Raw genomic sequence first — 56,810 nt, 5'->3', positions numbered from 1 at the left:
GACTGTATGGCTGGCTGTCCGTAAACGAACAACTCAGCAGCAGACATGTCGTCTGGCTTACCTCATGGGTAAGCGGAGGGGATTATACGGATTTTTCAAATTTGCGCAAGGGAGAGCGAACAGATTGTGCGCAGTTTTATGTGACAGATGGATCTCGCCGGCGGTGACGCCATTCCCCGCCAACCGGGGGTGACGACAATGTTACAAACAGGCTGGTAGACTGTGCGCCTGCCTCCGTCAGTGGAACGACATCCTATGCTCAAAGATCAAAAAAAAGCCTATCAGTATGGACTCTGTGCCGTTGCCCTCTGGTCGACGGTCGCCACCGCCTTCAAGATTTCCCTCGCCTACTTCGAGCCTGTGCAGCTGCTGCTTGTGGCCGCCTTCACCTCGACCCTGACTCTCAGCGCTATCGTTGCCAAACAGGGCAAGCTGGCACTGCTGCTGAGTTACCTCAAGGCCCGCCCCCTCTATTACCTGGCGCTGGGGGTATTGAATCCCTTCCTCTATTACCTGCTGCTGTTCAAGGCCTATGACCTGCTGCCCGCGCAACAGGCGCAGACCCTCAACTACACCTGGGCCATCACCCTCAGCCTGCTGGCCGTTCCCTTTCTCGGCCAGAAGCTGCGCCGCCGCGACGGCGTCGCCATAGTACTGGGCTACTTTGGGGCCCTGGTGATCGCCACCAAGGGGGATGTATTCGGCCTGCAGTTTGACAGCCCGCTCGGGGTGACCCTGGCGCTGGTATCGACCCTTATCTGGGCCAGTTACTGGATCCTCAACACCCGTAATCAGGGGGACCCCATCGTCAGCCTGCTGCTCGGCTTCATCATCAGCCTTCCCTTCATCGTCGTGGCGACCTGGCTGCTCTCCGATTTTGCCATGACCGCCTGGCAGGGCTGGGCTGGCGCCATCTATGTGGGCCTGTTCGAGATGGGTTTCGGCTTCGTGCTCTGGCTGATGGCCCTGCGCCACGCCACCAACACGGCCCCCATCAGCAACCTCATCTTCATCTCGCCGTTTGCCTCCCTGGTACTGCTCAACCTGCTGATCGGCGAAGCCATACACCCGGCCACCCCCATAGGGCTCGGGCTGATCGTGGCCGCCCTGCTGATCCAGCAGCTCAAATACGGCAAGCGCTACCGCAAGAGCACCGAGCCGCAAGCCTGACAATGCAGAAGGGCGTATCCACGGATACGCCCTTCTCTCAATCCATCCACTCCAGTGGCTGGTTCTTGGGTAGCCGGATCTCCACCAGCAAGCCCCCCAGTTCCGAGCTCCCCAGCCGTATGGTGCCATGGTGCTGGGAGACAATCTTGGCGACTATGGCCAACCCCAGGCCGCTGCCGCTGCCGGTGCGGGCCTCGTTGCCCTGGGTAAAGGGCTTGAGCACCCGGTAGTAGTCCTGCTCCGGGATGCCGGGGCCATTGTCTGACAGCCGCAGCCGCACCCAGTGGCCATCATCCTTCAGCTCTGCATGCAGGCGGCTCGCGCCATAGCGCAACGAGTTGCCCGACAGGTTGTTGAGGATGCGCCGGATGCTGATGGGATTGCAGGCCACCCGCACCGCCTCTTCCGGCAATTCGAGATCCACTTCCAGCCCCTGATCGGTCTGCACCAGCAGCACGTCGTGGATCAGCTGGGTCAGGTCGATCTGCTGGGTATCCAGCCCCTCGTCCGGCCGGATGTAGTCGATGAACTGATCTATGATGCCGTTGGACTCGTCAATGTCCGCGTTGATGCTCTCCTTGAGATACTCATCCCCGGACGACATCATCTCGGTCGCCAGCCGGATGCGGGTCAAGGGGGTGCGCAGATCGTGGGAGACCCCGGCCATCATCAGGTTGCGCTCCTCGATCAGCCCCTTGATCGAGCTCGACATGTGGTTGAAGGTGCGGGTCAACCGGCGTACCTCCCGCGAGCCCTGCTCCCCCAGCGCGTCGGGGAAGTTGCCGCGGGCCACGGCCACGGCACCGGCCTCCAGCTCCTCCAGCGGACGCACCAGCTGGCGGGCAAACCGCCAGGCTGCGAACAGGGTCACCACCAGCAGCACGCTCATGTAGAGGATCAGCGGCTCTATGTCGTCATCCTCGATCTCGGTCAGCGGGATGCGAACCCACACCTGATTGGCCTGGGGCGGCTGGATCCAGATGATGTAGTGATCCTGGATCTCGACCCGTACCTTGGTCTTGCCCCCCAGCTCGCGGCTGATGCTCTCTTCCAGATAGGTGTAGGGCTTGGAGTCATTGAGTCCGTGCTGCTCCGCCTCTGTCTGGGTATAGATGTCGCTGCCGGTCGCCACATAGACCAGCGCCTCGGCATCCTCGCTCAGCGCCAGCTGGTTGCTTTCGACCGGAAAGATGAGTTTGACCTGATTGGCCAGCAGGTGGCTGATCTGCTTGACGGTAGGCGCCAGCAGATAGTTGTAAAAGGTGGCATAGGAGACAAACTGATAGACCACCAGGACGGCGGCCAGAAACCAGAGCATGCGGGAAAACATGCTGCTCACTTTCTTCATTCGCCATCACCGTCCGGCACGAACACATAACCCAGGCCCCAGACGGTCTGCAGGTAACGCGGCTGGGCCGGGTCCTGCTCCAGCAGGCGGCGCAAACGGGAAACCTGCACGTCTATGCTGCGCTCGGTCGCCGTGTACTCGCGCCCTCTGGCCAGATTCATCAGCTTGTCGCGGGAGAGGGGCTCGCGGGGATGGCTGACCAGCACCTTGAGCACGGCAAACTCACCGCTGGTCAGAGCCACCGGCTCGCCATCACGGCTGAGTTCACGGGTCGCCAGGTTGAGCTGATAGCTGCCGAAAGTCACCATCTTCTCGGCGGTCGAGGGAGCCCCGGGCAGTTCGACGGTATGACGGCGCAACACGGCGCGGATCCGCGCCAGCAGTTCGCGCGGATTGAACGGCTTGGGCAGATAATCGTCGGCCCCCATCTCGAGCCCGACGATGCGATCCACCTCATCGCCCTTGGCGGTGAGCATCAGCACCGGGATCTGGTTGCCGGCCTCACGCAGGCGGCGACAGATGGAGAGGCCGTCCTCCCCCGGCAGCATCAGGTCCAGCACCATCAGGCTGAAATTTTCACGAGTCAGCAGACGATCCGCCTGTTCACCATTGGCGACGCCACGAACCACGAATCCCTGTTCGGTCAGATAGCGCTCCAGCAGGGAACGCAATTTCAAATCATCGTCGACCACCAGAACCTTGTATTGCTGACTCATTGCTTGCCTCTCCTCTCGATATGCTGCCAATACTAGAGCCCGGGCCCCCAACGGCAAAGCATAAATATGTTACTGGTTATTGCCCATGGCCGCCTTGCGCCCCCCCGGCCCACGCCCTCTCCCATGACGACGCAGGTTTTGCTCGACAGCGAGGCGACAGCGGATAAGATCGGCCGAGCCACCAGAGGCCCATCAGCCCACATTGACGCAGGTACTTGAAATCCATGAAGACCAAGCTGATCACCCGCGAAGGCTACAACAAGCTGAAAGAAGAGCTCGATTTCCTGTGGCGCGAAGAACGCCCCGAGACCACCCGCAAGGTGGCCTGGGCCGCCAGCCTGGGTGACCGCAGCGAGAATGCCGACTACCAGTACAACAAGAAGCGGTTGCGGGAGATAGACAGGCGGGTGCGCTACCTGCGCAAATGCCTCGAGGAGCTGGGGATCGTCGATTATGCCCCCGCCCAGGAGGGCAAGGTGTTCTTCGGCGCCTGGGTCGAGGTGGAGAACGACGAGGGCGAAACCAAGCGCTTTCGCATCGTCGGTTATGACGAGATCTTCGGCCGCAAGGATTACATCTCCATCGACTCCCCCATGGCCCGCGCCCTGCTCAAGAAGGAGGTCGGGGATGAAGCCATAGTGCCTACGCCAGTCGGTGACGTCTGTTGGTATGTCAACGAGATCAGTTATCCGAAGTGACGGTAGCGGGAAGCACTCGCCTCCCCGCCATGGGTAGGGGCTGATGCCCTGCCCGTCCAAGCAAAGAGCCCCCATGACAAGTATCTGGGCGGCCGGCCCCTCTCCCGCCATTCGGCCCGACAGCCATGCATGTCATTTCAGCAGGGTGGCATAGCGCCGCCCGACCCCATATAGTGCTCACATTTGGCGCCTTGGGTGCGGGCCAGTCCCGGCGACGCTCAATGCACACCATGCGGTCCCCCCTCATGGTGCAGAGAGGCGGTGAGCTGACGAGCGGCATAACCGGCCGCAGCACATCGACGCCACCCCGGGCCAGTTGGATAGAAGCGACCACAGAGATCCCAGATGCACAGCCATGTAATAGAGAAACAGATTGCCGGTGAGCTGAATGCCCGCCCGGAACAGGTGCAGGCGGCCGTGCGCCTGCTGGATGAAGGTTCGACCGTGCCCTTTATCGCCCGTTATCGCAAAGAGGTGACCGGTGGCCTGGACGACAGCCAGCTGCGTACCCTGGAGAGCCGCCTCGGCTATCTGCGCGAGCTGGAGGATCGCCGCCAGGTGATCATTCGCTCCATCGAGGAGCAGGGCAAACTCACCCCGGAACTGGCCCGCGAGCTGAACGGCGCCGACAGCAAGACCCGGCTGGAAGATCTCTATCTCCCCTACAAGCCCAAGCGTCGCACCAAGGGGCAGATGGCCATAGAGGCGGGACTGGAGCCACTGGCGAGCCTGCTGCTCACTGACCCTATGCGGGATCCCGAACAGGCCGCTGCCGCCTTCCTCAACATCGAGCACGGCATCACTGACAGCAAGGCCGCCCTCGACGGCGCCCGCTACATACTGATGGAGCGTTTCGCCGAGCAGGCCGACCTGCTGGAGAAGCTGCGGGACTACCTGTGGCACAACGCCACCCTGCGCGCCCGCGTGGTGGCCGGCAAGGAGCAGGAAGGAGCCAAGTTCAAGGACTACTTCGAGCACGACGAGCCGTTGCACAAGGCCCCCTCCCACCGGGTGCTGGCCATGCTGCGCGGTCGCAACGAGGGCATTCTCAATCTGGCGCTGATCACAGGTGAAGACGAGGGCAGCAGCCCCTGCGAAGGCATCATAGCCCACCACCTCAAGCTGAATCTGCAAAACCGCCCAGCCTACAAGTGGCTGCAGGGGGTGGTGAGCTGGACCTGGAAGATCAAGCTCTCCTTGCAGATGGAGACCGAGCTGATCGGCCGTATCCGCGAATCGGCAGAAGACGAGGCCATCAAGGTATTCGCCATGAACCTGCAGGATCTGCTGATGGCGGCGCCGGCGGGCATGCGATGCACCATGGGGCTGGATCCGGGCATCCGTACCGGGGTCAAGGTGGCCGTGGTCGACGCCACCGGCAAACTGGTCGATCACGCCACCATCTACCCGTTCGAGCCGAAGCGCCAGGTTGACCAGAGTCTCAAGACCCTGAGCGAGCTGTGTCAGAAGCACAAGGTCGAGCTCATCAGCATAGGCAACGGCACCGCCTCGCGAGAGACAGACCGGCTGGTGAGCGATCTGTTCGAGCGCTACCCCGCCGCCAAGGCGCAGAAAATCGTGGTGAGTGAAGCGGGGGCCTCTGTCTATTCCGCCTCCGAGCTCGCCTCCCAGGAGTTCCCGGATCTCGATGTCTCCATCCGTGGCGCCGTCTCCATCGCCCGCCGCCTGCAGGATCCCCTGGCCGAGCTGGTCAAGATAGATCCCAAGAGCATAGGCGTGGGCCAATACCAGCACGATGTGGGTCAAAGCCAGCTGGCCCGCCGGCTGGATGCCGTGGTCGAGGATTGCGTGAACGCGGTCGGGGTGGATGTGAATACCGCCTCGGTCGCCCTGCTGAATCGGGTATCCGGTCTCTCCCAGACCCTGGCCCAGAATATCGTCGCCTATCGGGACGAGCACGGCGCCTTCCAGAGCCGCCAGCAATTGCTGAAAGTGAGCCGGCTCGGCCCCAAGGCATTCGAACAGTGCGCTGGCTTCCTGCGCATTCGCGGGGGCAGCAACCCGCTCGACAGCTCGGCTGTGCACCCGGAATCCTACCCTGTGGTTGAGAGGATCCTGGCGCAACTCCAGCAGCAAGTTGAGAGCCTGCTCGGCAACGGCAGTCTGCTGCGCAGCCTGAAGCCGGCCGACTACACGGATGAGCAGTTCGGCGTGCCCACTGTCACCGACATCATAGGTGAGCTGGACAAGCCGGGCCGCGACCCGCGCCCCGAGTTCAAGACCGCCACCTTCAAGGATGGGGTGGAGAAGATAAGCGACCTGGTGCCCGAGATGATATTGGAAGGCGTGGTCACCAACGTCACCAACTTCGGCGCCTTCGTCGACATCGGCGTCCATCAGGATGGGCTGGTGCACATATCGTCTCTGACGGATCGCTTCGTCAAGGATCCCCGCGAGGTGGTCAAGGCAGGCGACATAGTGAGGGTCAAGGTGCTGGAGGTGGATGCCCCGCGCAAGCGGATCAGCCTGACCATGCGACTGGACGAAAAAGCCGGACAACCGGCCCGCAAGCCGGCGGAGTCCCGCAACAAGAATGCTGACAGTACCAAGCCGAGACAGGCGCCGCGTCCAAGCACGCCGGTGGGTGGCGGCGCCATGGGCAACGCCTTCGCGGCAGCCCTCTCCAAAACCAAGAAATAAGCCGTCAAGACATGAAAAAAGCCCCGAAAGGGGCTTTTTTACAAGACGCCAAGACTCATTGACTGAGGGTGGCCAGAATGCTTTCAGGATCCTGATGCCGGGCCAGCACCTCCCGCAGTCGATTGAATGCCTTGCAGGCCTCCTGCGGGTACTTGCCATAGGAAACCACGCCGGTATGGCTCCAACCGGCCGCCAGCATGACTTTCTTCTTGAAGTGAGTGCCTTCGGTTCCGCCACCACCAAGCTGCATCAAAAACTGTTCCATCTGAAGGTGAGGAGGGGGAACGCGGGAGAAGGTGGCAAAGTCTTCCGGTTTGACTTCATCAAAGTGCATGACGACTCCTGTGAGGATGAATGGGATTACCCCTCAGATTAGTTGCAAATACCCGGGACGTGATCGAAAAATCAGGGGGAAGAGTGGTGCAGCGCTCAGACGTTCAGGCTGAACCCTTGCTGCGCAGCAGGCCTGACCGCCTGTTGATAACGCTGGGCAATGACCTGGTTGCGCTGCTCCATGTAGCCGTTCAGCACGCCCGTCTTGGCGCTGCCATCGGCCGCCAAGGCGGAGTCTGGGTCGGATGAGAGCAGCGCCTTGCGGGCATGAGCCTCCTTGGCGGCGGCACTTCTGGCCACGCTCAGATCCTGTGCGGAAGGATCGGCCGGGGCCAGAGCGGCGGCACGCACCTGCTGCATCTTGGCGATGGTCGCCCTGGGATCGCCGGGAATGGTCCCGATGTCGATGGAGACGCCACCGCCGGTAGCGTAGCGCTTGCCATCCGGTCCCATCGAGAACTGATAGGTCGGACTGCTGGCATACTGGCCGCCCGTGCTCTGATGTGCCTGCTCGTGGGTCCGTACCTCCTGATCCCTGTCGGCCAGCTCCTTGACCTGCAGCTCCTGTTTCTGTTGTTGCTCCTGCTGTCTGGGATCCTGCTGTTGCTTGTTGCGCTGCCCGTCTTCACCCGTGGCCTCCACGAAGCGGTGATCAACCGGCGTTTGCGGATTGCCGGTCTGGGAAGCTTCCCGCGTCTGCTGGGAGGTCTGGTTGGGATTGGCCTGGCTGGCCTTGGCCTTGTCTTTCTGTGAGCCGACTTCAGGCTCGGCATTGAATGCCTCGCTCTGACGGGTCTGGGGGATGAGGGCTGCACGGCGATTGTCAGTGCGTGCCGATTCCGTCTGCGGTTGCAGCTGATTAGGAATAATGGTCGGCAGACTGACATTGATGTTCATGTCACACCCGGATATCGATCAGGGTACCCATAACATCACTGGCGGTCTGGATCACCTTGGCAGATGCTCCGGCCTGTACTTCGGCCACCTTGAGGTTGACCAGCTCATCGGGCAGCTGTACCTGATCACCGCTCGGGGTGTTGAGCCGGGCGATCTGGCTGGATGCCTTGTCGGCAATCTGTTCCGCTCGCTGAAACCCTTGTACTCCGCTGTTCAATGCAGAATCTATACGCATGATGACACTCCTCTGACGCTGGATTAATTATCCGTCACGCCAGAGGATTAATGAAGCAAATAGGTTGTTTTTCAAACAACAAAATGTCGAATGATTTCAACGAACTGCTGTGGATGGGAAATAAAGGGTGCGTGCGAGGCCTTTTCCAGCACCAGACTGTGACTGGCCGGGTAGCGTTCGTCCAGCAGTGGTATGGCCGCCTTGGGCACCAGCGAATCCAGTCGGCCATAGACCCGTAGCCACGGCAGGCTCAGAGTTGCCAGCTCATCGCGCAGATCAACGTCAGCCAGCAGACCGAGTCCAGCCTCCAGCGCCGCAAGTTGGGGAGCCGGACGCTCTGCCAACCAATGGCGCAGCTGGCGGATATCATCCCGGGCGTGTTCACTGCCCATGGCCTGGATCGCGAGGAAACGCTCTATGGTTTGCTTGAAGTCACCCGCCAGCATCTGATTGAAGCCGGTCAGCACCTTGGGGGCTATCCCCGGCCAGTCGTCACGGGCCATGAAGCAGGGGGAGCTCGCCACCGTGATCAGGCTCTGGCAGCGCTCAGGCTGGGTCAGCGCCAACTGGCTCGCCACCAGACCACCGAGGGACCAGCCGAGCAGATGGCACTTCTGCGGCAAGACGGCGGCAACCTGCTCAGCCAGCCAGGGCAAGGAGTACTCACTCCCGTCGGCCAGCGGACTGTTGCCAAACCCGGGCAAGTCCACCAGATGCAGCCGATAATGGGCCGCCAACGGCTGGGCAATACCATGCCAGACTGCACCATTCATGCCCCATCCGTGCAACAGCACCAGATCGGGCCCCTGACCAAATCGCTCTACCGATACGCTCATCTAGACTCAAGATCCCTGTTCATTCTCTTGGGGTCAGCATGTTAAAGCGGCTGCTCGCCAAAGCAAGTCCGATCCTTGGCAACCATGCCGACTGGCAGGGCCACTGTCTGCTCTGCCAACAGCCTTGCGATGCACAGCCACTGCTCTGCAGCTGGTGCCAGCAGGCCCTCCACCAGCCCTATCGCAAATGCAGCCTGTGTGCGGCGCCCTTGCCGGAACCTGACGGGGAAACCGAACCTGTCTGCGGGCGCTGCCAGCGCAGGCCACCGCCCTGGCAGCGGCTGCAGGTCATTGGCGACTACCAGGCCCCCTACTCCATGCTCATTCCGCAGCTGAAATATTCTGGGCAGATCCTGCTGGCACCGCTGCTCGCCCGTCTGCTGGCCGATCATCTGGAGAGAGACGATCTCCCCGAGGCCATCATTCCGGTTCCCCTGCACTGGTGGCGACTGTGGTGGCGCGGCTTCAATCAGGCGGAGGAGATAGCCATCACCCTCAGCGAGATCACCGGCATCCCCTGCGACACCCGGCTGCTGCGCAGAACCCGAGCCACCCCGCAGCAGACCAGGCTCAGTGCCGCTCAGCGACGACGGAATCTGCGCGGTGCCTTCCAGATCCAGCCCCACCGTTACCAGCACGTGGCCTTGCTCGACGATGTGGTGACCACGGGGGCGACGGCAGGCCAGCTCACCCGAGTGCTGCACGAGAGCGGCATCGCAAAAGTGGAGGTGTGGGCCATTTGCCGCACGCTCAAACACCTCAAATGACACTCGGCATGGCTACCGCAAGCTCAGGCACATCAGGCTGCCACAGAGATGTATGCCGCCCCCGCAAACATCCTCAATAATCCGCGGCATGTATCCCGCAGGCTCATCCACATCAGGCGGCCATAGGTATATTTGACATATGCTCGGCGCCATCAGCATGCTACCCAAGCACTGCCAAGCGAGTTATCATGAATACCCTAGTCGTACACTCAGGTTTATGAGGATAGTGATGATCAGCATTTCCGACACCGCCCAGGCCCATTTCCGTAAACTGCTGGAAAAACAGCCTGATGGCACCAATATCCGGGTGTTTGTGGTCAATCCGGGAACCCAGAATGCCGAGTGCGGCGTATCATATTGCCCACCCGATGCGGTCGATCCGGAAGATCAACACCTGCCCTTCAGCGGCTTCGACTGCCTGGTCGATCCTCTGAGCGCCCCCTTCCTGGTCGATGCCACCATCGACTTCGTCACCGATCAGATGGGCTCCCAGCTCACCCTCAAGGCGCCAAACGCCAAGATGCGCAAGGTGGCCGACGATGCACCGCTGATCGACCGCATCGAATATGTGCTGATGTCCGAGGTGAACCCCATGCTGGCCGGTCACGGCGGCAAGGTTACCCTGGTCGAGCTGACCGAAGACAAGCTGGCCATCCTGCAGTTTGGCGGCGGTTGCAACGGTTGCTCCATGGTCGATTACACCCTGAAAGAGGGGATCGAGAAGCAGCTGCTGGAGAAATTCCCGGGCGAGCTCAACGGCGTCAAAGATGCCACCGAGCACCAGCGCGGCGATCACTCCTACTATTGATCCTGTGCCAGTGGCGATCACCCGCCAGGCTTGATCTCCCTTGCTGCACATAAAAAGGCCCCGCCAATCTGGCGGGGCCTTTTGCTATCCGGCGAACCGAATGAGCCTATCTCAGTAGGCGTCGTTGTTGACGGCAGTTTGAACACGGACAGCGCGCAGAAACCGGAGCGTATAGGCATACGTGAGGATTTCGAGCACTGCCCAGGTTCAAAATGGCTAATAAAACAGCCTAATGGGATTTGCTCTTATTCGTCGCGCTTGTCCCGACTGAGCAGGGCGATGGCGGCCTCTTTCGGGTTCTTGCCCTGATAGAGCACCTGGAAGATCTGCTCGCAGATGGGCATCTCGACGCCACAACGGGCCGCCAGCAGATGCACCTCCTTGGTGTTGCGATAGCCTTCCACCACCTGACCTATCTCGGCCATGGCGGTATCCACGCTCTTGCCGGCCCCGAGGGCCAGACCGAAGCGACGGTTGCGCGACTGGTTGTCGGTACAGGTCAGCACCAGATCCCCGAGCCCCGCCATCCCCATGAAGGTTTTGGCGTCGGCACCCAGCGCCGCTCCCAGACGCTGCATCTCCACCAGACCCCGGGTGATGAGCGCGGTTCTGGCGTTGGCGCCAAATCCCAGCCCGTCGGAGAGACCGGCGCCGATGGCGATGACGTTCTTGACGGCGCCGCCCAGCTGCAGACCGACGAAGTCCGGATTGGTATAGACCCGGAACGAGCGGCCGCAGTGCAGCAACAGCGAGAGGTCATCGGCGAAGTCATCGTGAGTCGACGCCACCGAGATGGCGGTCGGCAGGCCGGCGGCCAGCTCCTTGGCGAAGGTGGGACCGGAGATCACCGCCAGCGGGATCGCCTCACCCAGCACCTCACGGGCCACGTCTTGCAGCAGGCGGCCACTGTCAGGTTCCAGCCCCTTGGTGGCCCAGGCGATACGGGTATCGGGGCGCAGGAAGGGTTTGATCTGAGCCAGCACCTGGCCGAACACATGGCTCGGCACCACCAGCAGCAGCACGGGCGCGGCTTGCACCGCCGCCTGCAGATCGGCGGTCAGTTGCAGATCGGCAGGGAAAGGGACATCCGGCAGGAAAGCCTTGTTGCAGCGGTCTTGTTCCAGCTCGGCGACATGGGCAGGGTCGTGACCCCACAGCAGGGTCGGATGACCGTTGCGCGCCAGAGAAATGGCAAGGGCGGAGCCATAAGACCCCGCCCCCAAGACCGAGATAGCGATCTGGTCAGCCATTATCAGGCTTCCGCAGTCGCCTGCTGGGCCTGTGCTTGCGCCATGTGCTGGGCAAACAGGGCATCGAAGTTGACCGGTGCCAGGTTCAGCTGCGGGAAGGAACCCTTGCTCACCATGTTGGCCACAGCTTCGCGGGCATACGGGAACAGGATGTTCGGGCAGAAGGCGGCCAGACAGTGAGCCAGTTGCGGCTCCGGCAGGTTGCCTATGGTGAAGATACCGGCTTGCTGCACTTCACACAGGAAGGCAGTCTCGGTTTCCAGCTTGCAGGTCACGGTCAGGGTCAGCACAACCTCATACACGCCGTCAGCCAGGATGTTGGTCTTGGTGTCCATGTCCAGCTTGACGTCCGGCTGCCACTCTTTCTGGAAGATGTGCGGGGTATTCGGGGCTTCGAAAGAGACATCCTTGGTGTAGACACGCTGGATGTGGAATTCCGGTTGTACTTCCTGGTTGTTGATTTCGTCAGCCATTTCGTTTGATTCCTTTTTAAGAAAATATGTGGGCGCAGGCCCTTAAATCAGCGTTTTTTGGTCACCGGCAGATTATCTGCACGCCACTGGGCCATGCCACCGCTGAGCACATACACCTGCTTGAAACCGGCCTTGCTCAGTTGGCGACCCGCGCCACCAGCGGTCATCCCCGACTCGCACACCACTATGATGGGGGCATCTTTATGCTTTTCAACCGGACCCAGGTTATTGCTCTGGATCTGGCTGAGCGGCAGGTGCTGGGCACCGGCCAGATGGCCCTTGGCAAACTCTTCCTGACTGCGAATGTCCACCACAGTGGCATTTTCACGGTTGATCAGCAGGGTAGCCGTATGGTTGTTCACCGTCTTAACCGGAGAAAAACGAGCACGCACAGTGGTGTAAACCAGAGTGCCTGCCAGGCCGAACCAGGCTGCGGTCAGCAGCGGGTTACGGGCCGCAAAATCCAAATACTCTTGCATCTTCTACTATCCAGGGACCAAGACAAGGGCCCGAGTATACATGGGGACCCCACCAAGATCAGCCATCTTGGCGGCAAAGCGAGAGCAGGCTCCCATCGGGTGGGGGCACGATAAAGGATCGGAATAAAAAGTGGCGTCCGACGCTTTGGGAGTGGGATTCGTCGAGCCGGGAGACAAGCCGGCGACAAAGGGGAAACAGGCTGGCAACAGTCCTGAACGACGGCGGGTCTGGGCTTGGCTATCAGGTGACTATTTCGGCAGATGTAGTAATATTACGCTAGTTTCACTTCCCGCAATTCATTCCTATCCGAGAGGACATAGCCTTATGTCAACAGCTAAGAAACCTTTGGTTCTGGTCATCATGGACGGTTGGGGCTACAGCACCAAGCAAGAGCACAACGCCGTCGCTGCCGCCAAGACTCCCAACCTCGACCGTCTCGCCCGTGACTACACCAGCACCCTGATCTCCGGCTCCGGCCTGGACGTGGGTCTGCCGGATGGTCAGATGGGTAACTCCGAAGTGGGCCACGTCAACATAGGTGCCGGACGCATCGTCTATCAGGAGCTGACCCGCATCTCCAAAGAGATCAAGGACGGCGACTTCTTCCAGAACGTCGAACTGGCCAAGGCTGTCGATTCTGCCGTGACCAAGGGCAAAGCCGTTCACATCATGGGTCTGATGTCCCCGGGTGGCGTACACAGCCACGAAGAGCACATCATGGGCATGATCGAGATGGCCGCCAAGCGTGGCGCCGAGCAGATCTATTTCCACGCCTTCTTGGATGGCCGCGACGTACCGCCGCGCTCCGCCCAGTCCTCCATCGAACAGTTCGATGCCCTGTTTGCCCGTCTGGGCAAGGGGCGTTTCGCCTCCATGATCGGCCGCTACTTCGCTATGGACCGTGACAACCGCTGGGATCGCGTGCAGCAAGCTTATGACCTGATGACTCAGGGCAAGGGCGAGTTCACCGCCGACAGCGCCAGCGAAGCCCTGGCCGCCGCCTATGCCCGCGACGAGAACGACGAGTTCGTCAAGGCCACCCGCATCGGTGCTGCCGCCCCCATGCAGGATGGCGATGCCCTGATCTTCATGAACTTCCGTGCCGACCGCGCCCGTGAAATCACCCGCGCCTTCGTTGACAGTGACTTCACCGGCTTTGCTCGTGCCGCCACCCCTGCGCTGAACTTCGTGATGCTGACCGAATACGCGGCCGACATCAAAACTGCCTGTGCCTATCCGCCGACTGCCCTGGTGAACACCCTGGGTGAGTGGCTGGCCAAACAGGGCAAGACCCAGCTGCGCATCTCCGAAACCGAGAAGTACGCCCACGTCACCTTCTTCTTCAACGGTGGCGAAGAGTCCTGCTTCACCGGTGAAGACCGCGAAATCGTTGCCAGCCCGAAAGTGGCGACTTATGACCTGCAGCCGGAAATGAGCTCCGAAGAGCTGACCGACAAACTGGTTGCTGCCATCAAGAGCGGCAAGTACGACACCATCATCTGCAACTACCCGAACGGCGACATGGTCGGCCACACCGGCGTGTTCGATGCGGCCGTCAAAGCCTGTGAAGCGGTTGACCACTGCATCGGTCGCGTCACCGAGGCCCTGGCCGAAGTCGGTGGCGAATGCCTGATCACCGCCGACCACGGCAACGCCGAGAAGATGCTGGACGAAGAGACGGGTCAGGCCCACACAGCCCATACCAACCTGCCGGTTCCCCTCATCTATTTCGGTCGCAAGTCCGAGGTGGTTGAAGGCGGCAAACTGTCCGATCTGGCGCCGACCATGCTGACCCTGATGGGTCTGCCGGTCCCGCCGGAAATGACTGGCAAGCCCCTGATGATTCTGAAATAATCCTTCCCCATGCGGGGATGCGAAGTTATTTCAAACAAAACCAGTCGCGTCGGCCTGTTGGCCGGCGCGCTGTTTTTTTGCCTGTCGTTTGTCGCGGGCAAGGCCCTGGCTGCCAATCAGCAGCTCGGCACCATGCAGTCCCAGATCAAAGAGCAACAGAAGACCATCAAGCTCAGCAAGCAGGAGCTGGCCAAACTCAACACCCAGCTCAAGGCCGATGAGCAGGCCATCTCGGCCGCGGCGGCCAAGCTCGAGCAGACCAAACAACAGCTGAAACAGAATCAGCAAAAACTGGTGGGCCTGCAACAGGACAAGCTGGATCTGGAACAACAGGCCAGCCATCAGAAGCAGTTGCTGGCCAAGCAGGCGGAAAGCGCCTTCCAGGCGGGCAACCACGATTACCTCAAACTGCTGCTCAATCAGCAGGATCCGGCCAAACTGAGCCGCTCTCTCGATTACTACGACTACCTCAACAAGGCCCGCATCGAGGCCATCGAAGCCCTGCGCACGACCCGCACCAAGCTGGCGAAAAACCAGCAGGCCACCAAAGAGACCGAGAACAAGCTGCAAACCCTGCTGAGCGAACAGCAGCAACATCACCAGAGCCTGCTGGCCAGCCAGCAGAGCCGCGCCAAGGTACGCAACCAACTGCAGCAGTCGGTACAGGATGACGAACAGAAGCTGACCAAGCTGGTCAAGGCGGAGAAAGCCCTGAAGGCCCGGCTGGAAGAGCTGCGTCGCCAGCGGGAAGAGCAGGAGCGCCGTGAGCGGGCCGAGCGGGAACGGCTGGCCAAGCTGAAGGCCGAGCAGGAGCGCCAGCGCCGCCTGGAGGCCCAACGCCTGGCCGCCGAGCAGAAGCGGATTGCCGAGCAACAGCGGATCGCGGCGCAGCAGCAGAAGGTCGGCGAGCAGCAACGGCTCGCTGCCCAACAGCAGAAAGTCGCCGAACAACAGAACCGGGTGGCGGAGCAGCAAGCCGCCGCACGCAACAGCAAGCCAAGCAGTGGCGGCTACGGCGGTCTCAGCACCAACGGCAGCCTGCGCTGGCCGGTGCAGGGCCCGATCCTCATCTCCTACGGCTCACCCCGCACCGCCGAGCTCAAGTGGAAGGGCACCCTGATTGGCGCCAGCGAAGGGACCCAGGTCAAGGCGGTCGCACCGGGTCAGGTGGTGTACGCCGACTGGCTGGATGGCTTCGGCATGCTGCTGGTGATCGACCACGGCCGCGGCTACATGAGCCTCTACGGTCACAACCAGTCGCTGCTGCGTCAGGTGGGCCAGAGCGTGGAACAGGGCGAACCCGTGGCGCTGGTCGGCGACAGTGGCGGCCAGGACAGACCCGGCCTCTACTTCGAGATCCGCTATCAGGGTGAAGCCATCAACCCGACCAAGTGGCTGGCCAAACGCTGACCCCGTACACGCGATGACAAAAAGCCTGCATGACGCAGGCTTTTTTGATCGTCGCCGACGGCCCTGTCGGCGGCATCGAATGACGAAAACTTACCCCGTTTTCGACCGCCTGGATCAGGGGAAGACGATGAGGCCGAGCTGTTCGAGCAGCCCCTGCTGCTGCTCTTCATTGATCTGCACCCCGTCCAGGTTGACCCGACGCAGATCCAGCCCGGGCAGATCGCACTGGCGCAGATCGCAGCCCTGTAGGTTGAAGCTGGTCCACTCTATCTGGCCGAATTCTGAACCGCTCAGATCGGAGCCGGCCAGCGAGGCCCCCAGCAGGTTGGCCCCCTGCCAGCGATTGCCGCTGAGCTCGCAGCGCTCCAGCAGGCAGCCATCGAAGTTGGCATAGCTGAAGTTGTTGCCGGTCAGATGCGCCTCGCAGAAGTAGCTCTTGACGGTGATCTGGTTGGCGAAGCTGGCACGGGCGAAGTTGATGCCCATGGCCTGGCAGTCACGCATCTCCAGCCCCAGGCACTGGCTGCGGCTGAGATCCGCCAGGGTCAGATCGCAGCGCAGGAAGCTGGCCTCCCGCAGATCGCAGCCCTGCAGCTGGCAGCCCAGCTCGCGCTCCCGCTCGTAGAAACTGCAGTCGACGAAGCGGCTCTCGCTCAAGTCCAGCCAGGAGAAGTTGCAGTCGATGAAGCGGCACTCCGTAAAACACTCTTGCGCCACATACTGCTGTTCGAAACGCTTCCCCTCGAAGCACTTGCCCTTGATCATGCGAATAGTCCTCTGCCGATGGCGTCATATGCTGACTTTGTTAAACAAAAACGGTAATGTTACCTGTAACATTTTTGCCGGATCCCGAGATGAACGATACCCGAAAGCGCCGCCCTACCCTGCAGGACATAGCCGACCAGACCGGGGTCACCAAGATGACCGTCAGCCGCTACCTGCGCGATCCGCAGGCCGTGGCCGAGGGCACCCGTGAGCGGATCGCCGCTGCGGTGGAGGCACTGGGCTACATCCCCAACCGGGCGCCGGACATTCTCTCCAACGCCACCAGCAGGGCGATCGGCATCCTGATCCCCTCCCTCTCCAACCAGGTCTTCTCCGCCGTGGTGCACGGCATAGAGTCAGTGACCCGGCCCGCCGGCTACCAGACCCTGCTCGCCCACTACGGCTACAGCCCGGAACGGGAAGAGGAGCAGGTGGCCTCCCTGCTCTCCTATCACGTGGACGGCCTGATCCTCTCCGACAGCCAGCACACGGATCGCACCCGCAAGATGATCGCCACCGCCGGCATTCCTGTGGTGGAAACCATGGATCTGCCGCAAGCCCCCATCGACATGGTGGTGGGGATGGATCACAGGGCCGCCGCCCGGGCCATGGTAACAGAGATGCTGCGCCGGGGCCGACGCAAGCTGGTCTATCTCGGCGCGCGGCTCGACGTGCGCACCCAGCTGCGGATGGAGGGTTACTACCAGGCGATGGGCGATTATGGCCTCTCCGGCCAGCACCTGCTGACCGAGCAGTCCTCCAGCTTCACCCTGGGTGGTCAGCTGCTGGATCAGGCGCTGGTGCGCTACCCCGACCTCGACGGCCTGTTCTGCACCAACGATGACCTGGCGGTGGGCGCCCTGCTGCAGTGTCAGGCCAAGTGGATCCCCGTGCCGCAGCAGATTGCCATCGCCGGCAGCAACGCCCTCGACATAGGCCATGCCATGACCCCCAAGCTGGCCAGTATCGTCACCCCGCGCAAGGAGATAGGCCGCGAGGCGGCGACCATGCTGCTGGCCCGACTCAGCGGCCAGCCGCTGCCCGATACCCGCAAGGACATGGGCTTCTCCCTCTATGAAGGGGACAGCCTGGGCTGACGCTTTCGCGAAGAGAAGGTCAAAGCCTGAGGGCACGCAGGCTGAATGTGCCTCCCCCTTATTCAAAGGCAAAAAAAAGAGCAGGCCACCCCGGGGTGGCCTGCTCTTTTTCTATCAACCCAACACTCTTTCCATAAACGATGCGGGTTTAGCGTTTAACCAGCTCGACCGCTTCGCGAGAGAGGCGAGTCACCTCCTCCCAGTTGCCGCTCTTGACCGCATCGGCCGGCAGCATCCAGGAGCCGCCAACGGTGGCGACGCATTTCAGCGCCAGATAGTCGGCCACGTTTTTCGGGCCTATGCCGCCGGTGGGGCAGAACTTGATCTGGGGAAGCGGTGCTGCGATGGCAGCCAGCGCCTTGGTGCCGCCATTCGCTTCGGCCGGGAAGAACTTCAGATGGTCGTAGCCTGCTTCCAGCGCCTGCATCACTTCGGAGGCGGTGGCAACACCCGGAATCAAAGGCGCCGTGCTGTTGGCGGCATGGGCCAGCAGCGCCGGTGTCATCCCCGGGGAGATGACGAAGCGGGCACCGGCGGCCACGGCGGCATCAAACTGCGCGCAGTTGAGCACGGTACCGGCGCCGACCATGACATCCGGCATCGCCTTGGCGATGAGGGCGATGGCATCGAGCGCCACCGGGGTGCGCAGGGTGATCTCGAATACCGAGATGCCGCCGTCCAGCAGCGCCTTGGCCATCGGCAGGGCCTGTTCCAGATCGTTGATGACCATCACGGGTACCAGCGGAGAGGCGGCAAACACCTCGGCAGGGGTCACTTTCCAGTTTTGCATAACGCTTCCTTAATCAAAGATGGTGGCGCCGCACTCGGCGCTCGATACCGCGCGACGCATCACGCTGAACAGTTCACGGCCCCAGCCCTCTTGTTCCAGAGTGAGGTCGATGTCGGCCTGGGGTCGGCCGGTCAAGTCGGTCAGGCAATCCAGGCAGCCGGTCTCGGCATCCACCCGCAGCAGGTCGCCGTCGCGCAGCAGGCCGATGGCACCGCCGTGCAGCGCCTCCGGGGTGACGTGAATGGCGGCCGGGATCTTGCCGGAGGCACCGGAGAGGCGGCCATCTGTGACCAGCGCCACCTTGTGACCCGCCTTCTGCAGATTGCCGAGCACAGGCATCAGCTTGTGCAGCTCCGGCATGCCGTTGGCGGCCGGGCCGTTGTGGCGCACCACGATAACGGCATCCTGATTGAGACTGCCAGCCTTGTAGGCCGCCTCCACCGCGTGCTGGGAGGAGAAGACCCGGGCCGGCGCCTCGATGACTCTATATTCGGGGGCCACGGCGGAGACCTTGACCACGGCACGGCCCAGATTGCCCGCCAGCAGCTTGGTGCCGCCGGTCGCCTGGAATACGGAACCGGTCGGCGACAATACGCTCGGATCCGTGCTTTCACCCACCGGCTGCCACACCAGCTCGCCATCCACCAGAGCCGGACGGCTGAGGTAATCCTGCATCTCGCCAAACACAGGGGTGGCATCCAGGTGGATCAGCCCCTCTTGCGCCAGACGACGCATCAGGCCGGGCACACCGCCCGCCTGTTCGAAGGCGTTCACATCGGCCGGGCCGTTCGGGTACATGCGCACCAGCAGCGGCACCACATCCGAGAGGTCGCTGATGTCGTCCCAGGTCAGGTGCAGGCCGGCGGCGCGGGCCAGCGCCACCATGTGGATGCTGTGGTTGGTGCTGCCGCCGGAGGCAAGCAGGGCCACCAGCCCGTTGACCAGCGAACGCTCGTCCAGCACCTCGCTCAGGGGGCGGTAGGCCGGGGAGCCCGGGATCATGGCGCTGATGCGACGGGCAGCCTCTTCGGTGAGGGCGCGGCGCAGTTCGCTGTGCGGGTGCACGAAGGCGGAGCCTGGCAGCATCAGGCCCATGGCCTCGAACACCAGCTGGTTGGTGTTGGCGGTGCCGTAGAAGGTGCAGGTGCCCGGTGCATGATAGGCGCCACACTCCATCTCCAGCAGAGCATCGCGGCCCAGTTCACCGGCGGCGTACTGCTGGCGTACCTTCACCTTGTCATCGTTGCTGATGCCGCTGGCCATGGGGCCGGCCGGCACGAAGGCGGTGGGCAGGTGCGCGTGGGAGAGCGCCCCCATGATCTGGCCCGGGGCTATCTTGTCGCAGATGCCGAGCAGCAGGGTGGCGTCGAAGGTGTTGTGGGAGAGTGACAGTGCGGTCGCCTGGGCGATGAGATCGCGGGAAAACAGGGACATGTCCATCCCGGGCTGGCCCTGGGTCACGCCGTCGCACATGGCCGGTACGCCACCCGCCACCTGGGCGCTGTGACCGAGCTCGGCCAGCGCGGCTTTGATGATGTCCGGATAGCCCTGATAGGGCTGATGGGCGCTCAGCATGTCGTTGTAGGCGGTGACTATGCCGACGTTGGCACGGGTCATGTCGAGGATGCGCCCCTTCTCGTCACTGCTGCAGGCGGCCACGGCGTGCGCCAGGTTGCCGCAGGCCAGGGCGGCACGGGTCTTGCCCTGCTCTGCCTGGCGCTGAATGCGGGCCAGAAAAGCCTGGCGACGGGCGGCACTGCGCTCGCGAATGCGGGCGGTGACGCTGGAAATAACCTGATGGATCATTGGGCTTGCTCCAATGCTGTGACGGCGCGATCAACCACCTGCTCGAAGGTGCCGTCTATATCGATGTGAAATACACCTGCCTCGCCATCCGGGCGCTCCAGGGTATCGAACTGACTTTGTACCATGGTTTCCCGCATGAAATGGCCCTTGCGTGCCCGCATACGTTCGAGGATAAGCGGCTGATCACCATCCAGAAACAGGAAATGCACCGAGTCATTGCCCTCGCGGATCTGGTCGCGGTACTGCTTCTTGAGGGCCGAGCAGACGATGACGCCCACCTCGTTCTTCTGTTCCAGGCTGTACGCCGCATCACGGATCCGCTCCAGCCAGGGGGCGCGATCCTCGTCGTTGAGCGGGTTGCCACCGGCCATCTTCTGGATATTGGCTCTGGGGTGCAGGTCATCACCATCGATGAACTTGGCACCCAGCGCCTGGGCCACCTTGAGGCCGACGCTGGACTTGCCGCTACCACACACACCCATCACGATAATGCTCTTGCCCGCCATTGTTTGACCTCTATCCCATTTTTCAAAAATCGTGCTGCCGATGGGTTCTAACTTAGCACGTTACCGGTAACATGTTACCGGTAACAACAAGAAATGTGAAGTCTGCCACAGACTGAGCGAACTCACAGCCACCTGGGCAAGCGAGCTTGCGCCCTGGCCATAAATCTAAATAAATCATAAAGATATGGCCTGCCGACGGATCGGCAGGGTGTCGATACTGAATCTGGAACAAGGAACGCACAACAATGTCTGACCTCTCCCTGATCATGACGGCCGCCGGCTCCATAGTGCTGCTGCTCTTTCTGGTGATGAAGGCCCGCCTGCACGCGGTCGTCTCCCTCATCCTGGTCTCCATGGTGGCCGGCCTCGCCGCCGGCATGAACCCGGCCGAAATCGCCAACACCATCCAGAAAGGGATGGGCGGCACCCTGGGCTTCGTCGCCGTGGTGGTGGCGCTGGGCGCCATGTTCGGCAAGGTGATGGAGGTCACCGGTGCCCTCGACCGGGTGGCCCATACCCTGCTCGGTACCTTCGGCGTCAAGCGCGCCAACTGGGCCATGTCACTGACCGGCTTCATCTGCGCTCTGCCGCTCTTCTTCGACGTGGCCGTGGTGCTGCTGATCGGGGTGGCCTTTGCCATCGTCCGTCGCGGCGGCGGCAGCGTGGTGAAGATAGGCATAGCGCTGCTGGCGGGCATCGCCACCTGCCAGGCGTTCCTTATTCCGGCGCCGGGCCCCATTCTGGTAGCATCCCAGCTGGGGGCCGATTTTGGCTACATGATACTGTTCGGCCTGATCGCCGCCGTGCCGGCCCTGATCCTGGCAGGCCCGCTGTTCGGGGAGCTGATCAGCAAGGTGGTGGATGTGCCGCTGCCCGCCGATGCCCAGAGCAGCGCCCACGACGACTGCAAGACCCTGCCCTCATTCGGACTGGCCATGGGCCTGATCGGTCTGCCGCTGCTGCTGATAGGTCTCAAGACCATAGTCGGCCGCTTCGTCGAGGCGGGTTCCACCCTGCACAACTGGCTGGAGTTCATCGGTCACCCCTTCACCGCCATCATGGTCGCCTGTCTGGCCGCCTTTTATCTGCTGGGGATCCGCCGTGGCATGTCCCGTGATGAGGTGATGAGCGTCTGCAACAGTGCCATCCAGCCAGCCGGTGTCATCATACTGGTGACCGGTGCCGGTGGCGTGTTCAAGCAGATCCTGGTGGATTCCGGGGTGGGTGCCGCCCTCGGCAACATGCTGGCGGATTCCGGCCTGCCCATAGTCGCACTGGCTTTCATACTGGCGGCCGCGGTGCGGGTCATTCAGGGTTCCGCCACCGTCGCCATGCTGACCGCCTGTGGCCTGCTGCTGCCCATGCTGGAACCGCTCGGGCTGAACGGTGCCCAGCTGGCCGCCGTGACCATCGCCATCGGTGGCGGGGCCATAGTGCTCTCCCACGTCAACGACTCCGGCTTCTGGCTGGCCAACCGCTATCTCGGCCTCTCCGAGAAGCAGACCCTGCAGACCTGGACTGTGATGGAGACCATCATAGGCACCACCGGCGGCGTCATGGCGATGATCATCTACAGCTTCCTTTGAACATAACTGCTGTCGAAAAGGCCTCCAATGTGAGGCCTTTTTCATCTTTATGACGATTCTTTCTTTGGCTAACAGGTCGAGGTTGCTAGAATCGCCTATCCATCGCTCCGAGTGGAACGCTTAACGCAGTGATTTCAGGTTTCTCTATGCATTCATCGGCACACTATCGACAGCTGTTGGCTCGTCTGCCCCAGATCGCCGTCGCCGCAGATCAGTTTCAGGTGCTCAACAGCGCCCGGGACTTCAAGAGCCGGATCCTTTCGCTCATCGCCAGCGCGACTCACCGCATCTATCTGGTGGCCCTCTACCTGCAGGATGACGAAGCGGGACGGGAGATACTGTCCGCCCTCTACGCCGCCAAGCAGCGCAACCCGGCCCTGGACATCAAGCTCTTCGTCGACTTCCACCGTGCCCAGCGCGGTCTGATCGGCAAGGGCAAGCAGGGGGGCAACCACCTGATGTATCAGGAAATGGCCGCCCGCCACGAACACCAGATCGCTATCTACGGCGTGCCGGTGAAGGGGCGCGAACTGCTCGGCGTGCTGCACCTCAAGGGCTTCATCTTCGATGACACCCTGCTCTACTCGGGTGCCAGCCTCAACGACATCTATCTGCATCAGCAGGATCGCTACCGTTTCGACCGTTATCACCAGATCACCAGCCCCGAGCTGACCCGCTGCATGGTCCACTATGTGGACGATCTCTTCCTCAAGAGCGAAGCGGTGCAGCGGCTGGATCGCACCGACATCCCCACTGCCAAGCAGTTGAAGGGGCCGATCCGCCGCTTCAAACACAGCCTGCGCCTGGGCCAGTACCGCTTCGAGAGCATGCCGGTCAACAGCCAGGAGATCGCCATCACTCCGATGACGGGGCTGGGCAAGCGGGGCAATCAGCTCAACAAGATGATCCGTACCCTGGTGCGTGCCACCGAGCGGGAAATCTTCATCTGCACCCCCTATTTCAACCCGCCCAAGGAGTTGAACAAGGACATCGAGGCCCTGCTCAAGCGCGGCTGCAAGGTGACCATAGTGGTGGGTGACAAGACGGCCAACGACTTCTTCATCCCGCCGGAGGAGAAATTCACCACCATAGGCGGCCTGCCCTATCTGTACGAGACCAATCTGCGCAAGTTTGCCGAGCGCAACCAGCATCACATCGATGCCGGCCGTCTCAACCTGATGCTGTGGTGCTGCGAGCGCAACTCCTACCACCTCAAGGGGATCTTCGTGGATGACGAGTGGGCGCTGCTCACCGGCAACAACCTGAACCCCCGCGCCTGGGCGCTGGATCTGGAGAACGGTCTGCTGGTGTACGATCGTCGCCATCACCTGCGTGCCCAGTTCAACGGGGAGCGGGAGAACATACTCGCCAACACCAAGCGGATCAGCCACTTCGATCAGATTGAGCAGATCAAGGACTACCCGGAACAGGTGCGCAAGCTGCTGGCCCGGATCCACAGGGTCAGGGCTCATATCCTGCTCAAACGCATCATCTGACGCCGGGGCGCATCGCCCCCACTTCCGCCCGCAGGCAGCTGCAACAAAGGCCTCCCGTTTTTCGGCAGGCCTTTGTCACATGCGGCTATCGCCTTTTTCCAGCCGCCCGGGCGGCCCGGCTCACAGCAACGCGGCTTGCATCGAGCCATCAACAACCCCTATCATCTGGACATATTTACAGTGTTTTCGGGCATCTAATTGATGAAATTGGATAAAATCTCCCTCGACAGCCTCAAGGGCGTCGGCAGCAAGATGCAGGAGAAACTCGAGCGGTTGGGGCTGGCCACGGTACAGGATCTGCTGTTCCACCTCCCCCTGCGCTACGAGGACCGTACCCAGGTGTGGCCCATCGGCGATCTGCCACCCGGGCTGCACGGCGCCGTCGAGGGCGAAATCCAGGACACTCAGCTGGTGATGGGCCGCCGCCGCATGCTGGTCTGTCGCATCAGCGACGGCACGGGCACCCTGACCCTGCGCTTCTTCAACTTCACCGCAGCCCAGAAGAACAGCCTGAGCCAGGGCCGCCTGATCCGCTGCTTCGGCGAAGTGCGCCCCGGCAAATACGGGCTGGAAATGGCCCACCCCGAGTACAAGCTGCTCGGCGAAGAACAAGCTGGCCAGACCGAAGAAGCGCTCACCCCCGTCTACCCCACCACGGAAGGGCTGCGCCAGCTCACCCTGCGCAACCTCACCGATCAGGCGCTGGCCCAGCTCGACCTGTACGGGGTGGAGGAGCTGCTGCCCGCCGGCCTCTATCCCCAGCAAATCGAACTGGCCGCCGCCCTGCGCCTGCTCCATCGTCCGCCCCCCTCGGTGGCGCTGGCGCTGCTCGAAAGCGGCCAGCACCCGGCCCAGCAGCGACTGGTGCTGGAAGAGCTGCTGGCCCACAACCTCTCGGTGCTGAAAGTCCGTGCCCAAGCGCAAACCCAGCTAGCCCGTGTCCTCAAGCCGGCGCCAGCGCTGGTCGAACAACTGCTCGGCGCCCTGCCATTCACTCCCACCGGTGCCCAGAACCGGGTGGTCGCGGAGATCGGCCAGGATCTGCAACGCAGCTACCCCATGATGCGGCTGGTGCAGGGGGACGTGGGCTCCGGCAAGACGCTGGTCGCGGCGCTGGCGGCGCTGCAAGCCATCGGCAACGGCTGCCAGGTGGGGCTGATGGCCCCGACCGAGCTGCTGGCCGAGCAACACGCTATCAACTTCGGCCACTGGCTGGCACCGCTCGGCATCGGAGTCGGCTGGCTGGCGGGCAAGCAGAAGGGCAAGGCGCGGGAGGCTCAGCTCGCCGCCATCGCCGACGGCAGCGTCAAGATGGTGGTGGGCACCCACGCCATCTTCCAGGAGCAGGTGGTGTTCCAGCGCCTGGCCCTGGTGATCATCGACGAACAGCACAGATTCGGGGTGCACCAGCGCCTCGCCCTGCGCGAAAAAGGGGAGCGGGAGGGAGTCCATCCCCATCAGCTCATCATGACGGCCACCCCCATTCCCCGCACCCTGGCGATGACCGCCTATGCCGATCTCGACACCTCCATCATCGACGAGCTGCCGCCGGGCCGAACCCCCATCACCACGGTGGCGCTGCCGGACAGCCGCCGCCAGGATGTGATCGAGCGGGTCAAGCTGGCCTGTGAAGAGGGCAAGCAGGCCTACTGGGTCTGCACCCTGATCGAGGAGTCCGAGGTGCTGGAGTGCCAGGCCGCCGAGGATACCGCCGCCGAGCTGCAAAACCAGCTACCCGGCCTGCATATCGGGCTGGTACACGGCCGGATGCGCCCCATCGAGAAGCAGCGGGTGATGGAGGAGTTCAAGGCGGGCATATTGCAGCTGCTGGTTGCCACCACAGTCATCGAGGTGGGGGTGGACGTGCCCAACGCCAGCCTGATGATCATCGAAAACCCGGAGCGGCTCGGGCTGGCCCAGCTGCACCAGTTGCGCGGCCGGGTCGGTCGCGGCTCTGTGGCCTCCCACTGCGTGCTGCTTTATCATGCTCCCCTGTCGAAGACGGCCCAGAGCCGGCTCGGAGTGTTGCGGGAGACCAACGACGGTTTCCTGATCGCCCAGCGCGATCTCGAGCTGCGCGGCCCGGGGGAACTGCTCGGTACCCGTCAGACCGGGCTGGCCGATCTCAAGATCGCCGACCTGGTGCGCGACCAGTCGCTCATCCCGCAGGTGCAGAAGATGGCGCGCTTCCTCATGGACCGTCATCCAAACCATGTCGATCCCTTGATACGGCGCTGGCTCGGTTTACGGGACCACTATTCCAATGCCTGACCAAGGCAAATGCAGAAGATGGGCACATTGCCTGATGGACAGACACGGCTCCCGCGTGGACCCCTTGATCCGCCGTTGGCTGGGTCTGCGAGATCACTACTCCAACGCCTGCAACCATCCCGAAACAGGAGGAAAGCACCCATGAATTCCTGGCTACGCGGCCTGCTCTATACATTCGCCTTCCTGCTGCTGTTTATCTGGGTCGGCCTCGGCCTGTTCGATGCGGAGCGGGCCAAGGGCCCCATCGCCAGCTGGATCAGCCAGCAGACAGGGGTGCCCGTCACCATAGGGCGGCTGGTGTTCAACCCGCTCCACCCCTACACCCTGCTGGCCGAGCAGGTGAGTTACGGCGACGCAGTGACCCTCGACAAGCTCTATCTGGAGATAGAGAGCATCGACTGGCTGAACCGGGATGTGCGCATCGCCCACCTCGATCTCATTCGCCCCGTCATCAGGCTGCCGCTGCCCAACCAGCTGCCGAACCTGCCGGTGCACTCCCTCACCATCAGCGACAGCACCATAGATCGGCTCAGCCTGCAGAGTGACGAGCTGACCCTGAGCGGCCTCAACGCCACCCTCAACGACTGGCAGCTGCTCAATCCGGTGCGGCCACCCCAGGCCAACCTGAGCCTCAACATCAATCAGCTGACAACCCCTGCCTTGGCCCTCTCCCGCCTCAACCTCAAGGGTCGACTGGAAGGCCAGGTGCTGAGTACCGACAAGCTGACCACCAACCTGTTCGACGGCCTGCTGGAAACCGGCATGGAGCTGGATTGGCCGGCCCGCAGCCTGCGGCTGAGCAACCTCAAGACCCAGGGTATGCGCATCGAGTGGAGCACCCTTGCCAAGGCCGAATCTCCCCTGCGTCAGGTCAGCCTGGATCTCGGCCAGATCCGGGATCTCAGCTTCAACGACATCGAGCAGGAGCTGGCCCTCAACAACCTCAACGGCCAGCTCACCGCCTTCAACTGGCAGGCCGGCAGCACGCCGACCGGCTACTTCTCGGGGACCCTCGGCGATCTCGGCCGCGGCCTGTTCCAGCTGGAGGCCATCCAGGGCAAGGTCGCCTTCTCGCCCCAGCAGATCGACGCCGAGGTGCAGGGCAAGGCCTACGAAGGCGAATTCAATCTGGAGCTGGCGCTGGATACCCAGCAGCAGAAGCTGACCCTGAAAGACATGGCCCTGAGCGGCATGGACATCAGCCTGCCACAGGGGTGGTGGCAGGATTGGCAGAGCTGGCGGCCACAGCAGATCGACATCCGCAAGCTGGCATTCGACAAGCTCAAGGTGCTCTCGTTCGACGATGCCCTGCCGCTGTCGCTGACCGGCTGGCAGCTCTATCTGACCGATCTCGGCCTGCGGGGCCAGCAGCCCGCCCCCCTGCTCGGCCGGGCCAGGATAGAGAGCCAGTGGTTCGAGCTGGTGTGGGACGGCCTCAGCGCCCGCAACGGCGCGCTGGACGGTGAACTGACCCCCAGCGCCTGGCTGCTCAACAAGCTGACCAGCTCGCTGCCGGACCAGGGCAGCCTCAGCCTGAGCGGTCAGTGGGGACGCGAGCCGGGCCAGACCAGCCGGTTGCAGATCAAGGGCGAGAAACTGGATCTGGTGCAGTGGGGCAAGATCCTCCACTCCCCCGTCTCCTTCGCCGGCAAGATGGATCTGAGCGCCGATCTGCAGGCGCTGCACGGTGGCACTCCGGGCGCCTGGCGCAGCTCCCTGCAGGGGAGCTTTGCCCTTGATGCCACCGAGCCCTTCTGGGACAAGGTGCAGATAGATCCCCTGCTGGATGAGTGGTTCAAGGGCGCCACCCCGCCCACCCTCAGCCCGGATCAGCTGTGGCAAGCCATGCAGGCGGGGGACACCCCCTTCTACCGCATCAAGCTGCAGGGCAAGGTGGAGCAGGGCCAGTTGCAGATAGAGCAGGCCGGCGCCTCCACCATCACTCACCTGCTCGCCCTGCAGGGGGGCATGGATCTGGTCAACGAACAGTGGCAGCTGGATCTCGGCGCCCTGAATGGCCAGCGCTGCGCCGAGCTGCTGAGCCACTGGCGCGGCCCGCTCGACGCCCCCGTGCTGAGCTGGGAGTTCCCGGCCAAGCAGGCCTCCTGTGGCTGGGAGGTGGGGGTGAGCTATCCGGCCCAGGGGCGCAACAGCCCGCTCTGGCGACCGGCACAGCCCGCCAAAGCGCCCACGCCGACCAGCGAGCAGTAAAACGAACAAGGCCTCATCATGAGGCCTTGTTGCAATCTTGCGAGGTGAAAAGCGTCAGGCCTGCTGACCGGGCCGCTTGATGGGCTGCACCACGTAGTGACCGAGGAACTCGGCCGCCAGCTTGTCACCACTGAACAGCTTGATCTTGAGGCTGAACTTGGCCGACTCTCCCGCCTTGAGCGGCGCCAGCACGGCGGGCATTCCCTCGCGGGCCACCCGCGCCTCCGGCTCCTCGTTGACCGGGCGGTAATACTTGATGTTGCCCTCCGCCAGCACTGTATCCCCCACCAGACCCGCTTCTTTGAGCTGCAACCAGATCAGGCCCCAGCCCGCCAGCACGCACTGGCTGTAGATGCTGCCGGCAAACATGGTGTCGTGCACGTTGAGGTTGGCCGCCAGATTGGCCTTGAGATGGAAGGTCTGGCCGTCGTAGTGGGTGATGTGTACCCCCATCTTCTCGCTGATGGGGATGCCCCGCGACCAGCGGGTGGTCAGATCCTGGCACCACTCGGGGCGATACTGGATAGTCTGCAAGGGGCTGAGAGACTTGATCATCTGGCGGTGCGGAATGCGACCGAAGGAGACGGGGCCTTCCCCCACCTCGAGGAAACCGCACTTGCGATAGAACTCCACCGCCTCCTGGCGGGCATTCATCACCAGCCGCTTCACCTTCTCGCTGCGGGCCAACTGCTCGAGATCTTCCACCATGCGGACACCCAGCCCCTGCCCGCGAAACTCGGGGCGCAACGCCATAAAGCGGATCTGGGCCTCGTCGCCACCGACAAACAACCGGCCGACGGCGATGGGCGTGCCGTCAGGGGCCAGCATCAGGCGGTGGATGGCGACGGTATCGTATTCATCCCGCTCGGAACCGACGGGCAGATTGAAGGGTTTACGCAGCAGTTCCCAACGCAGCTGGTAGTAAGAATCCAGCTCGGCTGCCGTCTGGGGAGTGACCACCCGGTACATAGTTCCATCCTTGAGTTACACTGGTCGAAAACCATCTTGCCGTGCAAATTCATGGACTTCAATCTGCAAGCGTACCAAGCCGACCACTTATTGCACCTGAGCGCCAAGCCGGAACGGCGCCTCTCCATACTGGAAAATGCCCATCACCGCTGGCTGGAGATAGACGGCGTGGTGCAGTCGGCCATGTCCCTCGCCCAGCCGGCCAGTCTCTGCCTGCCCCATCAGCAGTGCATCGCCAGCCTGTTGCCGGTGACGGCTACCCGGGTGCTGGAGCTGGGGCTCGGCGGCGGCGATCTCACCCGTCACCTGGGGGCACGCTGGCCCGAGGCACGGCACGACTGCGTGGATCTGGACGAAGAGGTGCTGACCCTGTTTCAAGTGTTCTTCCGCCACCCGGCGGAGCCCGCTGATCGGGCGCTGCACCTGCACCACGCCGATGCCCTCGCCTTCCTGCTGGCCCGCGACGACACCTATGACTTCGCGCTGCTCGACCTGTTCAGCCAGGATGGCAACCCCCTGCTGATGTTCCAGCATCACCTCTATCAGACCCTGGCCGCCCGGCTGCGCGGTCCCCTCATCATCAACCTGCTGCCGCGCACCCACAGGGAGCTGGAGCAGGCACTCATGCTGGCCGAGGAGTGGATTGGCCCCACCCAGGCGCACCCCGTGCCCGGCTACATCAACGTGATCCTGCACGCAATCCCGCGCCACCTCGCCTAGCCGCGATGCTCCCGGTTATTGCCACCGGCTCTGCCGATACATCCTCTCAGACCTGCAGCCAGAAGGTCACAGGACCGTCGTTGAGCAGCGCCACCTTCATGTCGGCGGCAAAGCGGCCCGTCTCGGTCGGTATGCCGCTGGCAGTTGCCTGCACCACGAAGTAGTCATATAGCCGCTCGGCCTCAACCGGGTGGGCGCCGCCGGAGAAGCCGGGTCTCATGCCTTTTTTGGTATCCGCCGCCAGAGTGAACTGGGAAACGACCAGCAGACTGCCGCCAGCCTGACTCACGTTCAGATTCATCTTGCCCTCGTCATCGGAGAAGATGCGGTAGCCGCTCACCTTGTGCAGCAGCTTGTCGGCCTTGGCCTCGTCATCCCCCTGCTCCACCCCGAGCAGCACCAACAGTCCCTGACCTATAGCCCCGGTCACTTCTCCCTCTACCGTTACGCTGGCCTCGGAAACCCGCTGGATCAATGCAATCACACCCCTCTCCTCTTGAAACAAAATGACCGCCCCCATCTGCTGACGGGGGCGGTCATCGATGCTAACAGCAAGAGGCCGGATCAGGCCAACTCATCAGCACCCGGTCGCTCATATTCGCCGAGGCAGGCGGTGGTTTCCGCGCCAAGCAAGACCACCAACCAGCTGAGATAGACCCAGACAAACAGGATCGGAATGGTCGCCAGGGCGCCATAGATGGCCTGATAGGAGGGGAAGTTGGTGATGTAGATGGCAAATCCACGCTTGGCCAGCTCGAACAGGGTAGCGGCCACCAGGGCGCCGATGAAGGCGTGTATCAGCCGCACCTTGCAGTTGGGCACCACGGTATAGACCAGCAGGAAGGTGAGCACGGAGAAGAGGAACGGCAAGCCGCGCAGCAGCAGGTAGCCGATGCCGAACAGGCTCTCGGCCCCAAACAGCCGCAGCGAGAAAATGTAGGAGGAGATGGCGATGCTGGCGCCGATAAGCACAGGGCCCAGGGTCAGTATCATCCAGTACATGGCAAACGCCTGCGCCAGCGGTCGGCCCTGGGTAGAGCGCCAGATGTAGTTGAGGTTCTTGTCGATGGCCGAGATCAGCATCAGCGCCACCACTATCAGGGCGCCTATGCCGACGGCAGTGGTATTGGTGGCATTGGCCACGAAGCCGTCTATGTACTCCTTGAGCATCTCACCCGCGGTGGGCACGAAGTTGTGATAGACGAACTGCTCCATCGCCTGTTTCAGGGTCTGGAATACGGGAAAGGCGGACATCATGCCGAACACCACGGCAATCATGGGCACCAGGGAGAGCAGGGTGACATAGGCCAGATAACCGGCGGTCACCGTCAGCCTGTCCTGCTGGAAACGACCCCAGACAAACTGGGCGAAGTGGCCACCATCGTGGCGTAAAAAGGAGAGGGCATGGCCGAGACGGCCACCGAATTTCTGCTGCATCGTGATTCCCAATGTCTTCATCATGCCGGCATTGTGTCAGATTGCATGGCCATTTGGCCACCCATGGGCCGGATCGATGCGACCTGTTCGGGCATGCTGGCCAACGATACCCCGCCGAGCGACCATAAAAAAAGAGGCCCGAAGGCCTCTCTCTGTCTGTCGAGGAACAGATATCAAGCACGACCAGCGCGCTTGCGATCCATCTCGGTCAGCAGTTTCTTACGCACACGGATAGCCTTGGGCGTGATCTCTACCAGCTCATCGTTGTCGATGAACTCGAGAGCCTGTTCCAGGGTCATGCGGATCGGCGGAGTCAGCACCTGGGCTTCATCGGTACCGGAGGCACGCATGTTGGTCAGCTGCTTGCCCTTCAGGCAGTTCACTGTCAGGTCGTTGGAACGGGAGTGAATACCGATCACCTGGCCTTCGTACACTTCGGTCGCGTGACCGATGAACAGACGACCACGGTCTTGCAGACCGAACAGGGCGAAGGTCAGAGCCTTGCCGGTAGCGTTGGAGATCAGCACGCCGTTCTGACGCTCGCCGATGCTGCCACCCTTGTGCGGACCGTAATGGTCGAAGGTGTGGTACAGCAGACCGGTACCTGAGGTCATGGTCAGGAACTCGGTCTGGAAGCCGATCAGGCCACGACTCGGGATCATGAAGTCAAGACGGACACGGCCCTTGCCATCCGGGGTCATGTTGGTCATCTCGCCCTTACGCAGGCCGAGTTGCTCCATCACGGAACCCTGGTGGATCTCTTCCACGTCGACAGTCACGGTTTCGAACGGTTCGTGCAGAACGCCGTCCACTGTGCGCAGGATAACTTCCGGACGGGATACCGCCAGCTCGTAGCCTTCGCGACGCATGTTTTCGATCAGGATGGAGAGGTGCAATTCACCACGACCGGATACGCGGAACTTGTCCGGATCTTCGGTCTCTTCCACACGCAGGGCCACGTTGTGGACCAGCTCCTGGTTCAGACGCTCCAGGATGTTGCGGGAGGTCACGAACTTGCCTTCTTTGCCGGCGAACGGTGAGGTGTTGACCTGGAAGGTCATGTTCACGGTCGGCTCGTCAACGGAGAGCGGCGGCAGGGCTTGAACAGCGCCGTTGTCACAGATGGTGTCGGAGATTTTCAGCTCGCCCAGACCAGTGATGGCGATGATGTCGCCCGCTTGCGCGTCAACCACTTCGGTACGGGACAGACCCAGGTAGCCAAGCACCTGACCGACTTTGCCGGTACGGGTCTTGCCATCGGCACCGACGACGGTGACTTGCTGGTTGGTCTTGACGCGACCACGGCTGATGCGGCCGATACCGATAACACCCACGTAGGAGTTGTAGTCCAGCTGGGAGATTTGCATCTGGAAGGCACCGGCGGGGTCACCCTTCGGCTGCTCGACGTTGTCAACGATGGCCTGGAACAGGGGTTCCATGTTGTCGGACTCAACGCCCTGATCCAGGGTAGCCCAACCGTTCAGTGCAGAGGCGTAGACAACTTTGAAGTCCAGTTGCTCATCGGTGGCACCCAGGTTGTCGAACAGGTCGAATACCTGATCCATTACCCAGTCAGGACGAGCACCCGGACGGTCGATCTTGTTGATGACCACGATCGGCTTCAGACCCTGGGCGAAGGCTTTCTGGGTCACGAAACGAGTCTGCGGCATAGGGCCGTCAACAGCATCAACCAGCAGCAGCACGGAGTCGACCATGGACATGACGCGCTCTACTTCACCACCGAAGTCGGCGTGACCCGGGGTATCAACGATGTTGATGCGGTAGTCGTTCCAGCGGATCGCAGTGTTCTTGGCGAGAATGGTAATACCACGTTCCTTTTCCAGATCGTTGGAATCCATCAGACGCTCTTGACCATCAGTGGTACGGTCCAGGGTTCCAGACTGCTGCAGCAGCTTATCAACCAGGGTAGTTTTGCCGTGGTCTACGTGCGCAATAATCGCAATATTGCGTAAATTCTCTAACATTCTCGCCTCAATCACCGGGTAAAATTGGGCGCTAATTGTACTCTCGCCTTTGTGATCTGCCTAGCAGAATTGCAGTGCATTCACGCATAACAGGGGATCGGGATCATGGACCTTCCGTTCAAAGCCTGCTTAGATGGGGGCTGACCGTATACTGCGCACCATTTTAGTGCACCAAAACGATCCACTGTTGCACTACTTTGAGGCGTAACGCGCTGAGATGGCGGGTCTTGGGGCAGGCTTATAGTCGCAAATGCCCTGAAATCAAGCTGTCACAAACTTGGCACGATACTGGCTTATGTGAATGTGATGACGCATTCACCCTAAGAGTTTTAACACCGGAGGTTACTTAGCATGTCAGCCCAGAACGTTTTGGCCCTGATCCAGGAACACGAAGTCAAGTTTGTTGACCTGCGCTTTACCGACACCAAGGGTAAAGAGCAGCACGTATCCATCCCTTCCCACCAGGTCAACGAAGACTTCTTCGAAGACGGCAAGATGTTCGATGGCTCCTCCATCGGCGGCTGGAAGGGCATCAACGAGTCTGACATGGTGCTGATGCCGGATGCGGCCTCCGCCAAGCTGGATCCGTTCACCGAAGAGACCACCCTGAACATCGTCTGCGATGTGCTGGAACCGGCCACCATGCAAGGTTACGACCGCGATCCGCGCTCCATCTCCAAGCGTGCCGAAGATTTCCTGAAAGCCAGCGGCATCGCTGACACCGTGCTGTTCGGGCCGGAGCCGGAATTCTTCATGTTCGACAACATCACCTTCTCGAACACCATGGGCCACAGCTTCGTGAAAATCGAATCTGAAGAAGCCGCCTGGAACTCGGGTACCGAGTATGAGCACGGCAACAAGGGCCACCGTCCGTTCGTGAAAGGCGGTTACTTCCCGGTTGCACCGGTCGACTCCTCCCAGGACATCCGCGCCGCCATGTGTCTGGTGCTGGAAGAGATGGGCCAGGTCGTTGAAGCTCACCACCACGAAGTGGCGACCGCCGGTCAGAACGAGATCGCGACTCGTTTCAACACCCTCACCCTGAAAGCGGATGAAGTGCAGGTGCTGAAGTACGTGATCCACAACGTGGCCCACGCCTACAACAAGACAGTCACCTTCATGCCGAAACCCATGTTCGGTGACAACGGCTCCGGCATGCACTGCCACCAGTCCCTGGCCAAGAACGGCGTCAACCTGTTCGCCGGCGACCTGTACGGCGGTCTGTCCGAGATGGCACTGCACTACATCGGCGGTATCATCAAGCACGCCAAGGCCATCAACGCCTTCGCCAACCCGACCACCAACTCCTACAAGCGTCTGGTGCCGGGTTATGAAGCACCTGTCATGCTGGCCTACTCCGCCCGCAACCGCTCTGCCTCCATCCGTATCCCGGTAGTGCCGAGCCCGAAAGCCCGTCGCATCGAAGTACGCTTCCCGGATCCGGCTGCCAACCCGTACCTGGCGTTCGCAGCCCAGCTGATGGCCGGTCTGGACGGCATCATCAACAAGATCCATCCAGGCGATGCCATGGACAAGAACTTGTATGACCTGCCGCCGGAAGAAGCCGCCGAAGTGCCGACCGTTGCCGGCTCTCTGGACGAAGCCCTGGCCGCACTGGACAGCGATCGCGAGTTCCTGACCCGCGGTGGCGTGTTCAGCGATGACTTCATCAACTCCTACCTGGAACTGAAACAGCAGGATGTTGACCGCGTGCGCATGACCCCGCACCCGCTGGAGTTTGAACTGTACTACTCCGTTTAATCCGGACCACAGCTCAGAACTTGACCAAACCCGCCAACAGGCGGGTTTTTTCTCTGATAGGATTAAGCAAAATCCCGTCAAGGAGAGATGGATGAGAAACACATACCCCGTATGGGCACTGAGTCTGCTGCTGGCGAGCATGGGGGCTCAGGCCGCCAAGGTGTACTCCTGGACAGACAGCAAGGGTGTCGTCCACTACACGGATGCCCCTCCCCCCGGCCAGCAGGCCAAAGAAGTGGATCTGCGGGTTGCCCCTCTCATTGGCAGCTCGCCGCGCTCGGTACAGGTGGAGAACTTCAACAGCCTGACCGGCGTCGATGCCAAGAAGGAGAAGGAAGCGGCCAAGCTGGTGATCGAGCTGCTCTCACCAGAACAGGGCAGCACGCTGCGCGACAACACGGGCAACGTGGTGTTCCAGGGCCAGATCAGCCCGAAAGCGCCGACCCAGTACGACGTGCGCCTGACGCTGGATGGCAAGGCGGCCCCCATAGTCAACAATGGCCTGGCCATTCGGGTCGAGAACCTGGATCGCGGTGCGCACGAGGCCCAACTCGAGCTGCTGGCCAAAGACGGTACGATCCTTGCTAAATCCAGGGTAGTCACCTTCTACCTGCACCGAGCCAGCCTCAATCCGGCACCAAAAGTGACCCCGCTCCCCAACAAGGGGTGATCCTGTGCATCGATACGGGTAGACTAAATGCACCACGTTGGTGCATTACTGGTGTATAGCACCGTTTTAGGGAGAAACCTGTGCCAACCCGCCCGGATCAAGCCAAGATACTGCTCGATAACTTGCTGACCGCCGTCATCCTGATGGATGAGCGGCTCTGCATCCAGTTCGTCAACCCGGCGGCCGAACAACTGCTCTCCCTCAGCCAGCGCCGGCTGATCGGGATCGAGCTGCCCCATCTGCTGGAACACATCTCCCTCGATCTGCAACGTCTCAAGCAGTGCCTCACCTCGGGGCAGGGCTTCACCGACAGCGAAGTGACCCTGGTGGTGGAAGGAGAACCCAGACTGGTGGAGATGAGCGTGAGCCCGCTCGCCGACCATGAACAAAGGTTGATGGTGGTGGAGCTGCGCAAGATCGATCAGCAGAAGAAGATCAGCCAGGAGCTGCAACAACATGCCCAGCAGCAGGCGGCCAAGGAATTGGTGCGCGGTCTGGCCCACGAGATAAAGAACCCTCTCGGCGGCCTGCGCGGCGCGGCCCAACTGTTGCAAAAAGAGCTGCCGGATCCGGCCTTGCGTGAATACACCGGCATCATCATAGAGCAGGCCGACCGGCTGCGAGTGCTGGTCGATCGCCTGCTCGGTCCACAACGCCCGGGTCGTCACCAGATGCACAATGTCCACTCGGTGCTGGAACAGGTACGCCGCCTGGTGGAGCTGGAGCTGCCGCCGACGGTCCGCATAGAACGGGATTATGATCCCAGCATTCCGGAATTCGAGATGGAGCCGGATCAGCTGCAGCAGGCGTTTCTCAACATGGTGCGCAACGCCGCCGAGGCCATAGGCGAGCAAACCGGGCTCATCCGCATCAAGACCCGCACCGCCTTCCAGATCACCATCCACGGCCAGCGCTACCGGCTGGCGGCCGAGATCAAGATCATCGACAACGGCCCCGGCATTCCCGATGCCATCCGCGATACCCTCTTCTACCCCATGATCACCGGCAAGGAGGGAGGCACCGGGCTCGGCCTCTCCATCGCCCAGAACCTGATCGATCAGCACAAGGGGCGGATCGACTGCATCAGCTGGCCAGGCCACACCGAATTCACCATCTTTCTACCGCTTCGCAAATAAGGGAACGTCATGACAGCAAAAGTGTGGATCGTCGATGACGACAGTTCTATCCGCTGGGTGCTGGAACGCACCCTCGGCAGCGAAGGCTTCGAGTGCGAGAGCTTCGCCGACGGCGAGGCCCTGCTGAGCTCGCTGGAGATGCGATCGCCGGATGTGATCCTCTCCGATATCCGCATGCCCGGCATAGACGGCCTCAGCCTGCTGGAGCAGATCCACCGCCGCCAGGCCGATCTGCCCATCATCATAATGACGGCCCACTCGGACCTGGACAGCGCGGTCAACGCTTACCAGCGCGGCGCCTTCGAGTACCTGCCCAAGCCGTTCGACATCGACGAGGCGGTCACCCTGGTGCGCCGCGCCGAGAATCACCTGAAAGAGCAGCGCACCAAGCGCAAGTCTCGTCAGCAAGAAGCCACCGCCACACCCGAGATCATCGGCGAGGCGCCGGCGATGCAGGAGGTGTTTCGCGCCATAGGCCGGCTGTCGCGCTCCAGCATCTCTGTGCTGATCAACGGCCAGAGCGGCACCGGCAAGGAGCTGGTCGCCCACGCGCTGCACAAGCACAGCCCGCGCGCCCACAAAAACTTCATCGCCCTCAACATGGCGGCCATCCCGAAAGATCTCATCGAATCCGAGCTGTTTGGCCATGAGAAGGGGGCCTTCACCGGCGCCAACAACATACGTCACGGCCGCTTCGAGCAGGCCGACGGTGGCACCCTGTTTCTCGACGAAATAGGCGACATGCCGCTGGATGTGCAGACCCGCTTGCTGCGGGTGCTGGCCGATGGCCAGTTCTACCGGGTCGGTGGCCATCAACCGGTGCAGGTGGACGTGCGGATCATCGCCGCCACCCACCAGAATCTGGAGAGGCGGGTCGCCGACGGCGAATTCCGGGAAGATCTGTTCCACCGCCTCAACGTCATCCGCATCCACATTCCGGCCCTCAAGGAGCGCCGTGAAGACATACCCCAGCTGGCCCAGCACTTTCTGCTGCGCGCCGCCAAGGAGCTGAACGTGGAGGCCAAGAGCCTGCATCCGGACACCCAGGCCTACATCAGCCGCCTGCCCTGGCCGGGCAACGTACGCCAGCTGGAGAACGTCTGCCGCTGGTTGACCGTGATGGCCTCTGGCCAGGAGGTGCTGGTCGGGGATCTGCCCGCCGAGCTGCTGACCCCCATCACCAGCGCGGCCGAGCCGGGCCAGCCAGCCCTGACCGGTGGCTGGCAGCAGCAGTTGCAGGATTGGGTCGCCAGCAAGCTGGCGCTGGGGGAGACCGATATCCTGGCCGATGCCCTGCCCCAGTTCGAGCGGATCATGCTGGAGACGGCACTGGATCACACCCATGGCCACAAACAGGAGGCCGCCCGCCTGCTCGGCTGGGGTCGCAACACCCTGACTCGCAAGCTGAAGGAACTCGACCTCTCCTGAATCCTCGGGAAAAACGATTCCCATCACGCCTTCGCAAATCACTGACCAATAAGACCCCGTTTGATTTCAAACGGGGTATCTTTTTTGAGAGCCCTGCCTAGAATGGCAGGCTTTCAAACCCGACTCGAAGAAGGCGTCACCATGATTGACAGATCTCTCCCCCTGACCGACCTGCACCGCCATCTGGACGGCAACATTCGTCCGCAGACCATCCTCGAGCTGGGACGTCAGCACAATATCCAGCTGCCCGCCGATGAACTGGAGGCGCTGCGCCCCCACGTGCAGATCGTCGAGAACGAACCGAGTCTGGTCGCCTTCCTCAAGAAGCTGGACTGGGGCGTGGCCGTGCTGGCCGACTATGACGCCTGCCGCCGGGTCGCCTACGAGAACGTGGAAGATCTGCTGCGTGCCGGTATCGACTACGCCGAGCTTCGCTTCAGCCCGGCCTACATGGCCATGGCTCACAAGCTGCACCCGCAAGGCGTGGTGGAGGCCATCATAGATGGCGTGGCTGCCGGCAGCCGCGACTTTGGCATCAAGACCAACCTGATCGGCATCATGAGCCGCACCTTCGGCACCGAGCAGTGCCGCATCGAACTGGAGGCCTGTCTGGCCCACCGCGACAAGCTGGTTGCCGTCGATCTGGCCGGCGACGAGCTGGGCTTCCCGGGCGAGCTGTTCACCGAGCACTTTCGCAAGGTGCGCGATGCGGGGATGCGCGTGACCGTGCACGCCGGTGAAGCCGCCGGCCCCGAGAGCATGTGGCAAGCCATCCGCGATCTGGGCGCCGAGCGTATCGGCCACGGCGTCAAGGCGATCCAGGATCCCCGTCTGATGGCCTATCTGGCGGAGCACCGCATCGGCATCGAATCCTGCCTCACCTCCAACCTCCAGACCACCACTGTGGCAAGCCTGACCGAACACCCGATCCGCCAGTTCCTGGCCGCCGGCGTGCTTGCCTGCCTCAACACGGACGATCCTGCGGTCGAAGGCATAGACCTGCCCCACGAATACGAGGTGGCCGCCCCGGCCGCCGGCATGACGGCGAGCGAGATCCGCACCGCCCAGCAAAACGGCCTGACCCTGGCCTTCCTGAGCGATGGCGAGAAAGCCGAGCTGAGTGCCCGCGCCGCCAGCCGCTGAGTCTTGAACCGCTTGCTTATAAAAAAACCGCCGAGAGGCGGTTTTTTTATCTTCAGCGCCGAGCTGCCGGTTCAGATCACCCGGGAGAACTGCTGCTGGCGCGCCTTGTTGCGCAGATAGACATCGAAACACATGCAGATGTTGCGAATGAGCAGCTGACCGGTGGAGACCACCTCCAGTCCCTCTTCGCTCATGCGTACCAGACCGTCGTCGACAAAGGTCTGCAACAGCTTGAGATCGTCGGCGAAGTACTCACTGAAGACCAGGCCGTGCGCCTGCTCGACGGCGGCGAAGTTCAGGCTAAAGTCACAGATGAGGCGCTTGATCACCTCACGGCGGATCAGATCGTCCTGGTTGAGAGAGCACCCCTTCCACTGGGCATGGCCCAACGTTTCTACCTGAGCGTAATAGGCTTTGAGCTCTTTCTGGTTCTGGGAATAGGCATCGCCGATCATGCTGATGGAGGAGACCCCCAGCCCCAGCAGATCACAATCCCCCTGGGTGGTGTAGCCCTGGAAGTTACGGTGCAGCTTGCCCTCGCGCTGGGCCACCGCCAGCTCGTCATCGGGCGTGGCGAAGTGATCCATGCCGATGAACTGGTAACCCTGACCGGTGAGGAAGGCGATGGTGTCCTGCAGCATGGCCAGCTTCTCCCGGGGGGCCGGCATGTCTTCCTCTTTCAGCTTGTGCTGGGCGGCGAAACGGCTCGGCAGATGGGCATAGTTAAAGATGGAGAGGCGGGCCGGATCCGTCTTGAGCACCTCTTCCAGGGTGTGGTGGAAGCTGTCGCGATTCTGGTGCGGCAGGCCGTAGATGAGATCCAGGTTGGTGGATCGAAAGCCCAGTTCGCGAGCACGCTCCAGCATGGCGCGGATGAAGTCGTTGTCCTGCTCGCGATTGACCGCAACCTGCACCGCCTTGTTGAAGTCCTGCACGCCGAGGCTGATGCGGTTGAACCCCACTTCACGCAGCACATCCAGCATGGTGAGCTCGATCTCCCGCGGATCCACTTCGATGCTGATCTCGCCTTCGTCCGCGAATTGGAAGTGCTCGCGTAACATGGCCATCAGACGGCGGGTCTGGGCTTCGTTGAGATAGGTGGGCGTGCCGCCGCCCCAGTGCAGCTGGGTCACCAGCCGGTGTTTGAACAGGGGGGCCTGGGCCTTGATCTCCTGCTCGAGATAGTCGAGGTATTGATCGGCCTTGTGCTGGTGACGGGTGATCACCTTGTTGCAGCCGCAGTAGTAGCAGAGCTTGTGACAGAAAGGGATGTGCACGTAGAGAGACAGGTTGCGCGCCGGATACTGGCCTGCGGCGTGAACGAAGTCCGGATAGCCGAAGCGCTCGTTGAACTCCAGCGCGGTGGGATAGGAGGTGTAGCGCGGGCCGCTGTAGTTATATTTTTCGATCAGGGCCTGATCCCACACAATCTGTTCTGCTTGCACGCTTGCTTCCTCTTTTTTGTTATCGGCTCACCGGCTTAACTGAAAATCCTTCAGTTGGGCCACATCCTTGAGGATCTGCGCCTCCAGCTCGGCCTCATAGCCACTGCGTTCGAGATCCATCTTCATCACTTCATTGCGCTTGAGGGCCCGTCTCGCCTCATGAGTCGGCATCTCTTTCACCTTCTCATAGAGACTGTACAAGCCCGGAAATTCGCTGGCAAAGGCCCGACCGCCCTGGATCTGCAAGGCATCCAGCAAATTGGTCAGCCGGATGGCGCCTTCGGAGTAGTCGCACTGACCGTCCCGCACCGCATGGGCAATCACCCGCACACTGTCGAGGATACGCTCATTGCGGGCCGCAACGGCCTGCACCTGCATATCACGCTGGCGCTTGAGACGGGCCAGCAGGGTACCGGCATACCAGGCCAGCCCCAGCAAAATCAGGCCGCCCAACAGGGCGGCCAGCATCCATCCACTCATCACTTTTTCTTCGGCTCAGGCTTGGGCTCTGGCTGATAGTCAACCTGGGTGAAGCGGTCCCACAGCTCCTCTTCGGAGGCGGGCTGGCTCGGCTCGTCATAGCCGGCATCGTCGAAGGAGCCATCGTCGTCTTCGTCATCATCGTTGTCTATGATGCCAAGCTCATCCATCAGCTCCTGATAGCGATCGACACGCTGGTCAACCCAGGTCTGCTCGGTTGCTTCCAGAGTCTCACCGGCATCGAGGCGATCCAGCAGATCGTTCAGGCGATCATCATTCTCGATGGCGGCCAGCTCCTGCTCGGGCGTCATTACCAGCTTCTTCTCTTTCACCGGCTTGGGCGCAACCGGCTTGCCGCTCTTCTCTTCCACGATCAGCGCGATAGGCTTGCGGGAACCTATACGCGGATCCTTGGCCTGCTTGCCATTCTTGTTGCTGGACTGTTCTGCCTGCTGGCGGGAGCCCGCCTTCAAGCCCTTACGCTTGGCGGCGCGTTTGCGCTCACGGCCTTCCAGGGCACTGGCATCTGATTCTTTGCGCTTACCGGTAGGCTTGCGGTTGGGTTGTTTAGCCGACATGAATGACTGACTCCGACAAATAACTGGATTGAAGCCGCACCCGGGATGAGACCATCCGGGGAGGATACTGACACGGGGGACAGTGGATCAGAAACAAGAGCGGGATCCTGCACCAACCCGACCATTTCTGGCCTCTGAACACCGCAGGATCGGTATCCTCTGGGCATGTTGCTGGTATTTTGACACAGAATGGCTAATCGGGTTAATGACCCAAAAGAAAAAAGGCAGCCGAAGCTGCCTCGATATGTTTATGCGAGTCCCATCCCTGGCTGCAAATCACCCTGTCCGTGGTGATACCTCTGCGCATCATATCTTTGTATATGGTCGTCCTGACCTTAATGGTCGTTCCTGAATGTGCGTGTGCTTGCTTGACCCATGGAGACGGCCTCCGGCCATCACTCTGGGGTGGTTGCATCCCGCAGCCCCGCTCTTCCTGAGCAGTCACCATCCTGGTATTTCAATCCCTTGCCTGTCACTTGCGTGGTCCTGTGGCATCCCGCCGCATCGACATCCTGTCTTCACAACATCCCGGTCGTGAATCGCCTCGTGGGCCACTCCATGCATCCACTGTATCAACTTAATAAAACGACTCAATCCACCAAGAACGTTTTCAAACGGATATAAATTGCTTATTGTCATTTAACATATTGAAATTAATGAATTACTAAAAATTTTTTGAAAAATGTTTAAGCCCTGGCCAGGCCAATGAATGGGGGATCTCTTACAACAATGCGAGAAAAAATTGGCCAAATGGAGTTAAAGGCCAAAAAGAAACGAGGAGCCAGTGGCTCCTCGTTAATATCAATGGGGTACATCATAATGCGTTTTCAGTGCAAACCGGCCACGTATTTGGACAAGGCTTCTATATCCTGATCGGTCAGCTTCTTGGCAACGTCCCGCATCATGCTGTTCGGGTCGTTCTCACGGGCAGCCGCACGAAACGCGGTGAGCTGGGCTTTGATATAAGCAGGATGCTGGCCGGACAGGCTCGGATATTTGGCCTGCTCGACACCCGAGCCCCGCGGACCGTGACAAGCGGTACACGCAGCCAGACCACGGCTCATGTCACCACCCATATAGAGCGCTTTACCCGCTGCTACAGCGTCATCAGGCACCGCAATCGGTGTTACCTTCTGGCTGGAGAAGTAGGCAGCAAGGTCTTCCATGTCCTGGTCGGACAGGGGAAGCGCCATAGGCCCCATGATGGGCGCAACTCGACCAATTTGGCCAGAAGCTGCAGCCTTCAGTTCAACTAATTGCTTTTTGATATATGATGCGTGCTGACCAGCAATCTTGGGATACATATCGACAAGGCTGTTTCCGTCCGGTCCATGACAAGCCGCACACACGGCAGCCTTGGATTGTCCCGCAGCGGCATCGCCCTTGGCTTGTGCCATCCCCGTTACGCCAACCATCAGAGCAAGAGTAATGACTAGGTTCTTCATGGCGTTCCAACTTCTCGTTATTAGGCTTCCAGATCCCATGCCGCTGAAGGCATGTTAAAATAAACGCGTTTAAGCGACGCCATTTTACACGATTTCACAAAAAAGTAACTCTATAACCCTCTATCTCTATGGGGAATTTACGTTGGATACACAAACTCTGAATTTCAATAAGGTGCATTTTGTGACCAGCGCACCCGACATCCGTCACCTGCCAAATGATGGGGGTGTCGAGATTGCGTTTGCCGGCCGTTCCAATGCCGGTAAGTCATCTGCATTGAACACCTTAACCAAGCACAAGAACCTGGCTCGCACCAGTAAAACCCCGGGCCGCACCCAGCTGATCAACCTGTTTGAACTGGAACCGGGCAAGCGTCTGGTCGATCTGCCGGGCTATGGTTATGCACAAGTACCGCTGGAAATGAAGCTCAAGTGGCAAAAGTCACTGGCAGAATACCTGCAGCGTCGTGAGTCATTGAAAGGCCTGGTGATCCTGATGGACATCCGTCACCCGCTCAAAGATACCGACATGAACATGCTGGAGTGGAGCTCCCACCGTGAACTGCCGGTCATGCTGCTGCTGACCAAGGCGGACAAGCTGAGCCCGGGTCCGCGCAACAATCAGGTTATCAAGGTTCGTCAGGCCATTGCCGACCTGGGCCCGCAAATCCAGGTAGAAGCCTTCTCCTCCCTCAACAATATCGGGGTGGAAAAACTGGCCCAGACTCTGTCTGGCTGGTATCTGGCCGGGGCGGACGAGATCGCCGAAGGTGATGAGCAAGAGCAGATCGAGGAATAATGCATTCCTCCATCATACTGCTATCCCCTCCTTGCAATTGGCGGAGTTGACCCTCCGCTGATTGAAAGACTTTCAGTTTGATGACGTCCCACCAACCCTCGATCCCCGCCTATACTCTTCCTCAAGAAAATTTGATAAAAGCCTTTTTTAACAATGGGATGAAAAGTTAATTACCATTAATAATTAACTTTTCATCCCTATGGCAACGTTTTCAGATTTCTGCCATCGAATTGAAGGTACATCACTCAATAAGTACGGAAATGAAATTTTATTACATGAAGGCGGCAGGGAGGGACAAAAATGAGGCCGGTACCACTGGTGCAGTATCGGCCTGAAACAATCAGTTCAAAAATTGGGAAGAAGCTAAATCTTGAGAACAAAGACGACTGGTTTTCCTCAAGAAGCCCCTCCATTCTAACAAATATCTGGCCGCATTAAAGCATTTGCTCTAAATTCTGCGCATAAAAAAACACCCCGACGAATGCTCATCGGGGCTGCTATTCAGCCACATTCAATTACGTGAAATAAAAGGTCTGAAAGATAGAACATCTTACCTCTGTACCCTACGTTGCTAACTGTATAGCAAAGCAGCAGAAAGTGAAAGTAATTTATGTAATTTAGTTTCATGAAAAATGAATTACAAAAAACACTTTGTTTTTCATATAGATAAAAAAATCCCCAGTACGAATACCGGGGAGTTATAAAGGTGACTAGCTAGCACTTCCTCAACTATCTAGTTAGTCAGCGGCATTCCACACAAGTTCCGCTGCTTTGAGAAAAAACTAAAAAAACTTAGAGATAGATGGCGCCATCTTCTGCAAACTCTTGTTCTTCAATGAGTTTCTCTGCCATATCTTCGATGTCGAAGCGCACACTCTCGAAGGCGCGCAGTATGTCCTCCTCCCTGACGAGGGAAAGACCAGTCATCTTTTCCAGACGCCGGCGACTGATGTAACAATCGACCAGAGCCCCTCTCTGCTGGGCCGGGAAATGGATCCGCTGTTCGTGCGCTTGCCAGTCCGCCAGCTCGGGAAACAGAATGCCTTGGTTCATAGGGTCCCCAGATTTCGTTTCAGTTCTCTCAATACCTGTTTAGTCCCTGGCCGGATTCCGCGCCACACGGTAAAGGCCTCCGCCGCCTGCTCGACCAGCATGCCCAGCCCATCCATGATCTGGCGGGCCCCCTGCTGTCTGGCCCAGCCGATGAAGGGGGTATCCGAGGCACCATACATCATGTCGTAGATGGCAATATCGGCGTGGATCAGCGCAGGGGCGAGAGGCGGAAGCTCTCCTTGCAGGCTGGCAGAGGTGGAATTGATGATGAGATCGAACACCCCCTCCAGCAGCTCATAGCGCTGGGCCGTGACGACCCCCAGATCGTGAAACTCGGCCGCCAGTTGCTCCGCCTTGGCGTGGGTGCGGTTGGCAATCACCAGTTCGGCCGGATGCTCGGCCAGCAAGGGCGCCAGGGCACCACGGGCGGCGCCCCCTGCGCCCAGCAGCAGGATCCGGCCGCCCGTCAGGGTCACGCCGTGGGCCTTGAGATCCGCCACCAGACCGGCACCATCGGTATTGTCTCCCAGCAGCACGCCATCGTCGGTCAGCTTGATGGTATTGACCGCCCCAGCCCGCTTGGCCCTCGGGCTCAATCTGTCGACCAGCGCGAAGGCCTGCTCCTTGAAAGGGACAGTAACATTGCACCCCTTGCCCCCTTGCGCAAAGAAGGCGCGCAGGGCCGTGGCAAACTCGTCGATGGCGGGTTCGGCCAGACCATATTCCAGCTCTTGCTGGGTCTGCCTGGCAAACAGGGTGTGGATAAAGGGGGATTTGCTGTGGCGCACCGGGTGGCCAAAAACCAGATAACGATCCATCAAGGAGTTCCATCAGAGGGCAATATTCCGATTTAACGGGTTTTCTCGCGCGGGAACAAGCCGAATATCGGCCAGTAAAAAGGGGCCATCATGGCCCCTCTGGTCACAGCCACTCTCGTGGCGTGAGGTAGTCAGTGTAGAGCAAGGCCTCCGGACTGCCCGATTCCGGCTGCCAGTCATACTCCCAACGGGCCAGTGGTGGCATAGACATCAGGATCGACTCGGTGCGTCCGCCGGTCTGCAACCCGAACAGGGTGCCCCTGTCGTAGACCAGATTGAACTCCACATAACGACCACGGCGATAGAGCTGGAACTCCCGCTCCCGCTCGCCATAGGGCTGGGCCTTGCGCCGCTCGACAATCGGCAGGTAGGCATCGAGATAGCCCTTGCCGACCGCCTGCATGAAGGCAAAACAATCCGCAAACGGCCAGCGATTCAGGTCATCGAAGAAGAGGCCGCCCACGCCGCGCGTCTCGTTGCGATGCTTGAGGAAGAAGTAGCGATCGCACCAGGACTTGAACTCGGGGTAGACCTGCTCGCCAAAGGGTTGGCAGAGGTCGTGCGATACCCGGTGCCAGTGCTGCACATCCTCGGCAAACGGGTAAAACGGGGTCAGGTCGAAACCGCCGCCGAACCACCAGATGGGCGCTTCGCCCTCTTTCTCGGCGATGAAGAAGCGGACGTTGGCATGACTGGTCGGCACATGGGGGTTGTGCGGGTGGATCACCAGCGACACCCCCATGGCTTCGAACTTGCGACCCGCCAGCTCGGGCCTGTGGGCCGTCGCCGAGGCAGGCATGGCATCGCCATAGACGTGGGAGAAGTTGACGCCCCCCTGTTCGATCACGGCGCCATGGCGCAGCACTCGGGTGCGACCACCGCCCCCCCCCTCGCGGCACCAGGCATCTTCCACAAAGTGCCCGGCACCATCGGCCTGCTCCAGGCCACGGCAGATCTCGTCCTGCAACTGCAACAGGAAGGCCTTGACCTGGGCCACGTCCGGTTTGCTCATCTTGTCTCCAGTCAGGCAGGATCTTGAACGCCCTGTCCATTTTATTGTGATGTCACACCCAGGGCTCAAGGCCCATGTGCATTGCGGTAAAAAAGGGGCCGCCCGCCCCGCTCAGGAGGGGCGAATGATGGCGCCGGTTCTGGCGTCCTTGATCTCGGAAGGATTGGCCTGGCCCCCGACCTCGCCGGGCAGGATATAGGCCAGCTGGCTTGCCAAAGCCTCACCGATCTCGGCTAGCCGACGGGCAGGCTCCTCGCCGGTCAGGTTGGCACTGGTGGAGACCAGTGGCTTGCCGAAGGCACGGCACAGGGCCTGCACCTGAGGATGGGCCGTCACCCGCACAGCCAGGGTGTCGAACTGGCCGGTCAGCCAGGTCGGCGTCGCGGCTCGAGCGGGCATAATCCAGGTGAAGGGACCGGGCCAGCTGGCCTCTACCCGGGCCAGCTGCTCGGCGCTGAGCTGGCTCACATCGATATATTCCTGCAGTTGCGCCAGATCGGCGGCGATCAGGATCAAGCCTTTCTCCACCGGACGCTGCTTGATGGCCAGCAGACGCTGCACCGCCAATTCTGAGTCGGGATCACAACCCAGGCCAAACACGGCCTCGGTGGCATAGGCGATCACCCCTTCACTGTGGAGGGCGGCAACCGCTTGTTCAAATTCGTTGGGCATAGAAAAAATGCGGCAGCCAGGCTGCCGCCTCATCACTTATTTGGATTGAACCTGTTAGAGCGACAACCGCCGGTACACATCCGCGCGTCCTGTTATAAAGCGCGAACATGTCCGGCTGGTTGCCGCTTTATCACTTACTTGAGCAGTTGAGCCTGCAGGGCGGCATCCTTGGCCATCACCTCTTCGGCATTCTTCTGGCGTTCGGCACGTACCTTGGCCGCCAGCTCATCATTTCCGACCGCCAGCATCTGAGCCGCCAGATAACCCGCGTTCTTGGCGCCGGCCTTGCCGATCGCCACGGTTGCTACTGGCACGCCGCCCGGCATCTGCACGGTAGAGAGCAGCGCATCCAGTCCCTTGAGCGGGCCACCATCGATGGGCACCCCGATCACGGGACGGGTGGTGATGCCGGCAACGGCACCGGCCAGGTGAGCCGCCAAACCGGCAGCACAGATAAAGACCTTGCAGCCACGGGCCTCGGCATCGGTCACATACTGATGAGTCGCAGCCGGGGTACGGTGCGCAGAGGTAACCTTGACCTCCACTGTGATATCAAACGACTTGAGGACTTCAAGGGTAGATTGCATCACGGGAAAATCAGAATCAGAGCCCATCAATACGGCAACAAAGGGTTTATTCATGGTGGGAATTTCCTTACTCCAAGTGGGGGGTTGAAGTTCGCCGAAAACGTTTCAATTTGGTTACGGCGGCGGGATTATACCTGCTCACTTTGATGGCCGCATTTCTTTTGCGGGCAGATCCACCTCAGATTTCCCCTCACTTTCTTCTCTACCATGATGCCCCAGCCACATTCGGGACAAGGCATGGGGATCGGCTTGTCGTTAACCACATATTTACAATGGGGATACCCATCGCAGGAGTAAAACTGCTTGCCATAGCGGGAGGTGCGACTCACCAGATGACCCTCGCCACACTCGGGACAGAGGATCTGGGTATCGTCGCTTTCCTGCAGGGATTCGATGTGCTGGCAGGCCGGATACTGGGTACAACCCACAAACAGACCGTAACGCCCCTTTTTGATCGCCAGCGGCTGGCCGCAATCCGGGCAGGCCGAACCTTCGAGCACTTTCTCGATGTCGCGGCCGGATGGCGTCAGGGAACGGATATAGTCACAGGTGGGATAGGCGGAGCAGCCCAGAAAGGGGCCATGCTTGCCCTGTCGGATCACCAGCTCGGCACCACACTGCGGGCACGGCTCTCGCTCGAACGCCTGTTCGTGGGCAGAAAAGAGATGATGATCGATTTTTGACATGGGCCGCGCCTTGAAATCCAGATGGCCTGAATTCTACCAGCGCGGCACCGGACTGTCAGTGAATGACGCCGTCTGACTCATCAAACACCAGCTCTTCCATCTGCTGGTAGGCATTTTCACTGCCCGGTACGTTGAACAGCACCATCATGACGACCCACTTCAAATCGTCCAGCTCGATATCCGGCTTGTCCAGATCGAGCAGACGCTCGATGCAGATCTCGCGGGTTTCGGCATTCAGTACCTGAGCCTGTTCCAGGAACAACAGGAAGCCACGGCATTCAGTGCTGAGGCGAGCCAGCTCTTGCGGGGCATAGATACGCATCGAGCCTTGCGCGCTGGCGGTGACGTACACCTCCCGCTCGCTATCGTGCAGGTTGGCCAGTCGCTCCAGCCAGTCGAGCGCCTTCTCGATCTCGTCTTTATCGAAACCGGCCCGACTCAGCTCATCGGTGAGTTCATCCTGCTCGACCATTACATCTGCATCGCTGTGGATGTAGGTCTCGAAAAGGTACATCAATACATCAAACATGATTCGCCCTCCTCGCTCTGACGTATCCACCGGCTACCGCCATCACTGCACCGGAAAGCTCCAGCTCTACCAACCTGCCCAATGCCACTTCGACAGGAAGCTGGGCCCGTTCGGCGACGGTATCCACGCTCGTGGTCTCATAATCTACGTTATCCAACAAATCGGCATAAGGCAATTCGCTATTATGCCGTTGCTCAGGCAATCCATCCGGTTTCCGTGCCAGGCTGACCAATCCGGGAAGCTCTTCCACTATATCGGCCGCGCTCAATACAAGTTTGGCCCCCTGCTGGATTAATTTGTTGCAGCCCAGCGCCTGCACATTCTGCGGCGCACCGGGAACGGCAAATACCTCACGCCCCTGCTCCAGCGCGTAGCGGGCCGTGATGAGTGAGCCACTCTGTTCGGCCGCCTCCACCACCAGGGTTCCGAGCGCCAGTCCGCTGATGATGCGATTGCGACGAGGGAAATGTTCGGCCAGCGGCCCCTTGTCCGGCGCCAGCTCGGAGATGAGCACACCCGCATTTTCCAGGATCTGGCCAGCCAGCCCCTGATGACGCTTGGGGTAGAGGCAGTCGAGGCCGGAGCCCAGCACGGCGAGCGTGATACCACCAGTCGCCAGGGCCTGCTGATGACAGACACCATCGATACCGAGCGCGAGTCCCGAGGTGATCGCCAGACCGCACTCCACCAGTTCCGCACACAGGCGCGCTGCATTGTCCTTGCCGGCATAGGTGGGGTGGCGCGTACCAACCATCGCCAGTTGTGGAGCAGACAAGGCGGCAAGATTGCCACGACAGTAGAGCAGCAAGGGGGCGGCGGGGATCTCTTTCAACAGGTCAGGATAGGCGGGATCATCGGGGCAGAGCAGGTGATTGCCAGGCTCGGTGGCCCAGCTCAGCCCCTGCTCAACCGAAGGCAGTGGCCATCTTAGCTGCCGTATCTGGGCCGAGTGCAGACCAAGCGCCCGCAAACGACCATCATCACTCTCAAACAGGGCGGCGATATCGCCACCGAAGTGGGCAAGCAAACGGGCGGCGGTGACTGGGCCGATACCGGTGACGGCATCCAGCGTCAGCCACAGCGAGACCCGCCCGAGTGGAGGTGGCACGTTAGAAGTTACTGACCTGATAGCCGGAGCTGACCATGTCCTGGCTCTGCATGATGAGGCCGTAGCTCAGCTTGTCATACACCTTGAACAACATGACCCTGGCCACAGCCTCCGAGGGCAAGGGGGGCTTGCCGGCCGAGTAGAAGGCCTTGTTGTAGACGGAAGAGTACTCCTTGTACGATACCTTGCCGTTCTTGCTCACCAGCTTGGCACCGGGGCGCCGGATCTCCAGCACATCGCCGGGGGCAAGCTTATCCCGCAGCCCCCGGTTGATGAGCACGACATCAAACTTGCCACCGCCACGGGCCTTGCTCGGCAGATCGACTATGTAGCCCGGTGAAATCACGGGCGCCGCCTTCGGAGTGAACACGGCGGAGAGCGTTTCCTGCGGCGGGAAAGGCATCACCTTGTCCCCCTGATACACCTCTCGCTGATTGTGACTGAGGGTGACCCGGGTGCGATCATCCGGCAGCCGTTCCTCGGCTCTGGCCGTGCCGACAAAGACCGCCTCCTGCCCCAGCAGCTCGCCGGTTTGTTTGTCCTTGTAAACCATGCCCGGATGATAGATGCCGTAGTCCTGACCAGGCGTCAGCGAGCCCTGCACATAGAGGGTGTCGCCCTCCAGCATACCAATGTGGGCCTCGTTGTTGCCGAGCACATAGGGCAGCTTTTTCGCTTGCTGGTTGTCAGCCAGAATGTGGTCGGTTTGCAGGAAGGGGCCTATCTCGCTGAGCGGCAGCGTCGGGACCGGATTGGCCTTGTTCTCGTAGCGGCTCTTGGGCGAGAGATGGACTACCGGCTTGCCCCCCTGTGTCGCCTTGCCGAGCCGGGGCTCGCCGTTGACCCAGCTCAGATGCAGCACGTCACCGGGGTAGATCCAGTGCGGATTGGCAATCTGGGGATTGATGTTCCACAGGCGGGGCCAGAGCCAGGGCTCTGCCAGATACTGGCCCGAAATATCCCAGAGGGTGTCGCCTTTTTGCACGACATAACGCTCGGGATAACCCGCTTTCAATTTCAACTGATCGGCCAAGGCACCCTGGCTCAGAGTGGCCAGCAGGCAGGCGAGGATGGTTTGCTTCAGATACATAACACTCCCTGTTACTTCTGCACGCAAAGTGTTGCTGTTTTTTGTCGGCGTAAATGACTAGAATTACGCCAATATTGACTGCATTTATACGAAACTAAAGAAAAAACTATGGCCATTCTAGATGTATTGCGTTTTCCCGATGAACGTCTGCGCACTGTCGCAGCCCCTGTCGAGACCTTTACACCCGAGTTACAACACATTGTAGATGATATGTTCGAAACCATGTACGCGGAGGAAGGCATAGGCCTTGCCGCCACTCAGGTCGACATTCATCAGCGCATCATAGTGATCGATGTCTCTGAAAACCGTGAAGATCCTCTGGTATTGATCAACCCCGAGATCCTCGAGCAATCCGGCAGCACCGGCATCGAAGAGGGTTGCCTCTCAGTGCCCGAGCACCGCGCTCTGGTGCCACGCGCCGAGTGGGTCAAGGTGCGCGCGCTGGATCGCAACGGCAAGCCATTCGAGCTGGAAACAGACGATCTGCTCGCCATCTGCATACAGCATGAGATGGATCATCTGGTCGGCAAGCTGTTTGTGGACTACTTGTCCCCGCTCAAGCGCCAGCGCATTCGCCAGAAGCTGGAAAAGATGGCCCGTGAAGACCGCAAAATCCTCTGAGGATCTGCCCCATTGAACAAGCTGAAACTGATTTTTGCCGGTACTCCCGACTTCGCCGCCCGTCACCTGGCGGCGTTGTTGTCTTCCGACCACGAGGTCGTTGCCGTTTACACCCAGCCAGACAAACCGGCCGGCCGTGGCCAGAAGCTCACCGCCAGCCCGGTCAAGGAGCTGGCCCTTGCCCATGATCTGCCGGTCTACCAGCCCGCCTCCCTGCGCAAGGAAGAGGCGCAGACCGAACTGGCTGCCCTTGGCGCCGATCTCATGGTGGTGGTGGCCTACGGCCTGATCCTGCCCAAGGCGGTGCTCGATACCCCGCGCCTCGGCTGCATCAACGTGCACGGCTCCCTGCTGCCGCGCTGGCGCGGTGCCGCCCCTATCCAACGCTCCATCTGGGCGGGTGATAGCGAAACCGGCGTCACCATAATGCAGATGGATGTGGGGCTGGATACCGGCGCCATGATCCGCAAGGTGAGCTGCCCTATCGCCGCCGATGAGACCTCCGCCAGCCTGTATGACAAGCTGGCCGAGCTGGGCCCGCAGGCACTGGTCGACACCATCAATGCCATGGCCGCCGGTGAAACCGCTGCCGAGGCGCAAGATGATGCGCTGGCCAACTACGCCGAGAAGCTCTCCAAGGAAGAGGCCCGCATCGACTGGGCCATGGAGGCCGTCGCCATCGAACGCTGCATCCGCTCGTTCAACCCCTGGCCCATCAGCTGGTTTGAAGTGGCTGACCAGACCATCAAGGTATGGCAAGCCACCGTCATCGACAGTGACCATGGCCAGAACGCCGGCACCCTGCTCAAGGCCGACAAGCAGGGGATCGACATCGCCACCGGCAAGGGCGTGCTGCGCCTGCTCACTCTGCAACCGCCTGGCAAGAAAGCCATGTCCGTCTCGGATCTGCTCAACTCTCGCCGCGACTGGTTTGAACCCGGCACGCAATTGAATTGAACCAAGCGGGGCCCAGGCCCCGACTTGCGCATCTAAGGTAACATTATGAAAACACGTGCACAGGCCGCTCTCGTTATTCAACAGGTGCTGGATCAGGGTCAATCCCTCTCCGCTGTTCTGCCTGCTGCCCAGGAGAAGGTTGCGCCCCGCGATCGCGCCCTCCTGCAAGAACTCTGCTACGGCACCCTGCGCTGGCTGCCCCGCCTCGATGCGGCGGTCAACGAGATGATGGACAAGCCGCTCAAGAACAAGAGCCGCATCTTCCACTATCTGATCCTGGTCGGTCTCTATCAGCTCATCTACACCCGCATTCCGGCCCACGCCGCCGTGGCCGAGACAGTCAACGCCGTCAAACTGCTCAAGGGCACCTCATTGCGCGGCCTCATCAATGGTGTGCTGCGCAACTTCCAGCGCAGCGCCGAAGTCATCTTGCTGCGCATCGACCGCGTTCCCAGTATTCGCCTCGGCCACCCGGAGTGGCTCACCAAACGCCTGCGCCAGGCCTATCCCGAAGATTGGGAATTCATCATGGAGGCCAACAACCAGCGCCCGCCCATGTGGATCCGCAACAACAGCCAGCGCCAGAGCCGCGAGCAGATGCTGGCCCGCATGGCCGAAGTGGGCATCAATGCGGTGGCCGGTGAGGAAGGGGAAGATTGCATCCTGCTGGAACGCCCTTGCGACGTGACCAAGCTGCCCGGCTTCGAGGCAGGCGACTGCTCGGTACAAGACGGTGCTGCCCAGCAAGCAGCCCGACTGTTAGACCCGCAACCGGGCGAATGGGTGCTGGATGCCTGCGCCGCCCCCGGTGGCAAGACGGCTCACCTGCTTGAGCGTCAGCCCAAGCTGGCCGGCGTGGTGGCCGTCGATGCCGACGAACATCGCCTCAAGCGAGTGCAGGAGAACCTGGATCGCATCGGCCTCAAGGCCGAGGTGATCCACGGTGATGCCAGCACCCCGGAACTCTGGTGGCCCAAGGGTCAGTTCGATCGCATCCTGCTGGATGCCCCCTGCTCCGCCACCGGCGTCATCCGCCGCCACCCCGACATCAAGTGGCTGCGCCGGGATCAGGACATCCGCGAGCTGGCAGAGCTGCAGCGCCGTATTCTGATCGCTCTCTGGTCGAAACTGAAAAGCGGCGGTACTCTGCTCTACGCCACCTGCTCAGTGCTGCCGGAAGAGAACCGCGAACAGATCCGCGCCTTCCTGGCTGCTACCCCGGATGCCACCCTGGTGCCGCTGCACGAACAGGACACGCCGGCGTGTCCGGGCCGCCAGTTCCTGCCGGGCGAAGCCGAGATGGATGGCTTCTACTATGCCAAGCTGATCAAGCGGTAAGCAGAGCAATGGCCATGAAGATGACGGGTGCCGCTTGACGGCACCCATGATTGCGCAACATCGAGCAAGCTTTCCCTATGAGAATCATCATGTTGACGACTGACCCTGACCAGATTGCCATCCGTTGCAACGCATCCTCGTTCCCTGAGGGGTCCCTATGAAGATCATCATTCTGGGCGCTGGCCAGGTCGGTGGCACCCTGGCAGAGAACCTGGCCGGCGAGAACAACGACATCACCATAGTTGATACCGACAGCGACCGGCTGCGGGAGCTGCAGGACAAGTTCGACCTGCGGGTGGTGAACGGCCACGGCGCCCACCCCAAGGTGCTGCGCGAAGCGGGCGCCCAGGATGCGGACATGCTGGTCGCGGTCACCAACAGCGACGAGACCAACATGATCGCCTGCCAGGTGGCCTACTCCCTGTTCAACACCCCGAACAAGGTGGCGCGCATTCGCTCCCCCGCCTATCTGGTGGAGCGGGATCGCCTGTTCCTGCCGGAATCCGTGCCGGTAGATCACCTGATCGCCCCCGAACAGCTGGTGACCGACTATGTGCGTCGGCTGATCGAGTATCCGGGTGCGCTGCAGGTGGTGGACTTTGCCGGTGGCAAGGTGGGTCTGGTGGCGGTCAAGGCCTACTACGGTGGCCCCCTGGTGGGCAATGCGCTCTCCACCCTGCGGGATCACATGCCCAACATAGAGACCCGGGTCGCCGCCATCTTCCGTCAGGGGCGCTCCATCCGCCCGCAAGGCACCACCATCATAGAGGCGGATGACGAGGTGTTCTTCGTGGCGGCGGCGGGCCATATCCGCGCCGTGATGTCGGAGCTGCAGCGCCTCGAGAGCCCCTACCGACGCATCATGATCGTCGGCGGCGGCAACATAGGCGCCGGCCTCGCCCGCCAGCTGGAGAAGCGCTACAGCGTCAAGCTTATCGAGCGCAACCAGAAGCGGGCGGAGCAGCTCTCCGAGGTGCTGGAGAACACCATAGTCTTCTGCGGCGACGCGGCGGATCAGGAGCTGCTGGCCGAGGAGCACATAGACCAGATCGACGTCTTCATCGCCGTGACCAACGAGGACGAGGCCAACATAATGTCGGCCCTGCTCGCCAAGAAGATGGGCGCCAAGAAGACAATGGTGCTGATCCAGCGCAGCGCCTACGTGGATCTGGTGCAGGGCGGCTCCATCGACATCGCCATCTCGCCCCAGCAGGCCACCATCTCGGCCCTGCTGACCCATGTGCGCCGGGCCGACATCGCCAACGTCTACAGCCTGCGCCGCGGTGCGGCCGAGGCCATCGAGGCGATCGCCCACGGTGACGAGAACACCTCCAAGGTGGTCGGCAAGACGGTCGGCGAGCTCAAGCTGCCGCCCGGCACCACAATCGGCGCCATAGTGCGCGGTGATGAGGTGCTGATTGCCCACGATCGCACCCGGATCCAGCAGGATGACCACGTGGTGATGTTCCTGGTGGACAAGAAGTACATCCCGGAAGTGGAACGGTTGTTCCAGCCAAGTCCCTTCTTCCTGTAATCTGCCCATGCATCCAGGCAGCGCAAACCAGACCCGGCACAGCCCCTACCAGGGATTGTCCGGGTCTTTTGTCAATCAACGACCAGGTTATCTTGCATGATCAAGCTGCGTCCCATCATCTTCACCCTAGGGCTGGTGCTCTCCAAGCTGGCCCTGTTCATGTGGCTGCCCACCCTGCTGGCCCTGCTCACCGGCTCCGAGGGGTTCGTCGAGTTCTTGAAATCCGTGCTGATCACCCACGGCGCGGCCCTGCTCTGCCTTCATTACGGCCGCAAGGCGGTGTTCCACCTCGGCGTGCGGGAGATGTTCCTGCTCACCACCTCGGTCTGGGTGGTGGCCTGCATCTTC

The 56,810-nt window shown here is 61.0% G+C and carries 54 protein-coding genes (1 of these 54 cut by a window edge); 24 read left to right on the top strand and 30 right to left on the bottom strand.

What is annotated here, in order from left to right; all coding sequences use genetic code 11:
* Positions 1-255: 255 nt before the first annotated feature.
* The gene (locus tag IU367_RS01170; protein WP_274453224.1) at positions 256-1,170 is read left to right on the top strand and encodes a DMT family transporter; all 915 of its coding nucleotides are present in this window, start codon (positions 256-258) and stop codon (positions 1,168-1,170) included.
* A 37-nt stretch (positions 1,171-1,207) separates the two neighbouring features.
* On the opposite strand, the gene envZ is transcribed toward IU367_RS01170, so the two are convergent.
* Both envZ and ompR read right to left on the bottom strand, forming a co-directional pair.
* Complete coding sequence (gene envZ / locus IU367_RS01165) at positions 1,208-2,518, bottom strand: two-component system sensor histidine kinase EnvZ (RefSeq protein ID WP_274453222.1); 1,311 nt, start codon at positions 2,516-2,518, stop codon at positions 1,208-1,210.
* Positions 2,515-3,234, bottom strand: coding sequence for an osmolarity response regulator transcription factor OmpR (gene ompR, locus IU367_RS01160; RefSeq protein ID WP_005319762.1), 720 nt, complete (start codon positions 3,232-3,234; stop codon positions 2,515-2,517). The genes envZ and ompR overlap by 4 nt, the downstream gene beginning before the upstream one ends.
* A 224-nt stretch (positions 3,235-3,458) precedes the next feature.
* Here ompR and greB point away from each other — a divergent pair, with 224 nt between their 5' ends.
* Both greB and IU367_RS01150 read left to right on the top strand, forming a co-directional pair.
* Complete coding sequence (greB, locus tag IU367_RS01155) at positions 3,459-3,932, top strand: transcription elongation factor GreB (protein ID WP_043136397.1); 474 nt, start codon at positions 3,459-3,461, stop codon at positions 3,930-3,932.
* Positions 3,933-4,277: 345 nt separating this feature from the next.
* On the top strand, positions 4,278-6,593 hold the full coding sequence (locus IU367_RS01150; protein ID WP_274453221.1) for a Tex family protein: 2,316 nt from the start codon (positions 4,278-4,280) through the stop codon (positions 6,591-6,593).
* A 55-nt stretch (positions 6,594-6,648) separates the two neighbouring features.
* Here the strand turns inward: IU367_RS01150 and IU367_RS01145 are convergent, their stop codons facing one another.
* The 4 genes from IU367_RS01145 to bioH form a co-directional block, all read right to left on the bottom strand.
* A complete protein-coding gene (locus IU367_RS01145) occupies positions 6,649-6,927 on the bottom strand; it encodes a hypothetical protein (protein WP_042866969.1) in 279 nt (92 codons plus the stop codon).
* Between the two features lie 95 nt (positions 6,928-7,022).
* A complete protein-coding gene (locus IU367_RS01140) occupies positions 7,023-7,823 on the bottom strand; it encodes a putative metalloprotease CJM1_0395 family protein (protein ID WP_274453220.1) in 801 nt (266 codons plus the stop codon).
* Between the two features lies 1 nt (position 7,824).
* Entirely contained in the window at positions 7,825-8,058 is a 234-nt protein-coding gene (locus IU367_RS01135) for a hypothetical protein (RefSeq protein WP_042866965.1), read from the bottom strand.
* Between the two features lie 71 nt (positions 8,059-8,129).
* Positions 8,130-8,894, bottom strand: a complete 765-nt coding sequence (gene bioH, locus IU367_RS01130; protein ID WP_274453219.1) for a pimeloyl-ACP methyl ester esterase BioH — start codon at positions 8,892-8,894, stop codon at positions 8,130-8,132.
* Between the two features lie 38 nt (positions 8,895-8,932).
* On the opposite strand from bioH, the gene IU367_RS01125 reads away from it, so the two are divergent.
* Together IU367_RS01125 and nfuA are read left to right on the top strand one after the other, a co-directional pair.
* Positions 8,933-9,661 carry a ComF family protein gene (locus IU367_RS01125; RefSeq protein ID WP_274453218.1) on the top strand — a complete coding sequence of 243 codons (729 nt, stop codon included), beginning with the start codon at positions 8,933-8,935 and terminating at the stop codon, positions 9,659-9,661.
* Positions 9,662-9,890: 229 nt separating this feature from the next.
* Complete coding sequence (gene nfuA, locus IU367_RS01120) at positions 9,891-10,469, top strand: Fe-S biogenesis protein NfuA (RefSeq protein ID WP_011704302.1); 579 nt, start codon at positions 9,891-9,893, stop codon at positions 10,467-10,469.
* Between the two features lie 245 nt (positions 10,470-10,714).
* Here nfuA and gpsA read toward each other — a convergent pair whose 3' ends face one another.
* Genes gpsA through IU367_RS01105 form a run of 3 tightly spaced genes read right to left on the bottom strand, consistent with a single transcriptional unit; the run spans position 10,715 to position 12,671 of the window.
* The gene (gpsA, locus tag IU367_RS01115; protein WP_274453217.1) at positions 10,715-11,719 is read right to left on the bottom strand and encodes an NAD(P)H-dependent glycerol-3-phosphate dehydrogenase; all 1,005 of its coding nucleotides are present in this window, start codon (positions 11,717-11,719) and stop codon (positions 10,715-10,717) included.
* A 2-nt stretch (positions 11,720-11,721) separates the two neighbouring features.
* A complete protein-coding gene (secB, locus tag IU367_RS01110) occupies positions 11,722-12,192 on the bottom strand; it encodes a protein-export chaperone SecB (protein ID WP_005319808.1) in 471 nt (156 codons plus the stop codon).
* A 47-nt stretch (positions 12,193-12,239) separates the two neighbouring features.
* Positions 12,240-12,671 carry a rhodanese-like domain-containing protein gene (locus IU367_RS01105; protein WP_042866955.1) on the bottom strand — a complete coding sequence of 144 codons (432 nt, stop codon included), beginning with the start codon at positions 12,669-12,671 and terminating at the stop codon, positions 12,240-12,242.
* Between the two features lie 325 nt (positions 12,672-12,996).
* Here IU367_RS01105 and gpmM point away from each other — a divergent pair, with 325 nt between their 5' ends.
* Positions 12,997-14,526 (top strand): 2,3-bisphosphoglycerate-independent phosphoglycerate mutase, encoded by a 1,530-nt coding sequence (gene gpmM / locus IU367_RS01100; RefSeq protein ID WP_042866953.1) that lies wholly within the window; start codon positions 12,997-12,999, stop codon positions 14,524-14,526.
* A gap of 9 nt (positions 14,527-14,535) precedes the next feature.
* Positions 14,536-15,936, top strand: a complete 1,401-nt coding sequence (locus IU367_RS01095) for a peptidoglycan DD-metalloendopeptidase family protein (RefSeq protein ID WP_274453216.1) — start codon at positions 14,536-14,538, stop codon at positions 15,934-15,936.
* Between the two features lie 114 nt (positions 15,937-16,050).
* On the opposite strand, the gene IU367_RS01090 is transcribed toward IU367_RS01095, so the two are convergent.
* Positions 16,051-16,701, bottom strand: coding sequence for a Qnr family pentapeptide repeat protein (locus IU367_RS01090; protein ID WP_043136421.1), 651 nt, complete (start codon positions 16,699-16,701; stop codon positions 16,051-16,053).
* Positions 16,702-16,790: 89 nt separating this feature from the next.
* Here IU367_RS01090 and IU367_RS01085 point away from each other — a divergent pair, with 89 nt between their 5' ends.
* Positions 16,791-17,798 (top strand): substrate-binding domain-containing protein, encoded by a 1,008-nt coding sequence (locus IU367_RS01085; protein WP_274453215.1) that lies wholly within the window; start codon positions 16,791-16,793, stop codon positions 17,796-17,798.
* A gap of 148 nt (positions 17,799-17,946) precedes the next feature.
* Here IU367_RS01085 and IU367_RS01080 read toward each other — a convergent pair whose 3' ends face one another.
* From IU367_RS01080 to IU367_RS01070, 3 genes are read right to left on the bottom strand one after another with little or no spacing between them, the layout of a single operon-like run.
* On the bottom strand, positions 17,947-18,588 hold the full coding sequence (locus tag IU367_RS01080; RefSeq protein WP_274453214.1) for a bifunctional 4-hydroxy-2-oxoglutarate aldolase/2-dehydro-3-deoxy-phosphogluconate aldolase: 642 nt from the start codon (positions 18,586-18,588) through the stop codon (positions 17,947-17,949).
* A gap of 9 nt (positions 18,589-18,597) precedes the next feature.
* Positions 18,598-20,394: a phosphogluconate dehydratase gene (edd, locus tag IU367_RS01075; RefSeq protein WP_274453213.1), complete on the bottom strand. Its 1,797-nt coding sequence runs from the start codon at positions 20,392-20,394 to the stop codon at positions 18,598-18,600.
* Positions 20,391-20,900: a gluconokinase gene (locus IU367_RS01070; protein WP_241280504.1), complete on the bottom strand. Its 510-nt coding sequence runs from the start codon at positions 20,898-20,900 to the stop codon at positions 20,391-20,393. The genes edd and IU367_RS01070 overlap by 4 nt, the downstream gene beginning before the upstream one ends.
* Positions 20,901-21,145: 245 nt before the next feature.
* Here IU367_RS01070 and gntU point away from each other — a divergent pair, with 245 nt between their 5' ends.
* The 4 genes from gntU to IU367_RS01050 all read left to right on the top strand — a co-directional run bounded on the left by gntU (position 21,146) and on the right by IU367_RS01050 (position 28,464).
* Complete coding sequence (gene gntU / locus IU367_RS01065; protein ID WP_042866935.1) at positions 21,146-22,486, top strand: gluconate transporter; 1,341 nt, start codon at positions 21,146-21,148, stop codon at positions 22,484-22,486.
* A gap of 146 nt (positions 22,487-22,632) precedes the next feature.
* The gene (gene pssA / locus IU367_RS01060; RefSeq protein ID WP_274453212.1) at positions 22,633-23,982 is read left to right on the top strand and encodes a CDP-diacylglycerol--serine O-phosphatidyltransferase; all 1,350 of its coding nucleotides are present in this window, start codon (positions 22,633-22,635) and stop codon (positions 23,980-23,982) included.
* Positions 23,983-24,183: 201 nt separating this feature from the next.
* The gene (gene recG / locus IU367_RS01055) at positions 24,184-26,253 is read left to right on the top strand and encodes an ATP-dependent DNA helicase RecG (RefSeq protein ID WP_274453211.1); all 2,070 of its coding nucleotides are present in this window, start codon (positions 24,184-24,186) and stop codon (positions 26,251-26,253) included.
* 141 nt (positions 26,254-26,394) lie between these two features.
* Complete coding sequence (locus IU367_RS01050) at positions 26,395-28,464, top strand: AsmA family protein (protein WP_274453210.1); 2,070 nt, start codon at positions 26,395-26,397, stop codon at positions 28,462-28,464.
* Between the two features lie 54 nt (positions 28,465-28,518).
* Here IU367_RS01050 and IU367_RS01045 read toward each other — a convergent pair whose 3' ends face one another.
* Positions 28,519-29,433, bottom strand: coding sequence for a bifunctional GNAT family N-acetyltransferase/hotdog fold thioesterase (locus IU367_RS01045; RefSeq protein ID WP_241280500.1), 915 nt, complete (start codon positions 29,431-29,433; stop codon positions 28,519-28,521).
* Between the two features lie 51 nt (positions 29,434-29,484).
* Here IU367_RS01045 and IU367_RS01040 point away from each other — a divergent pair, with 51 nt between their 5' ends.
* A complete protein-coding gene (locus tag IU367_RS01040) occupies positions 29,485-30,153 on the top strand; it encodes a spermidine synthase (RefSeq protein WP_241280518.1) in 669 nt (222 codons plus the stop codon).
* A gap of 46 nt (positions 30,154-30,199) precedes the next feature.
* Here IU367_RS01040 and dtd read toward each other — a convergent pair whose 3' ends face one another.
* The 3 genes from dtd to typA all read right to left on the bottom strand — a co-directional run bounded on the left by dtd (position 30,200) and on the right by typA (position 33,575).
* Positions 30,200-30,637 carry a D-aminoacyl-tRNA deacylase gene (gene dtd / locus IU367_RS01035; protein WP_274453209.1) on the bottom strand — a complete coding sequence of 146 codons (438 nt, stop codon included), beginning with the start codon at positions 30,635-30,637 and terminating at the stop codon, positions 30,200-30,202.
* Between the two features lie 80 nt (positions 30,638-30,717).
* A complete protein-coding gene (locus tag IU367_RS01030; protein ID WP_043136447.1) occupies positions 30,718-31,590 on the bottom strand; it encodes a virulence factor BrkB family protein in 873 nt (290 codons plus the stop codon).
* A 173-nt stretch (positions 31,591-31,763) separates the two neighbouring features.
* The gene (typA, locus tag IU367_RS01025; protein WP_043136450.1) at positions 31,764-33,575 is read right to left on the bottom strand and encodes a translational GTPase TypA; all 1,812 of its coding nucleotides are present in this window, start codon (positions 33,573-33,575) and stop codon (positions 31,764-31,766) included.
* 351 nt (positions 33,576-33,926) lie between these two features.
* On the opposite strand from typA, the gene glnA reads away from it, so the two are divergent.
* The 5 genes from glnA to add all read left to right on the top strand — a co-directional run bounded on the left by glnA (position 33,927) and on the right by add (position 39,713).
* The gene (glnA, locus tag IU367_RS01020) at positions 33,927-35,336 is read left to right on the top strand and encodes a glutamate--ammonia ligase (protein ID WP_042866924.1); all 1,410 of its coding nucleotides are present in this window, start codon (positions 33,927-33,929) and stop codon (positions 35,334-35,336) included.
* Positions 35,337-35,427: 91 nt separating this feature from the next.
* Positions 35,428-36,006 (top strand): DUF4124 domain-containing protein, encoded by a 579-nt coding sequence (locus IU367_RS01015; protein ID WP_098981030.1) that lies wholly within the window; start codon positions 35,428-35,430, stop codon positions 36,004-36,006.
* A gap of 80 nt (positions 36,007-36,086) precedes the next feature.
* Positions 36,087-37,142: a nitrogen regulation protein NR(II) gene (gene glnL / locus IU367_RS01010; RefSeq protein WP_043136455.1), complete on the top strand. Its 1,056-nt coding sequence runs from the start codon at positions 36,087-36,089 to the stop codon at positions 37,140-37,142.
* A 9-nt stretch (positions 37,143-37,151) separates the two neighbouring features.
* The gene (gene glnG / locus IU367_RS01005; protein WP_043136458.1) at positions 37,152-38,570 is read left to right on the top strand and encodes a nitrogen regulation protein NR(I); all 1,419 of its coding nucleotides are present in this window, start codon (positions 37,152-37,154) and stop codon (positions 38,568-38,570) included.
* 141 nt (positions 38,571-38,711) lie between these two features.
* Positions 38,712-39,713, top strand: a complete 1,002-nt coding sequence (gene add, locus IU367_RS01000; protein ID WP_043136461.1) for an adenosine deaminase — start codon at positions 38,712-38,714, stop codon at positions 39,711-39,713.
* A gap of 71 nt (positions 39,714-39,784) precedes the next feature.
* On the opposite strand, the gene hemN is transcribed toward add, so the two are convergent.
* From hemN to IU367_RS00980, 4 genes are all read right to left on the bottom strand, one after another.
* Positions 39,785-41,158 carry an oxygen-independent coproporphyrinogen III oxidase gene (hemN, locus tag IU367_RS00995; protein WP_274453208.1) on the bottom strand — a complete coding sequence of 458 codons (1,374 nt, stop codon included), beginning with the start codon at positions 41,156-41,158 and terminating at the stop codon, positions 39,785-39,787.
* A gap of 27 nt (positions 41,159-41,185) precedes the next feature.
* Entirely contained in the window at positions 41,186-41,626 is a 441-nt protein-coding gene (locus IU367_RS00990; protein WP_103472684.1) for a DUF2489 domain-containing protein, read from the bottom strand.
* A gap of 11 nt (positions 41,627-41,637) precedes the next feature.
* Positions 41,638-42,216, bottom strand: coding sequence for a Der GTPase-activating protein YihI (yihI, locus tag IU367_RS00985; RefSeq protein WP_274453207.1), 579 nt, complete (start codon positions 42,214-42,216; stop codon positions 41,638-41,640).
* Between the two features lie 827 nt (positions 42,217-43,043).
* A complete protein-coding gene (locus IU367_RS00980; protein ID WP_043136470.1) occupies positions 43,044-43,661 on the bottom strand; it encodes a c-type cytochrome in 618 nt (205 codons plus the stop codon).
* A gap of 142 nt (positions 43,662-43,803) precedes the next feature.
* Here IU367_RS00980 and yihA point away from each other — a divergent pair, with 142 nt between their 5' ends.
* On the top strand, positions 43,804-44,457 hold the full coding sequence (yihA, locus tag IU367_RS00975) for a ribosome biogenesis GTP-binding protein YihA/YsxC (protein ID WP_042033919.1): 654 nt from the start codon (positions 43,804-43,806) through the stop codon (positions 44,455-44,457).
* A gap of 792 nt (positions 44,458-45,249) precedes the next feature.
* On the opposite strand, the gene IU367_RS00970 is transcribed toward yihA, so the two are convergent.
* From IU367_RS00970 to IU367_RS00930, 9 genes are all read right to left on the bottom strand, one after another.
* Entirely contained in the window at positions 45,250-45,510 is a 261-nt protein-coding gene (locus IU367_RS00970) for a DUF1488 family protein (RefSeq protein ID WP_098981036.1), read from the bottom strand.
* A complete protein-coding gene (aroE, locus tag IU367_RS00965) occupies positions 45,507-46,328 on the bottom strand; it encodes a shikimate dehydrogenase (protein ID WP_274453206.1) in 822 nt (273 codons plus the stop codon). The genes IU367_RS00970 and aroE overlap by 4 nt, the downstream gene beginning before the upstream one ends.
* A 103-nt stretch (positions 46,329-46,431) precedes the next feature.
* The gene (hemF, locus tag IU367_RS00960) at positions 46,432-47,340 is read right to left on the bottom strand and encodes an oxygen-dependent coproporphyrinogen oxidase (RefSeq protein WP_274453205.1); all 909 of its coding nucleotides are present in this window, start codon (positions 47,338-47,340) and stop codon (positions 46,432-46,434) included.
* A 111-nt stretch (positions 47,341-47,451) separates the two neighbouring features.
* Positions 47,452-48,012, bottom strand: coding sequence for an L-threonylcarbamoyladenylate synthase type 1 TsaC (tsaC, locus tag IU367_RS00955; protein WP_274453204.1), 561 nt, complete (start codon positions 48,010-48,012; stop codon positions 47,452-47,454).
* A 134-nt stretch (positions 48,013-48,146) separates the two neighbouring features.
* Complete coding sequence (purE, locus tag IU367_RS00950; protein WP_043136483.1) at positions 48,147-48,653, bottom strand: 5-(carboxyamino)imidazole ribonucleotide mutase; 507 nt, start codon at positions 48,651-48,653, stop codon at positions 48,147-48,149.
* 74 nt (positions 48,654-48,727) lie between these two features.
* Positions 48,728-49,285 carry a DNA topoisomerase family protein gene (locus tag IU367_RS00945; protein ID WP_098981041.1) on the bottom strand — a complete coding sequence of 186 codons (558 nt, stop codon included), beginning with the start codon at positions 49,283-49,285 and terminating at the stop codon, positions 48,728-48,730.
* Between the two features lie 55 nt (positions 49,286-49,340).
* Positions 49,341-49,814 carry a DUF494 family protein gene (locus IU367_RS00940; RefSeq protein ID WP_274453203.1) on the bottom strand — a complete coding sequence of 158 codons (474 nt, stop codon included), beginning with the start codon at positions 49,812-49,814 and terminating at the stop codon, positions 49,341-49,343.
* Positions 49,807-50,922 (bottom strand): DNA-processing protein DprA, encoded by a 1,116-nt coding sequence (gene dprA / locus IU367_RS00935; RefSeq protein WP_274453202.1) that lies wholly within the window; start codon positions 50,920-50,922, stop codon positions 49,807-49,809. The genes IU367_RS00940 and dprA overlap by 8 nt, the downstream gene beginning before the upstream one ends.
* 1 nt (position 50,923) lies before the next feature.
* The gene (locus tag IU367_RS00930; protein WP_274453201.1) at positions 50,924-52,012 is read right to left on the bottom strand and encodes a LysM peptidoglycan-binding domain-containing protein; all 1,089 of its coding nucleotides are present in this window, start codon (positions 52,010-52,012) and stop codon (positions 50,924-50,926) included.
* Between the two features lie 108 nt (positions 52,013-52,120).
* Between IU367_RS00930 and def the strand changes: the two genes are divergently transcribed.
* The 5 genes from def to IU367_RS00905 all read left to right on the top strand — a co-directional run.
* Complete coding sequence (def, locus tag IU367_RS00925) at positions 52,121-52,633, top strand: peptide deformylase (RefSeq protein ID WP_042866891.1); 513 nt, start codon at positions 52,121-52,123, stop codon at positions 52,631-52,633.
* Positions 52,634-52,645: 12 nt separating this feature from the next.
* Positions 52,646-53,590 (top strand): methionyl-tRNA formyltransferase, encoded by a 945-nt coding sequence (gene fmt / locus IU367_RS00920; protein WP_274453200.1) that lies wholly within the window; start codon positions 52,646-52,648, stop codon positions 53,588-53,590.
* A gap of 45 nt (positions 53,591-53,635) precedes the next feature.
* Complete coding sequence (gene rsmB, locus IU367_RS00915; RefSeq protein ID WP_241326359.1) at positions 53,636-54,928, top strand: 16S rRNA (cytosine(967)-C(5))-methyltransferase RsmB; 1,293 nt, start codon at positions 53,636-53,638, stop codon at positions 54,926-54,928.
* A 157-nt stretch (positions 54,929-55,085) separates the two neighbouring features.
* On the top strand, positions 55,086-56,462 hold the full coding sequence (trkA, locus tag IU367_RS00910; RefSeq protein WP_043136504.1) for a Trk system potassium transporter TrkA: 1,377 nt from the start codon (positions 55,086-55,088) through the stop codon (positions 56,460-56,462).
* A gap of 96 nt (positions 56,463-56,558) precedes the next feature.
* A protein-coding gene (locus tag IU367_RS00905; RefSeq protein ID WP_274453199.1) for a TrkH family potassium uptake protein crosses the window boundary here: on the top strand, positions 56,559-56,810 show its start. 1,191 nt of this gene lie beyond the right edge of the window; the window shows 252 of its 1,443 coding nt (coding positions 1-252); the start codon lies at positions 56,559-56,561; its stop codon lies off the right edge, out of view.

The organism is Aeromonas bestiarum, from assembly GCF_028751155.1.
Classification (GTDB): domain Bacteria; phylum Pseudomonadota; class Gammaproteobacteria; order Enterobacterales; family Aeromonadaceae; genus Aeromonas; species Aeromonas bestiarum.
The sequence above is the reverse complement of the archived record's forward strand: the minus strand, read 5'-3'. Positions and strand labels throughout refer to the sequence as shown.

Excerpts from the sequence above, each read along its gene's own strand:
- tsaC (WP_274453204.1), bottom strand. The coding sequence starts at position 48,012 with ATGCCCAACGAATTTGAACAAGCGGTTGCCGCCCTCCACAGTGAAGGG.
- IU367_RS00970 (WP_098981036.1), bottom strand. The coding sequence starts at position 45,510 with ATGAACCAAGGCATTCTGTTTCCCGAGCTGGCGGACTGGCAAGCGCAC.
- envZ (WP_274453222.1), bottom strand. The coding sequence starts at position 2,518 with ATGAAGAAAGTGAGCAGCATGTTTTCCCGCATGCTCTGGTTTCTGGCC.
- IU367_RS01135 (WP_042866965.1), bottom strand. The coding sequence starts at position 8,058 with ATGCGTATAGATTCTGCATTGAACAGCGGAGTACAAGGGTTTCAGCGA.
- IU367_RS01140 (WP_274453220.1), bottom strand. The coding sequence starts at position 7,823 with ATGAACATCAATGTCAGTCTGCCGACCATTATTCCTAATCAGCTGCAA.
- edd (WP_274453213.1), bottom strand. The coding sequence starts at position 20,394 with ATGATCCATCAGGTTATTTCCAGCGTCACCGCCCGCATTCGCGAGCGC.
- secB (WP_005319808.1), bottom strand. The coding sequence starts at position 12,192 with ATGGCTGACGAAATCAACAACCAGGAAGTACAACCGGAATTCCACATC.
- aroE (WP_274453206.1), bottom strand. The coding sequence starts at position 46,328 with ATGGATCGTTATCTGGTTTTTGGCCACCCGGTGCGCCACAGCAAATCC.
- IU367_RS01150 (WP_274453221.1), top strand. The coding sequence starts at position 4,278 with ATGCACAGCCATGTAATAGAGAAACAGATTGCCGGTGAGCTGAATGCC.
- rsmB (WP_241326359.1), top strand. The coding sequence starts at position 53,636 with ATGAAAACACGTGCACAGGCCGCTCTCGTTATTCAACAGGTGCTGGAT.
- IU367_RS01070 (WP_241280504.1), bottom strand. The coding sequence starts at position 20,900 with ATGGCGGGCAAGAGCATTATCGTGATGGGTGTGTGTGGTAGCGGCAAG.
- greB (WP_043136397.1), top strand. The coding sequence starts at position 3,459 with ATGAAGACCAAGCTGATCACCCGCGAAGGCTACAACAAGCTGAAAGAA.
- IU367_RS01145 (WP_042866969.1), bottom strand. The coding sequence starts at position 6,927 with ATGCACTTTGATGAAGTCAAACCGGAAGACTTTGCCACCTTCTCCCGC.
- IU367_RS00980 (WP_043136470.1), bottom strand. The coding sequence starts at position 43,661 with ATGAAGAACCTAGTCATTACTCTTGCTCTGATGGTTGGCGTAACGGGG.
- IU367_RS01105 (WP_042866955.1), bottom strand. The coding sequence starts at position 12,671 with ATGCAAGAGTATTTGGATTTTGCGGCCCGTAACCCGCTGCTGACCGCA.
- typA (WP_043136450.1), bottom strand. The coding sequence starts at position 33,575 with ATGTTAGAGAATTTACGCAATATTGCGATTATTGCGCACGTAGACCAC.
- IU367_RS00990 (WP_103472684.1), bottom strand. The coding sequence starts at position 41,626 with ATGCTGGCCGCCCTGTTGGGCGGCCTGATTTTGCTGGGGCTGGCCTGG.
- IU367_RS01015 (WP_098981030.1), top strand. The coding sequence starts at position 35,428 with ATGAGAAACACATACCCCGTATGGGCACTGAGTCTGCTGCTGGCGAGC.
- pssA (WP_274453212.1), top strand. The coding sequence starts at position 22,633 with ATGCATTCATCGGCACACTATCGACAGCTGTTGGCTCGTCTGCCCCAG.
- add (WP_043136461.1), top strand. The coding sequence starts at position 38,712 with ATGATTGACAGATCTCTCCCCCTGACCGACCTGCACCGCCATCTGGAC.
- gntU (WP_042866935.1), top strand. The coding sequence starts at position 21,146 with ATGTCTGACCTCTCCCTGATCATGACGGCCGCCGGCTCCATAGTGCTG.
- yihI (WP_274453207.1), bottom strand. The coding sequence starts at position 42,216 with ATGTCGGCTAAACAACCCAACCGCAAGCCTACCGGTAAGCGCAAAGAA.
- IU367_RS01045 (WP_241280500.1), bottom strand. The coding sequence starts at position 29,433 with ATGTACCGGGTGGTCACTCCCCAGACGGCAGCCGAGCTGGATTCTTAC.
- IU367_RS01170 (WP_274453224.1), top strand. The coding sequence starts at position 256 with ATGCTCAAAGATCAAAAAAAAGCCTATCAGTATGGACTCTGTGCCGTT.
- IU367_RS01040 (WP_241280518.1), top strand. The coding sequence starts at position 29,485 with ATGGACTTCAATCTGCAAGCGTACCAAGCCGACCACTTATTGCACCTG.
- IU367_RS01095 (WP_274453216.1), top strand. The coding sequence starts at position 14,536 with ATGCGGGGATGCGAAGTTATTTCAAACAAAACCAGTCGCGTCGGCCTG.
- gpmM (WP_042866953.1), top strand. The coding sequence starts at position 12,997 with ATGTCAACAGCTAAGAAACCTTTGGTTCTGGTCATCATGGACGGTTGG.
- IU367_RS01050 (WP_274453210.1), top strand. The coding sequence starts at position 26,395 with ATGAATTCCTGGCTACGCGGCCTGCTCTATACATTCGCCTTCCTGCTG.
- ompR (WP_005319762.1), bottom strand. The coding sequence starts at position 3,234 with ATGAGTCAGCAATACAAGGTTCTGGTGGTCGACGATGATTTGAAATTG.
- hemF (WP_274453205.1), bottom strand. The coding sequence starts at position 47,340 with ATGAGCAAACCGGACGTGGCCCAGGTCAAGGCCTTCCTGTTGCAGTTG.
- IU367_RS01085 (WP_274453215.1), top strand. The coding sequence starts at position 16,791 with ATGAACGATACCCGAAAGCGCCGCCCTACCCTGCAGGACATAGCCGAC.
- glnG (WP_043136458.1), top strand. The coding sequence starts at position 37,152 with ATGACAGCAAAAGTGTGGATCGTCGATGACGACAGTTCTATCCGCTGG.
- bioH (WP_274453219.1), bottom strand. The coding sequence starts at position 8,894 with ATGAGCGTATCGGTAGAGCGATTTGGTCAGGGGCCCGATCTGGTGCTG.
- IU367_RS01125 (WP_274453218.1), top strand. The coding sequence starts at position 8,933 with ATGTTAAAGCGGCTGCTCGCCAAAGCAAGTCCGATCCTTGGCAACCAT.
- IU367_RS01080 (WP_274453214.1), bottom strand. The coding sequence starts at position 18,588 with ATGCAAAACTGGAAAGTGACCCCTGCCGAGGTGTTTGCCGCCTCTCCG.
- purE (WP_043136483.1), bottom strand. The coding sequence starts at position 48,653 with ATGAATAAACCCTTTGTTGCCGTATTGATGGGCTCTGATTCTGATTTT.
- IU367_RS00940 (WP_274453203.1), bottom strand. The coding sequence starts at position 49,814 with ATGTTTGATGTATTGATGTACCTTTTCGAGACCTACATCCACAGCGAT.
- IU367_RS01030 (WP_043136447.1), bottom strand. The coding sequence starts at position 31,590 with ATGCAGCAGAAATTCGGTGGCCGTCTCGGCCATGCCCTCTCCTTTTTA.
- trkA (WP_043136504.1), top strand. The coding sequence starts at position 55,086 with ATGAAGATCATCATTCTGGGCGCTGGCCAGGTCGGTGGCACCCTGGCA.
- recG (WP_274453211.1), top strand. The coding sequence starts at position 24,184 with ATGAAATTGGATAAAATCTCCCTCGACAGCCTCAAGGGCGTCGGCAGC.
- nfuA (WP_011704302.1), top strand. The coding sequence starts at position 9,891 with ATGATCAGCATTTCCGACACCGCCCAGGCCCATTTCCGTAAACTGCTG.
- IU367_RS01090 (WP_043136421.1), bottom strand. The coding sequence starts at position 16,701 with ATGATCAAGGGCAAGTGCTTCGAGGGGAAGCGTTTCGAACAGCAGTAT.
- gpsA (WP_274453217.1), bottom strand. The coding sequence starts at position 11,719 with ATGGCTGACCAGATCGCTATCTCGGTCTTGGGGGCGGGGTCTTATGGC.
- def (WP_042866891.1), top strand. The coding sequence starts at position 52,121 with ATGGCCATTCTAGATGTATTGCGTTTTCCCGATGAACGTCTGCGCACT.
- IU367_RS00945 (WP_098981041.1), bottom strand. The coding sequence starts at position 49,285 with ATGTCAAAAATCGATCATCATCTCTTTTCTGCCCACGAACAGGCGTTC.
- glnA (WP_042866924.1), top strand. The coding sequence starts at position 33,927 with ATGTCAGCCCAGAACGTTTTGGCCCTGATCCAGGAACACGAAGTCAAG.
- IU367_RS00930 (WP_274453201.1), bottom strand. The coding sequence starts at position 52,012 with ATGTATCTGAAGCAAACCATCCTCGCCTGCCTGCTGGCCACTCTGAGC.